This window comes from Bifidobacterium leontopitheci (assembly GCF_009193355.1).
In the GTDB taxonomy this organism is placed as follows: Bacteria; Actinomycetota; Actinomycetes; order Actinomycetales; family Bifidobacteriaceae; genus Bifidobacterium; species Bifidobacterium leontopitheci.
In genome coordinates, this window is record NZ_WBVT01000018.1 from 1 (window position 1) to 56,322 (window position 56,322).

A 56,322-nucleotide genomic window follows, 5' to 3' on the forward strand; every position below is an offset into this window, starting at 1 on the left:
ACATGGCTTGTGTCCTCGCTTCCAATCGCGGTTTTCTATGTTTGGCGACTGAAAATCGTACACAGGACACGGGCCATGTTCTCAACCCAAGCCAGAACCAAAGTGCGCAAAACTTCGGGCGTTATCTTTTCTCGGGTGCGTCACCGTGCAAGGGCAAGCAGAGTGACGGTCTTCTGACGGGAACCGAGCTGGCCGTCACCTTCGGGCTGTCCTGGACCTTGGCCCCCTCGGTGGAGGGGGCTGGCTGAGCGTAGCGAAGACTGGGGGAGCGCCACCCGCGCCCAGCACGTCGTCACCCGCGCCCAATCATCACTCATCCACGGCATCGGCGTTGCCGCCACTGCCGGAACCCTCACCCGAGCCGGAACCCGACCCGTCGCCGGAACCGGAACCCTCACCTGACGACCCGTTCCCGGAGCTGCCGTTGTCGCCGCTGCCGCTCGACGATCCGTTCCCGCTTGTCCCCTCGGAACCGGAGCCGGAGCCGTTACCCGACCCTGACCCATCGTTTGAGCCGCTGCCGGAACCCGACCCGTTGCCGTCGCCGCTGCCGGAACCGGACGAGTTGCCGCTTGTCTCGCCGTCCTTCGACTGCGACCCGTCGGTCTTCTGCGGCGTCTGCTGCGCCTGACCCTGCGACGTCCACGACGTCTTGCCCAGACCCCACGTGCCGTCCGGGCCGCCGACCGTGCCGCTGTCCGTCACGTCCGGGAACTTCTCGTCCGGCACATTCGCCAGAGCCGTCTGCATGTACCTCGTGAACAGCACCGCCGGATAGCCCATGCCCTTGTAGTAGCCGTTGATGGTCGGCACCTCAAGCGCCTCACCGTTCGGCCCCTGGTTCCACATGGCGAACATGGTGAGCGTCGACGGCGTGAAGCCGATGAAGCTCACCGCCTTGTTGTCGTTCGCCGTACCCGACTTGCCGGCCATGGTCTTGCCGATCACGTTCGCCGCCGAACCGGTACCGAACTGGATCGTGCCCTCCATCGCCTTGACCACGAGCCCCGTGTCGTTCGCGTCGAACACGCGCTCCGTGGCGGACGGCGTCTTGTACAGCTCCTGGCCGCTGCTGCTCTTCACGCTCGCCACGATGTGCAGCGTCGGCTTCTTGCCCTGGTTGGCGATCGTGGAGATGCCGCGCGCCATGTCCATCATGCTCAGACCGGAGTTGCCGAGCGTCACGTACGCGTCGTTCGCGATCTTGCCGGTCACGCCAGCGGTCTGTGCGGTCTTGATGATCGTCGGTCCGCCGAGATGCTGCTGCAGGTCCATGTACACGGTGTTCACCGAGTTGGCGGTCGCCTGATACAGGTTGATGTAGCCGTAGCTCGCGTTGCCGGAGTTCGACATCGGCGTGCTCAGGCCGGGGAAGTCACGCGGCGAATTGCCGTTGAACACGGTGTCGAGGCTCACTCCCGCCTGCACGGTGGTCAGCAGCGTGAACGGCTTCATGGTCGAGCCGACCTCGTACGTGGCGTCGGTCACATTGTTGAGCTGCTTGGTGAGGAAGTCCTCGCCCGCGTACAGCGAGATGATCGAGCCGTCCTTCACGTTGACCGACAGGCCGCCCGTCTGCACGCCGTCGGGGATGCCCGTGTTGCCTTTCGTGGGGCTGGCGGTCTGGTACATGAGGTCCTGCTTGGACTTGTCGATCGTGGTGATGATCGTGTAGCCGCCGGTATCGAGGTCGTCCTGCGTGAACGCCTTCGAATTGATGAGCTCGCGGCGCACCATCTGCAGCAGGTAGCCGTTCGGACCCTGATAGATGTTCTGCAGCTTGGTGGTGACGGTCTTCGGCATGGTGGCCTTGCTCGCCTGCGCGGCGGTGATGTAGCCGTCCTCCTTCATGATGTTGATGACGCGCTTGAACCGTGACGTCGCCTGCGTGGGGTTGATGGCAGGGTCCCAGTTGCTGGGGGAGGGGATGATGCCGGCGAGCATGGCCGCCTCGTCGACGCTCAGATCCTTCGCGTCCTTGCCGAAGTACGCCTGCGCGGCCGCCTGGATGCCGTACGCGCTGCGGCCAAGATAAATGGTGTTGAGATAGTTGCACAGGACGGAGTCCTTGCTCTGCGACTGCGCGATCTTGACGGCGAGGATGGCTTCCTTCAGCTTGCCCATGTACGTGGTGGTTTCGCCCAAGTAGTAGCGTTCGGCATACTGCTGGGTGATGGTCGAGCCGCCCTGGCGCGTGCCTTTCGTCACGTTGTTGACGAGCGCGCGGGCGATGCCTTTGAGGTCGATGCCGCGGTCCTGGTAGAACGTGCGGTTCTCGGAGGCGACGACCGCCTGGCCGACGTACTTGGGCAGTGTCGAGCAGTCGATGATCTCGCGGTTCTGCTCGGCGAACGTGCCGATCTTGGTTTTGCCGTCGGAGTAGTAGATGCTGGTCTTTTCGGCCAGTGCGATGGACTCCGGCTGGGGGATCTCGATGGTGATATAGAGGTATGCGAACGCGCCGATGCCGAGCGCGAGACCGAGGCCGATGATGCCGAGCATCCACTTGAGCAGCAGATGCTTCTTGCGGCCCTTCGCCTTGGGGCCCTTGGAGCCGGGAGCGCGGTGGCTGCCGCCGCCGCGGTGCGCGCCTTCGGGGGCGCGGGTGGAGCGCAGCGGTTGCGAGGCGGCGTACGAGGATGCTGATGTGCGGCGGCGGCTGGGTGCGGCGGTGTATGCGTCGGCCGTGCTGCTGCTTCGGCGGCGGCCGCTTGCGGCGCGACGCGGCGGCAGTGGGACGCTGCTTGCCGCCGCGCCTGTGCCGGTGCGGCCTGACGTCATGCTTCTGCCCGTGTGTGCGTTGCGCTTGTGTGAAACCATGCTTCTACCGTAGCCCCTGATGTGTTGATGTGACCGGTAACGGCGGGTGATATGCACCCATTTGCCCCGGTTTTTTACATTCCATGCCGCTTGCGGCGTCCCCCGACCCTATCAGAGGGTGTGTAAGTAGGGGGTGGGGTGGTTCCCGGCTCCGTCCCCGTTCACGATTTGCGCGGCCCTGCAAATCGTGAACGCCAAACCGCACATAATCTCACATAGGTGTGATGCGGAATGGCGGGATTCTGCGCTTCCCCATGTTCACTCGCACATCCGCACCGTTCGTGATTTGCGGAGGTTCGCAAATCATGAACGGTGAACGGCCGAACCGGGCCAGCTTTGCGCCGCCATCTAGCCCCGGATCGGTACACAACCGCATGTAACCGCTTGCAAGGGCTCATGTCCCAATCCGCCGTGGGACGCGACCCTAAAATCGCCCGATTTCCCCTCGCGTCCCATTCACCCCTGGGACGCGAGCCCCAAACCTCTCCATTTCACCCTCGCGTCCCACGAAATACGCCCTTTTCGCCGGTTTTCAGCCCATCCCGCACCCCGTCCCGTGGGACGCGGCGCAATAATCCCCCAAAATCGCCCCGCGTCCCACGCTCAATCGCGACAGCTGATCAGGCCGAATGCCCATTGCCGGCTTTCTGCAGTTTTTCCAGCGTATCCACTGTGCTCATTGCATAGTTCATATTGATGACCACTGCTGGTTTCCTGTTCCGGTTCTCTACCCACACGGCATGAGGATGAATTGTGCCGTGGGCTTCCCGTGAGTTGCTTATAGGCAATCCATCATTCTTCTGTAGCCGGGTTTCCCTCTCCCACATATGAAGCGCGGCGATCTTCTGAAAATCATCCAGCGTCCACTCTGATGGAATATCAGTGCTGGAAAGAGCGTGATTAAGGGGCTCTTCCAAATCAGTCGGCTTGATTTTTGAAGTGCACATACGGCCATCTGCTCTATTCTCTCCTGCCGTATGATTATATTCTTTTGCAAGTTCTGACGGCATTTGTGAAGCGGCAATAATAAGCTCATCATTTCTTGAGGATGGCAATACATAAGCCATAAACAGGGCGAGATGCTTCCATGGCTTGCTGCTGTTTGCCGCAACCTTTGATATGCGTCCATTCTGATTCCAATCATTCAGCATTATTCTGAGATCGTGACTGCTGAGCTCATGAAGGTCAAGACTCTTCTGAATACACTGGTCAATCATTGCAGGTATGGATGCGATGAGATCCCCTTGGAGGTCAAATGCGTCCAGAGTGTTGGCTGAATCATTGACTACCAAGCGTGGATTGTTTTTCAGCTCCGATTCGAGATGAAGAAGCTGTATGAGAGCAGGCCAAATTGTATCAATCGTTGCGGCATTTATGGAGTCTTTCAAATGTCTTGCATAGGTCAGCATGGTCTTGGCGTCAGCATGCTCTATCAATGCAGAGATAACCATGTCAATGTGCTTACGTATCACAAGCCCAGTGTCTTCATACGCATTTGCTGCGATATTTGGGTAATTGACGCGATAAGCGTCCAATAGTTTCTGAACGTATTCCTGATTGTAAATCGGGTTCTGTCGAATGTACCAGCGCAGACTGTCATGAGGCACCATGCGGAGGAACTCGTTCTTGTCGATATGAGATAAATCATGATCGGATGATTTTTGCTCCCATGTATCATATAGCCAGTGACGAATTTCGCTTCGTGTTGGAACATCTCCTAGGCTTGGCGCGAGAGTGAAATATGTGTCGAAGTGTTGCGGAAATCTGATGCGGCGGCTTTCTGGGTTTTCTGATTCTTCATTGGAGTCCGGGTCCGTTGTGCGCAGACCTTTGGGGAATAGCAGATGTATCAGTGAGGATTCAGCGCTAGTTCTGTAGTCGTTCGTAGACTCTCCGTACATGGCATAGTACTTTGCCAGTGTCTTGTCGATATTCGTGTAGCTGGTGGATCCGTCATCGCCCGTCAGCGTCAGTTTGTTCCTCTGGATCCACTGTGCTAATAGCGGGTGGAAGGTTTCAATAGCGGTGATGGCGAATAGATCAATGGAGTTGGTTTCGTCTCCCATTACGGCACTATATAATGCATACGCATTTTGTAGTCGGTTTGCGTCCCGTCTGTTGGTGATATATGTGCTCAATGTTTGCTCATGTAGCTCACATTCACTGATGCTTGGGAAACCATTGTGGTCGATATCATCCCAGTAAATGTCGTCTAGAGAACGAGTTGCAGCTTTCACTGGCACCGCCGGCATGGTGATGGGCATCTGGACGATTTTGTCGAGATAATCCGAGCCAGAGAATCGTGACGCCTGCGCCAACGCCTTGGTCACAATCCGACGGTCATAAATCGGGATATATACTGTGCGTGGCAAATCGCCTACGGCTTTGAGCGATTTGAAGATATTGATGATGCTCTGGTCATCCAGCCGATCGATTTCGTCGATGAACACGTACATGCGGAACTGGTTGCTCTCGAGCTTCAGTTGTTTCACTAGCTCGTCATGTGCTTGCGGTAATGCCAGCGGATGGTCTGGATCACTTTTCAGCAGTTTGCGTATCTTATTGAAGCCGTCAACGCTGGCTCCAATGGCAGCGGCAATGGCTTTGACCGCTGGATCCGGACTTACTGTTGCTGCTATGCGGCTGGCGGCAGATGTTATGTCGGCTATCTTGCCGGTAGTTTTCTCCGCGTTCTCGCGCTTGTTCTCTTGGGCATATTTCAATTCGGATTGCTTGCCCTTCATAGTCTCGGCGATAGTTGCGAATAGCATCTCCGTTACATTCTCAGTGCTCGAGAACATCCATGGGTTGAAATCCACGATTACCGGATACGGCATTCCGTGATTGCTGCTCCAGTCGTTGCCCAACTGCTCGATAACCATGTTTTTGAGCGAGGTTTTGCCGCAGCCCCAGGGGCCTTCCAAGCCGAAAACCATGCTGCTGAGTTCCGGGACGTTGTGCTCAAGCAGGTTCGCTACGCCTTTGACTAGCTTGTCGCGGCCGAAATGGTCGAGGTCGCTGAGTTTGTGCGTGCCGATTGGCGAACTTTGCTTGCTGATCGGCTGGTCATCTGCCAGCATAATCGGCTGCTCGGATGCTGTCTCATTGGCCATGGTTGCCCCCATTCTGCTTGGTTGCTAAGCATAGCGCAGTTTGGATGCCGTCGGTGGAAGGGAAACGGCTTGGTTTGCGCGGTATTCCGTATTCTTAGGTGGCCATCGAAGCTGGGTGGACAATTGCGCCGCTGAAAACGGCGGAATACCGGTGGCGATGGCGCTGGCATAGGGGGGTGTTGCGTGCTCGGCACCTTAAGAATACGGAATAGTGTTCGAGATTGGCGGAAGCGGGTGGCGCTCCCCCAGTCTTCGCTTCGCTCAGACAGCCCCCTCCACCGAGGGGGCCGAGGGCGGGACAGTCGGCTTCGCCGACAGCACCCTCCGCCGAGGGGGCGAGGGGCGAGACGCCTGCTCCATATCACGCCGCCGTCTGAGTCACCTTCCGCCGAGAGGGCCGAGGGGTGGGATGGTCGGTTTCGCTTAGCCGGCTTCCGCCGAGGGCGGGGTAGTTGGCTTTGGCGGCAGACACTCAGCCGAGAAGGAAGCGACGGCGGGATGTGGGGGTTGATTCCGTGGGATGCCGAATGCTGAAGCCTATTTTGTCAAGAATGTTTACCTAAATGCGGGGCAAACCCACGTCAACCTTGCGTAAAACCGCTGATTTCCGGCCAAGACACTAGGAAATACACGACTTGATTCTTTTAGTAAACAATGTATATATTAATAGGAACCGGCAGAGCTGCTGGCGGCTATAGGAGAAAAGATTCATATATGAAACAACGAAGCATCACTTCGCGTCTGATGCCATGGGTGGCATCGGCCGCGACGGCCGGCATGTTGCTGGTCGGACTGCCCGCTGCGGCCAATGCGGCCGACAGCGCAACGACGCCGACCCCGGGAACGTCGGCGTCGACCACGACTTCGGTCGCACCGTCCGCTGACACCACATTGCAGTCGTGGGGCAGCGAAAAAACCCAGTCCATGGCCGGGAAGCCGTATGTCGGCGCACTCCAGGCAGCCAACAAGGGCGTGTTCGGCGAGCAGTTTGAGTCCTCTGACACGGCTGACGGCACTGATGCCAAGACCGGCCTGCTGTCGTTCGACCTGAGCGACTACGACTCGGCTCCCGACTCGGCCACGTTTGAGATGACGTATCTCGGTTATCGTCCGAACACCACGTTTGGCGATGACGTCACCGACACCATCAAGGTGACGCCCGTCGACATCACGAACTGCACCGGCGACGCCTCCTCGTGCGCTCCGGCGACGGCCACGTGGGCGCAGAAGCCGAAGTTCTCCATCACCGATACCTCGTGGGTTGCCGAGTCCGCTCCGTTCAAGCTGAACACCGGCATTTACTACTCCGGCGATTCCATCACCGTCGATCCGAACAAGACCGCCAAGGTCACCGTCGACGTGACCGCCATGGTCCGCCAGCAGTTCGCGAACGGCAATAAGGTCATCACCCTTGCGGTCGGCGAGACGCAGCAGAAGGAAGTCCGCTTCGCCTCCACCGAGGGCGCCTCCTCGATGTCCGGCGCCACCGCCGACATGGCCCCGAAACTGACCATCACTACCAGCCCGAAGGACACCGTCAAGGCCTCCGCCGACACCACCCTCCAGGCGTGGATGAGCGAGAAGACGCAGAAGAACAACACCAAGCCGTATGTCGGCGCACTTCAGCCCAACGACGCCAGCTGTGGCGCCGACGGCTGCGGCGACTTCGGCGAGAAGTTCAAGTCCTCTGACACGAATAACACCACCGACGGCAAGATGGGCCTCATGACGTTCGACCTCTCCGAGTACACCAGCGCTCCGGAGCACTCGACCCTCGCCCTCACCTACCTCGGCTACGTGACCAAGGCGGCTGCTTCGACCAACGAGACCGTCAAGGTCACCGCCGTCGACGACACGCAGTGCACCGGCACCGAGGCCTGCGACACCGACAACGCCACGTGGGCCAACCGCCCGGACTTCACGGTCGGCGCCGACGCCAAGGTGGCGGCCTCCCACAAGTTCGACTACGGCACTACGACCTATTCGGATCAGATGACCGTCGACCCGGCGAAGACCCAGAAGGTCATCTTCGACGTGACTGACATCGTTAAGGAGCAGTTCGCGGCCGGCAAGAAGAAGATTACCTTCGCCCTCGGCGAGACCCAGAAGTCCGACGTGCGTTTCGCCAGCAAGGAAGGCGCGGCCGGCGGCGTCACCGGCGCCACCGCCGACATGGTCCCCACCCTGTCCGTCACCAAGAAGCCGAAGGCGTACACGCTCGCCATCACCAAGCTGCCCAAGGTCAAGTACGAGCTCAACGAGACGTACGACGGCACCGGCCTCGAGGTCTCCGCGACCAGCACCGCCGACGGCACCACCAAGGTGCTGGACGCCAGCGAGTACACGGTCGACTCCTCCGCGTTCGACGGCGGCAACATCGGCGCTTATCCTATTACCGTGACCTACAACAAGGATCCCGAGATCACCACCTCGTTCAACACGTACGTCATCGCCAAGGTCGAGGACGGCGGCGACGGCGACACCAGCAAGGACGACTGGCTGTGGTACGAGCAGCCGGCCTCCGGCACCGACGCCAGCATGTCGGCCGGCAGCTGGATGGGCGACGCCGACAACAACCGCTGGCAGCAGACCACGCTGCCGATCGGCAACGGCAAGCTCGGCGGCACCGTCTGGGGCGAGGTCGGCAAGGAGCGCGTCACCTTCAACGAGGAGACACTGCAGTCCGGCGGCCCCGGCTCCACGGCCACCTACAACGGCGGCAACGAGGAGTCCCGCGGCAAGAACGGCGAGACCCTGCGCACGCTCAACAAGCAGCTTGAGAACGGTGCCGAGACCGTCAACCCGGGCAACCTGACCGGCGGCCTCAACGACAACGAGAAGGGCTCCTACCTCAACTGGGGCAACCTCTACCTCGACTACGGCTTCGGTTCCAACGCGACCGTCACCGACTACAAGCGTGACCTGAACCTCAGCAAGGGCAAGGCCGACGTCACGTTCAAGAAGGACGGCGTCACCTACACCCGCGAGTTCTTCGCCTCCAACCCTGACAATGTCATGGTCGCCCGCCTCAAGGCGAGCGAGGCCGGCAAGCTGAACCTCAACGTCAGCCTGCCGTCCAACACCGGCTGGTCGAAGAACGGCGAGACCACGACCGTCAAGGGCGACACCCTGACCGTCAAGGGCGCGCTCGGCAGCAACGGCCTGCTGTACAACGCGAAGGTCAAGGCCGTCATCGACAACGGCGACGGCACCATCTCCACGGGCGCCGACGGCACTTCGCTGAAGATCTCGGACGCGCAGTACGTCACCCTGTACATCGCCGCCGCGACCGACTACAAGCAGGAGTACCCGAAGTACCGCACCGGCGAAACCGCCGCCCAGGTCGACACCCGCGTCGCCAAGGTCGTGCAGGACGCCGCCAACAAGGGCTACACCGAAGTCAAGAAGGCGCACCTCGCCGACCAGGCGAAGTACTACAACCGAGTCAAGCTCGACCTCGGCCAGACCACGCACAGCTCCGAGGGCGCCATCGCCACCGACAAGCTGCTCAAGGCGTACAAGAACGGCAAGGCCACCGACGCGCAGAAGCGCGAGCTGGAGACGCTCGTCTACAACTACGGACGCTACCTGACCATCGCCTCCTCGCGTGAGAACAGCCAGTTGCCCAGCAACCTGCAGGGCATCTGGTCCGTCACCGCGAGCGACAAGGGCCACGGCAGCACCCCGTGGGACGCCGACTTCCACATGAACGTCAACCTCCAGATGAACTACTGGCCCACCTACTCCTCGGATCTCGGGGAGCTGGCCGAGCCGCTCATCAAGTACGTGGAGGGCCTCGTCAAGCCCGGCCGCGTGACCGCCAAGGTCTACGCGGGCGCCGAGACGGCCGACGCGAACACGCCGATCGGCGAGGGTGAGGGCTTCATGGCCCACACCGAGAACACCGCCTACGGCTGGACCGCCCCCGGCTACACGTTCTCGTGGGGCTGGTCGCCGGCCGCCGTGCCGTGGATTCTGCAGAACGTGTACGAGGCGTACGAGTACTCGGGCGACGCGAAGCTGCTTGACCGCGTGTACGCGCTGCTCAAGGAGGAGTCGCACTTCTACGTCAACTACATGCTGCACAAGGCCGGTTCCAGCTCCGGCAACCGCCTGACCACCGGTGTGGCCTACTCCCCGGAGCACGGCCCGGTCGGCACCGACGGCAACACGTACGAGAACTCGCTCGTGTGGCAGATGCTCAACGACGCCATCGAGGCGGCCGAAGCCAAGGGCGACCCGGACAACCTGGTGGGCGACACCACCGACTGCTCCACCGACAACTGGGCCAAGGACGATTCCGGCGCGTTCACCAACGCGAACGCCAACCGTTCGTGGTCCTGCGCGAAGAGCCTGCTCAAGCCGATCGAGGTCGGCAAGTCCGGCCAGATCAAGGAATGGTACTTCGAGGGCGAGCTCGGCAAGAAGGCCGACGGCTCCGCCATTCCGAGCTATGATCTGCACCACCGCCACCTGTCCCACATGCTCGGCCTGTTCCCCGGCGACCTCATCACCGTGGACAACTCGCAGTACATGGACGCGGCGAAGTACTCCCTGACCCAGCGCGGCGACGACGCGACCGGTTGGGGCGTGGGCCAGCGCATCAACTCGTGGGCGCGCACCGGCGACGGCAACCACGCCTACAAGCTGATCGAGCTGCAGCTCAAGGGCGCGATGTACGCGAACCTGTTCGACGCGCATCCGCCATTCCAGATCGACGGCAACTTCGGCAACACCTCCGGTGTCAACGAGATGCTCGTCCAGTCCAACTCCACGTTCACCGCGACGGACGGCAAGACGTACGCGAACTACACGAACATCCTGCCCGCCCTGCCTGACGCCTGGTCCTCCGGCTCCATCAAGGGCCTGGTCGCTCGCGGCAACTTCGGCGTGGACGTGACGTGGGCGAACGGCGCGGCCACCGAGGTCAAGCTCACCTCCAACAACGGCAAGCAGGCGGCCGTGAAGATCACCGCCGGCGACGCCGCGAACTACGAGGTCAAGGACGCCGACGGCAACGCGGTCGCATCCAAGACCGTGAAGAACGAGGCCGGCGCCTCGCTGCTCGTGTTCGACACCGCCAAGGGCGCGACTTACACGATCACCAAGAAGACCGTCGTCAACGTGCCCGTCACCGGCGTGACCGTCACCGGCGCCGACACCGCGACCGCCGGCGACACCGTCACCCTGACCGCGACCGTCGCCCCGGACAACGCCACCGACAAGTCTGTCACGTGGAAGTCCTCCGACGAGTCCGTCGCGACTGTGGACGGCAACGGCGTCGTCACCACGAAGAAGGCCGGCACCGTGACCATCACGGCCACCTCCAACGCCGACGCGACCAAGTCCGGCTCGCACACGATCACCGTCACCGCGCGCACGGTCCCGGTCGAGTCCGTCACCGTCAAGGGTGACGCGGCGATGACCGTGGGCGGCGAGCAGACGCTGACGGCGACCGTCACGCCGGAGAACGCGACCGATAAGACGGTCACGTGGTCGACGTCCGACGCCGCCGTGGCGACCGTCGACGGCAGCGGTGTCGTGACCGCCGTCGCGCCCGGCACGGTGACCATCACCGCGACCGCCGGCGGCAAGTCCGGCTCGCTGACGATCACGGTTTCCGACAAGGCGCCGGAGACCGTTCCGGTCCAGTCCGTCACCGTGACCGGCGACAAGACGATGACCGTGGGCGGCGAGCAGACGCTCACCGCGACCGTCACGCCGGCCGACGCGACCGACAAGACCGTCACGTGGAAGTCCTCGGACGTCTCCGTGGCCACCGTGAACGCCGACGGCAAGGTCGTCGCCAACAAGGCCGGTACGGTGACCATCACCGCGACCGCCAACGACGGCTCCGGCAAGTCCGGCTCGATCGACATCACCGTGAACGACAAGGAGCAGCCCGAGCCCGAGCCGACGCCGGTCACCAAGGTCGTCGTCACCAGCGAGGGCGGCATCACCACCGTCACCGAGGGCAACGACCTGCAGTTGACCGCGACCGTCTCGCCGGCCGATGCGACCGACAAGACGGTCACGTGGAAGTCCTCGGACGAGTCCGTGGCCACGGTCGACGCCAACGGCAAGCTGACCGCCAAGAAGGCCGGTACGGTGACCATCACCGCGACCGCCAACGACGGTTCCGGCGTGTCCGGCTCGATCGTCATCACCGTCAAGGCCAAGGACAACGAGAAGCCGACGCCGAAGCCGAACTACAAGAACGGCGAGACGGATCTCTCCACGGTCGAGGCCGGCAAGGCCACGACCATCAGCGAACCGAAGGCCGTGGCCGGCTGGGCGACCCGCTCCATCCTCAAGCAGGGCAAGCTCGGCACGGTGACCATCGGCAAGGACGGCAAGCTCGTCTACACCGCCGGCGCCAAGACCGGCACCGACAGCTTCGTCGTGCGCTACACCATGGCCAACGGCGACATCCTCGACCTCACCTACCCGGTGAAGGTCGTTGAGGCCAAGGGCGGTCTGTCCAAGACCGGCGCCGCGGTCAGCGTCGCGATGGGCGCCGTCGTGCTGCTCGCCGCAGCTGGCGCGGGCGTCATGCTCATGCGCCGCCGCCGCGCCTGAGCGATGCGAACCGCCGTTCGGCCGGCCAGGTCGCTGACCTGCTGACCGAACGGACGTAGGCAACATGGGCAATGGGCCCCTTCCACATTGGAAGGGGCCCATTGCCGTTGTCGGGGGTCGTTATTGCCCGTCGTCATCGCTCGAGCGGGTGAATAGGCCTGATTTGAGGCCTATTCCGGAGTAGACGGGCATCACTGCTGGTATCAGCGGGTAAAACGACATGCTGACTGGCGGAATCAAGCCATTCTTATATACGGGTTTTCGTGGTATATCTGAGGCAATGCCCGCCTACTCCGGAATAGGCGCGTAGCAAAGCCGAATCGTGGTTCCGGAGCGTGCGCTGCCCGGCCCAGAGCCGTTCGCAAGCGGGTTCGTCCCGTCCCCGCCCCCGGTTGCACGCGCCACACAACCGCGCGATACTGGAACCATGAAGATTTCCGCAGATTTCACGGTGATGCCGGACGACTTCGCCAAAGCCGCCGCGCCCGCATACCGTACCGACGGCGTACCCGTCATCTCCTTCCCCTTCTACATCGACTCGGTGAACCCCGACGCGCACTACCTGCACTGGGCGTTCACCGATCCCGACTCGATTCCAGTGTGCGGGTTCGAATGGATCCACTGGACCGTCGCCAACCTGCCCATCGACGCGCTCATGTTCGACTTCAACGACGCGCATGCGCTCGCCATCCCGCCGGACTTCTCCCGGCAGATGCCCGCCATGATCCCCGAAGCCGTGCAGGGCCGCACGTCCGCCGCCAGCAAGCTGGTCAACAGCGGCAACCCGCAGGTCACCATGCGCTACAACGGCCCCCAGCCGCCCGACAAGGACCACGACTACGCGCTGCACGTGTGGGCCACCAAGGAGCCGCTGCCCGGCCTCAACCAGGGGTTCTGGCTCAACGAGCTGTTCCACGCGCTGCGCAACCTCGACGAAACCCCCGACCAAGGTGGTATGTTCATAACCGGAAAGGCGTGAGCGGCCGCTTTGACCGAATGCCCCGCAGTCGGTCATCCACCAACGGACCCAACAAACGCAACGGACACAAGCAGTACCCACACAGAACCACACAGAAAGGAACCACGCGAAACCATGGCATGCACCACCATTCTGGTCGGCAAGGACGCCAGCTACGACGGCTCGACCATCATCGCCCGTAACGAGGATTCGGCGAACGGCGAGTTCAACCCCAAGCGCTTCATCGTCGTCAAGCCTGAGGAGCAGCCGCGCGAATACAAGTCGGTCATCGCGCACCTGACCATCGACCTGCCGGACAACCCGCTGCAGTACACGGCCGTGCCGAACGCCGACCTCAAGGAAGGCATCTGGGGCGAGGCCGGCGTCAATGAGGCGAACGTGGCGATGAGCGCCACCGAGACGCTCACCACCAACGAGCGCGTGCTCGGCGCCGACCCGTTCGTCGAATACCGTCCGGCGGTCGGCAAGGAAGGCGAGGACGGCTACGCGCCGGCCGTGCCCGGCGGCATCGGCGAGGAGGACTTCCTCACCATCGTGCTGCCGTACATCACCACCGCGCGCGAGGGCGTGCAGCGTCTCGGCGATTTGCTCGAGGAATACGGCACGTACGAGATGAACGGCGTCGCGTTCTCCGACGCGAACGAGATCTGGTGGCTGGAGACCGTCGGCGGCCACCACTGGATCGCCAAGCGCGTGCCGGACGAGGCGTACGTGACCATGCCCAACCAGCTCGGCATCGACGAGTTCGACCTTGACGACGCGCTCGGCGACCAGGAGAACCACATGTGCTCCGAGGACCTCGCCGAGTTCATCGAGACCAACCATCTCGACCTCGCCGTCGAATCCACCACGCCGTTCAACCCGCGTGACGCCTTCGGCTCTCACTCCGATGCCGACCACGTGTACAACACGCCGCGCGCATGGGTCATGCAGCGTTTCCTCAACCCGTACGACGAGGTGTGGGACGGCCCGGACGCCGACCACCGTCCCGAGTCGAACGACATCCCGTGGGCCCGTCAGCCCGAGCGCAAGGTCACGATCGAGGACGTCAAGTACGTGCTCAGCTCGCACTTCCAGGGCACCCCGTACGACCCGTATGGCCACCTCGGCGACGAGCACACCCGCCACATGTACCGTCCGATCGGCATCAACCGCCAGAGCCAGCTGGCCGTCATGCAGATCCGTCCGTACCGCCCGCAGGCGAGCCGCGCGCTCCAGTGGATGGCGTACGGCTCCAACCCGTTCAACACGCTCGTGCCGTTCTACCCGAACGTCGACACCACGCCGAAGTACCTGGAGGACACGACCACGCGCGTGACCACCGAGAACTTCTACTGGGCGAACCGCGTGATCGCTGCGCTGTGCGACTCCGACTTCGCGGGCACGTCCAACGCGATCGAACGCTACCAGGAGAAGACCGGCGCGATGGGCCACCGCATGATCATCGCCGCTGACGAGCAGGTCGCACGTCTGGGCCTGACCGACGGCGAGGAGCAGGCCGAGGTGGCCGCCGAAGCCGAGTTCGAGGCGGACAACGCCGACGGCGACGTGCAGCCGATGGAGCCGGCTGAGATCATCGAGGCGACCCGCAACGCGGAGGTGCGCGGCATCCTCGCCGCCGCCAACCAGACCATGGCTGACCAGCTCAAGGCCGAGACCGACAAGCTGCTCGACACCGTGCTGTACACGGTCAGCATGAAGATGAAGAACGGGTTCAACCGTTCGGACAACTGATTCGGGCGGCCGGCGCGGTCGTATCTGCGGCCGGCCGTGACCACACAACGAAAGGATTTCGCTGTATATGACTTCCATTGAGGACTTCACCAGCCAGTACGGGCTGGTCAGGAAGATCGACGCCTTCGGCTACCTCGACTACCTGCGCGAGCATCCCGAAGCGCCCCGCAAGCACGGCAAGATCGTGCTCGTCACCGCCGACACGCCGCTCAAGGCGAGCCGCGGCGAAGGCAAGACCACGACGACCATCGCGCTCATCGACGCGCTGCGCGCCCGCGGCATCGACGCGACCGCCGTGCTGCGCCAGCCGAGCATGGGCATCACCGCGGCCGGCTCGAAGGGCGGCGCGTCCGGCGGCGGCAAGGCGTCGCTGACCCACCCCGAGCTCATCGACTGGGGCCTGTGCGGCGAGATGGCCGCCATCGCCGCCGCGCAGAACCTGCTCGTCTCGTTCGCCGAGAAGGCCGTGGACGAGGGTCGCCTCGACACGATTCTCGTGCCGCGCGTGAGCGAGGTCCCGTCGCGTTCGCTGCGTTCCATCACCGTGGACGCCGGCAAGAACAACGTGGCCGAGAAGGTCGTGCTCACGCCGACTTCCGAGCTCATGCAGATCGTGGTGCTCTCGCGCTCCATGGACGAGCTGGGCGAGCGCGTGGCCGCGATGATCGCCGGTACGAAGGATGGCCAGCCGGTCAAGTTCGGCGAGTTCATCGACCTGTGGCGCATCACCAACATGCTGGCGGACGCGGTCAAGCCGGCGCTCACCGAGACGGTGAACGGCTCGCCCGTGTACGTGCACGGCGGTCCGTTCGCCAACGTGTCCATCGGCATCCCGACGCTCGTGTCGGTCGAAATGGCGTGCGCGCTGCACGATGTGGTCGTCGTCGAAGCTGGTTATGGCACCGACGCGGGCGCGCAGAAGTGGCTGGACATCGCCTGCCGCGAGTACGGTGCGCAGTGGCCGAGCGCGGCCGTGGTCGTGACGCGCGCCTCCACGTGGCGCGACGACCCGGAGCTCGCCTGGCGCTACCCGTTCCACGTGGACCGTCTCGAGAAGCTCGACATCCCGGCGTTCCCGCTGATCAACCTGTGGGAGGGCGAGGACGACCAGATCACCGCGCTGCGCGACACCGCCGCGAAGCTGGAGTTCCGCGACCCGATCATCGGCAACCTGTACCGTGACGGCGGCGAAGGTTTCGGCGACCAGCTGGACGCGTTCGTCTCCGTGCTCGAGCGTGCGTCGATGCCGTCCGCGCGCGACAGCCACAAGGGCATGCCGCTCATCGAGAACGTGAAGTGGGTGGCCGAGAACGCCTACGGTGTGCCGGCCGACCGTGTGAAGTTCAAGGACGGCTTCCTTGACTCGCTTGCCGCGGCCACCGACCTGTGCAAGGAGGCGGGCATCTCGCTCGACGACCTCGCGCTGGTCGCCGTCAAGTCGCCGGCCACGATGACCGACAACGACCGCGCCCCCGAAGCCGAGCGCACCGTGACCCTGAAGAAGGTCGAAGTGCACGCCGGCGCCGGTCTGGTGCACGTCAACCTCACCACCTCGCTCACCACCCCCATGCCCAAGATCGTGTGATCGGGCGCTCGGGCTGAGCGATACGGTAAGCCCCGGGGCGGTTCTCCGCGAACCGCCCCGGGGCTTGTTTGTTGTGTTGTCGTTTTGTGTTGTTTGCCGTCGCTTCTGTCACAGCGCTGCTTCTGTCACAGCGGGTACCCACCCGCTGTGACAACACAGCTCACCCGGATGAACGACGCAAGCAGACAACACGTCACAGCGGGTACCCACCCGCTGTGACAGAAGGGGCTCAGAAGTTGCCGCCGTTCCAGCCCCAGTCGGTGGTGGCGGTGTAGCGGATGTAGGTGCGGTCTTTGGGGATGCCGAGCTCGCGGTCGAGTGCGGCCATGATCTGCTCGGTGAGCTTCTCCCAGGCGGAGCCGGGGACGGAGCGGCCGAACACGTTGACCTCCACGTAGGCGGCCGGCTGGTCGTTGGAGCCGGCGAAGTAGATCGGCATGTCATCCTCGAACGGGCACATGAGCCAGCCCTCGGACTTGCCGGGGACCGCGGTGATCGCCTTGCCGTAGGCGGTCTTGAGGGCCTCGCGCTGCTCGGGCGTGGTCTTGACGGAGACGTGGGTGTGAATGACGGGCATGGTTTCCTCCTTGTATAGGGTCTTGCTTCCATAGTAGCCGCGGGAGGTCGCGCCGGTCGACGGCCGTCATCGGCCGGTCGGCGGCCGCCGTCGGCGCGACACGCCCGGATTGGTTGCACGCTCGAACGATAGGTTTTGGCGAATCGGCCATATCGTGCGGTTTGCGAAAACCGTATCGTTCGAGCGTGCACGCGTCCTCGGCGTGTCGCGGTTGCCGGTGCCGCCCGGCCGCCCGTCAACGTCGCCGTGTTAAATATGCAACCGTGAGGAAACTTATCGAACAGCTTATGAAATTCGGCATCGTGGGCGTGATCGCGTTCATTATCGACTGGGGCATCCTGAACCTGTTGGTCGGCGTGTTTCACATGCACAACGTGCTCGCGGCGACGATCTCCTTCATCATCTCGCTGGTCTTCAACTATCTGGCGAGCATGAAGTTCGTGTTCAAACACCGCGACGACATGGCCCGTTGGATGGAGGTGCTCATCTTCGTGGGCGCGGCCGTGGTCGGTCTGTTCATGAACGACCTCATCATCTGGATCTCCACGTACGGCATGAACCGCGACGCCTACGTTTCGCAGCACGCCGCCTACCTGCTACGCACGAACATCGGCAAGCTGGTCGCCACGTTCGTGGTCATGGTATGGAACTTCGTCATCCGCAAGTGGCTGCTCGACGATACGCACACGAACGCGATGAACCGTCTGCGCTCGGCAGACAACCGCCTGACCGCCGAGCAGCTGGAAGCCAAGTGGGAGCGCAGCTTCTCGCACCGGCTCGGCGTCTGGTCGCTGGAGCACACGCCCAAAGGCTGGAAGAAGTAACGACCGACCGTACCCGGAGCGGGGTCTTCGGGTACGTTTCGTTGGGGAAAACACGACCGACCGTACCCCTGGATTGTCTACGAGTACGGTCGGTCGAGTTATATGTGACGAAACGTACTCTAACGGCGGCTACGGGTACGTTTGGTTGGAGAACAATGACGAAACGTACTCTAACGGGGGTGTTTGAGTACGGTCCGTCAAATAATATCGACGAAACGTACTCGAAAGGGTGCGTACGAGTACGGTCCGTCAAGAAAAAAAAGACCGACCGTACTCAAGCGGGTGTCTACGAGTACGTTCGGTTGGGACAATATGACGGAACGTACTCAAACAGGCACGTACGAGTACGTTCGGTCAGGAAATGATGACGAAACGTACTCTAACGGCGGCTGCGAGTACGTTCGGTTGGTGCAATATGACGGAACGTACCCGACCGGCCGCAGCCGTCCGCCCGGCTCACACGGTGACTTCGGTGAGGGTCGGCTGTTCGGTGGAGCCTTTGATCTGGCGGAAGCCGACGAGCGCGATGACGAGCGAGCCGACCGCCAGGACCGTGGCCATGAGGAAGCCGCCGTGCGACCCCATATGATCGATGAACACGCCGGCGATCGCCGAACCGGCTGAGGCTCCGATAGAGTTCATCGCACCCATCCACGAGACGCCTTCGGTGAAGCGCGTCGGCGGCACGAGATGCAGCATCAGCTGGTTGCCGTTGATCCACGTGGGCGCCTGGCACACGCCGATCAGCAGGTAGATGATCATGATGACCCACAGGTGGCGCGCGAACATGAACGTGCCCACGCCCAGGTTCACCACTGCCAGGCACACGTAGAACCGCTTCCACAGCGGAATCGTCCAGTTCTTCGCGCCGTAGACGATCGCGCCGCACAGCGAGCTGAACGAGAAGCATGCGAACACGAATCCGGTGTACTGCTTCATGCCGGTCTCCGTGGCGAACGCGATGATCGAGATGTTCGACGCCGACTGGAATGCGCCCAACGAGAACCAGGTCACGCACACGGCGAGCATGCCCGGCCCCCAGATCGACTCCTTCTTGCCGGCGCGCGCGTCGGCGACCGCCTTGTCGACCGCCGCCTGCACGTCCGCGGCCGACGCTCCCGCCGCCTCGGCCGCACGCCGCGCACGGTCGGCGGCGTCGCGTTCCATGAGCCGCTGCGCCTTCGCCGCCTCCCGCTCACGGTACTCGCGCCTGGTCAGCCCGGCCTCGCGCGCCAGCTGCGTCTGCGACTTCGGCTCGGTCGTCAGCTCGGTGAGGAACATGAGCGCGCCGACGACGACGCACACGCCGGTGAACGAGAACGCCAGCAGTCCCGAGATCACCGCCAGCGTGGAGGCGAGCGGATTGCCGATGATCCACATGCACTCGTCGAACACGCCGGACAGGCTCAGCGCGCGGTCGGTGCGTTCGCGGTCGCCCTTGAGTAGCGTGGTCCAGCGGGCGCGGCTCATCGCGCCCCACGGCGGGATCGCGGCGAGCAGCGGCGTCAGACAGTAGAGCACCCATTCGGGCGCGCGGTTCGTGATGCAGGTGACCAGCGCGATCGCGGCGACGATCCACACGATGATCGTCGGGATCGAGACCTGCCGTTGGCCGAACTTGTCGGTCAGCTTGCCGAGCAGCGGCGAGGCGACGGCCAGCGCGATCGCCTGGATGGCGGTGAGGATGCCTGCGAGCGTGTAGTTGCCGTAATAGTGCTGCACGGAGATGGTGATGGTCATGCCGACCATCGGGAACGGCATGCAGGCAATCACCGAGCCGATCGAGAACCGCGCGGTGTGCGGCATGCGCAGCAGTTCCGCGTAGCCGCCGAACACGCGGTGCCCGACTTGTTTGAATCCATCCACTACCGTGTGGGACTTGGCGTGGGGGTTGGCATTCGACATGACAGCATCAGCTCCTTTCCGCTCCCGATTGGATGTCCCCCGACGGCCAGGTCGTGCCGGCGGAGCCCTCATCGTATTGATGTGTCCTGTTGGTCGCGCAAAGGGTGCCGTGCCGCCGAAACGGGCCGGAACTTCGCGTTACGGAAAACTCTAATCGCATCCCCGGTACACGACACGCGGGGTGATGGCGGTTCCGTCCGCGCCGGTTTCAGTTCCGTCCGCACGCCGGGGCCACAGTTTCGTCCGTCTGCCGCGCCGCAGTTCCGCCCGTCGCCCGTCGCCCGCCGCACGTCGCCACGCGCCCGTCACAGCGTGCACCCACCCGCTGTGACGTCAGACGCGAGATTGCTAGAATATCAGCGGTATACCAACGATTTGACGGCGCCGCCACGCGTCCGTCACAGCGTGCACCTACCCGCTGTGACAGGGGAGCGGCGGCGACGGAAGGAAGACAGACGACGATGACGACCACCACGACCACCACCATCCACTTCGTCCGCCACGGCAAGGTCGAAAACCCCGGACACCTGCTGTACGAACGTCTGCCGGGCTTCCACCTGTCCGAGCGCGGCCGCCGCATGGCCGAGGCGACGGCCCGGTACATCGCCGCCGACCCACAGCTCAGCCGCGTCGCCGCCGTCTATTCGTCGCCGCTGGAACGCACGCGCGAAACCGCCGGCGCCATCCTCGACGCGCTCAACAAGACCCGCGCCGACCGCGGCGAGCGTCCGCTGGAACTCATCACCGACCCGCGCGTCATCGAGGCGGGCAACGAGTTCCGCGGCCTGCGCATCGGCCACGGCGAGGGCGCGCTGTGGCGCAACGGCAACTGGCGGCTCGTGGCGAACCTGTGGAAGCCGAGCTGGGGCGAGTCGTACCGGCACATCGCGCAGCGCGTCGGCGAGTTCGCGGACGAGAAGGTGCGCGAGTATGCGGGCCGCCAGATCATCGTCGTCAGCCACGAGTCACCGATCTGGAGCTACCGGCACCTGCTGGAAACCGGCCATCCCGAGCACTGGATGTTCCTGCGGCGCACGGCGCTCGCGTCCGTCACGTCGATCACGTACGACAGCGACACCGGCAAGGTGATGCGCATCACATATGCCGATCCGGCGGCCAAAGTCGAGTGAGTGCGGCCCCGCGCGGCCGTACAATACAGTGAGATGAACGTTCGGATATCGGCGAAGGAGCGATATGGGATTTCAGTTGGATGCGACGGACGTCGCGCATGTCTCGATGGATGCGGCGGTGCGGGAGGCGGCCGGCGTGGGCGCGCGGCTCATCGCATTGTGGCCGCTGACCGACGCGCAGCAGATGGACAACGATACGAAATACGCCGAGAACCTGCAGGTGCGGCTCACGCGCATGGCCGCGCGGATGCTGACCGGCGAGGATGTGACCGTGCCCGACGCGGAGTTCGTGTACGAGGGCGCGGACGAGATCCCCGGCCGACCGCAGTCGATCGTGGACGCGCTGCTGACCGCCAACGACGCGTACGACGAGATGTCCGGCTATGCGGACGACGGCGACACGAAGCACATCATGGCCGGCGCGGGGATGCTCGGCGTGGACTGGGACGAGTCGACCGTGCACGCGGTCGCCGAAGCGTTGGAAGTGGTCGAGACGGTCGTGCGAGGGGGAGCGGCGGACGACGTCGACGGTGACGCTGCCGGTGATGGCGCGGCGAGCGGCGATGGCGGCGATGGAGATGTCGCGGCGGCTGCGGCGGCTGCGGCGGACGCGCCGGTCGCCGGGGCGACGGCGGCGGCCGACGTGGAGAGCGTCGCCCAGCGGCTGGCGACCGTCATCGTCACGGTCGACTGCCTGTTGCGGCTGATCGACCTGCGCAAGCCGTTCCGCGCGGTGCCGGTGATCCTGTATGCGAACGAACTGTGCGAGCGGCTGGCGATTCCGCGGCTGTGCTTCGAGCAGCCGGAACTTGCGCAGCTGCTCACCGCGCGGTCGGTCGTCGTAGACGAGGGCGCGGAGACGGCCGCCACCGTGGAGGCGTTCGCGGCCGGCGCGGCCAAGGAGTGGCAGCGGCATCACGACGATGTGCTGTGGGATCCGGACGAGGCGAAGCGTCTCGCCAAAGAGGAGGACGAGCGGCGCAACAAGGAGGCGCTCGCCGCCAAGTTCGCCCACATCAAGGACGACCCGTCCAAGGAGACCGTGGAACTGTAACACTCGCCGCAGCCGCGCCGGTACGTTTTGTCGAACAAACAACAACGGACCGTACTCGTAGAGGGGCTACGAGTACGGTCCGTCGTGTGGATAGGCCGGTGCTGTGGTTGTGCACAGGGTTGTGCGAGAGACGCGAGCCGACAGTGACCCGTCCGCTTCCTCCGGTCTCTCGGTGGAGGGTACTGCCCGGCTCGCTTGAACGTCAGCCCGGCCCCTCGGCCCCCTCGGTGGAGGGGGCTGTCGCGGACGAAGGCCGTGACTGGGGGAGCGTCACCACGCCGGCCCGCTCACTGCGCCTATCGTCGCCGCGGACTCAGCGTCCGGCGGCGCTCACTGCTGCGGATGGTAGCTGCCGAGCACGGTGGCGTCCATGTCGTCATCGGAGGCTGCTGCAGTCTGACCGGCCGTAGCCTGACCGGCCGCCGGAGCCGCCGGAACGCCGCCGTTCGGGAACGTGGGCGCGGCTGCCGGCTGCGTACCGGCCGGTGCTACAGGGACCGTACCGGGTGCCGGCACGCCTGCGGCCGGCGCGACCGGAATGTTCTGCCCGTATGCGGGAGCCGGTGCGGGCGCGGTCGGCTGCCAAGCGGATGGTGCAGCCGGGGCAGTAGCCGACGCGTTCGAATGATAGCTGCCGAGCACGGTCGCGCCGTCCTCGTCATTCTCGTCGGACGCTGCGGGCGCGGCCGGGAACTGAGCTGCCGGCGTCGGAACCGGCTGCTGGGCTGGCGCTGCGGGCGTGGCGGAGAACGTCGACGAACCGAACTGCGCGGCACTGGCAGTCGGGTTGGCTCCGGCGCCGAACGCCGGCAGATGATCGTACTGCTCGCCGGCCGGATTGGTGCCCAGCAGCATGAACACAAGGTTCGCGATGCCGCCGCCGACGATCATCAGCTCGCCGATGACGGCCATGGCCTTATAGCTGTCCATGTTCAGCAGCAGGGACGCGGCGTCCGTGTAGGATCCTGACGACATCTTGGACACCATGAGGAAGAGCAGGATGTAGTAGATGAGGTTGCCGAGCACCAGGATGCCGTACGGAATCGAAGCCACGATCGTCGACTTGTTGGAGTCGTGGCCGCGGCGCACGGTGATGCCGTAGTTCAGCACCAGCGTGGCGATTCCCCAGACCAGCAACAGAAGGGCGAAGACCGGCGCGATGTTCGCCAGCACCACAAGCACGACGCTGACGAGGGCCATGAACAGCCACCACCACCAGTATTCGCTGCGGGAGGCGCGGCCTGTGAACACGAACAGCTTCTTGAACCCGCGCTGGATGGCGCCGACGAACGTCGCGCCGTACCACGGCTGGTCGAGCGGCGGCTCGGGGGAACCTGCGGCCGAAGGCGTGTTGCCGAACGGGGTCTGCGCGTACTGCGGCGCGGGTGCCGGCTGCTGCTGGTACTGGCCGTACGCGGGGGCGCTGTACTGCGGCTGCGACGGCTGGCCATAGGCTGGCTGCGCGTACTGCGGCTGCGGCGTCTCATAGGCCGACTGGCCGTAGGACTGCTGTGCCGGCTCGGGAGTGGCGGGCGACGGTGCTGTTGGCGACGGTGCTGTGGGCACGCCGGAATCCTGTCCTGGATTCGTCGGGAACGGGTTGGAATCTGTCATTGGTAATCCCCTTGACTCATCAGGTTGCCCCGGCGGGAGTGCCGTCGGGACGTATGCCGTTCTCATTGTTCCACACTTGATGGCAACGCACATGACATGTCCACATATGTCGTGCCGCGCGCCGCCTGTGCGTCGTGCGGCGTGCCGTGCGTTGCTCGCCTCTCATGGATTCAGTCGCGTCACTCTGCTCGCCCTTGCACAGTGACGTACCGACGGAAACCCTTATGTTGCAAGGCCTTGCCAGAACGCGTCACTGTGCAAGGGTGAGCAGAGTGACGGGGTGCCGCTTGCGATGGGCGTGCGGTGAGGGGTGCCGCGCGACATGCGCCTTGACTTCAGTTGCTGCCGGCGGTGTCGTCGTCGGTGTCGTCGCCGATCAGCCAGCGTTCCGCAAGGCTGATGACCGTCAGCAGCAGCGCCGTGCACGCGACGACCATGATCGTCGCCGAGAAGATCAGCGGCGTGCGAAACGAGTTGAACGCGGCCTGCAGCCAGATGCCCAGGCCGTTCATCGCACCCAGATACTCGGCCGTCACCGCGGTGCCGAACACGTACGCCGCCGAGATTCGCAGGCCGCCGAACACCTGACGCGCCGCCACGCGCAGCTTGACATGCCACAGCGTCCACGCACGGGTCGCCCCGCAGGTGAGCGCCACGTCCTCGTAGAACCGCGGCACCGCAAGCAGACCGCGGCAGGTCTGCACGGCCACCGGGAACACACCGAACACGGCGACGATCACGATCTTGCCGGTCGTTTCGAAACCGAACCAGATCATGAACAGCGGCGCGATCGTGATCAGCGGAATGGTCTGCGCGGCCGCCAGCAGCGGATAGATGCCGCGGTACAGCGTCTTCGAGACGTACAGGCCGATGCCGATGAGCACGCCGGCCACCGCGGCGATCAGGAATCCGGTGACCGCCTCGTACGCGGTGATGGTCGTGGCCGCCCACAGGTCGGGCCACGTCTTGACCATCGAGACGACGATCTGGCTGGGCGAGGCGAGCACCCGCTGGGAGATGTGTCCGGCGTCGACCGTCGCCTCCCATATCGCAAGCAGGCCACCGACCGTGACCAGCGGCGGCAGCACGCGGGCGAGCCAGCCGTCGCCGCGTTGCCCGTTGCGTCGGTCGTCGGTGGCCGGCACTCTGCCGCGTGCATCCCCGTCGCGCGCGACCCCGCCGCCGGAACGTGTGAACAAACCCATGAGCCTTCCCCCTATCGAACTGTCTCAACTGCCAGTCGACCATGCCCGTGCCGGAAGCGCACGACGGCAGGCCGCGCGGCCCGCACCTCACCCGACATCACGCCGGATCGGACAGGTAGCGCGCGTTCGCACGCCACGCGGGACACCGGTCCGGCAACCGTGACGTGTGCGGCGGCGACGCGTGCACGCGCACTCGCCGCACACGCCGCACGCGAAACGGCCGGACCGCGGAGCGCCGGCCGCCGCGCCGCGCCGACGTTCCCGCCGACGCGGCTACCGCCGCCGGACTCCGCCGCCCGGCCGCATCCTGCCAGGTCAGCAGGCCGCAATCAGCCCACGTACTCGTTCGTCGCGAGGTCCTTGGCCTGCGGGGCCTCGGCCGGGTCGTTGCCGTCCGCGTCCTTGTAGGTGCCGGCCTTGTACTGGAAGTCGAGGTACGGCTGCGCGTCGTCGAAGTTCACGGTGCCGGGCAGCGTCTTCGGGTCGTCGGTGGTCCAGTAATCGTTCTTGGCGATCTCCTCCATCGAGGTGCGGGTCAGCTTGGAGTCCAGCTGCGCCTCCTTCGCCTGCTCGACGAGCAGGTCGGCGGCCTTGTCCGGGTTGGCGAGCGCGTAGTCGTAGCCCTTCTTGGTGGCGGCGAGGAACTTCTTGAGCGCGGCCGCGTTCTTGGAGTCCTTCAGCCAGGAGGCCTTCACGGCGAAGCCGAGCTGGTCGGGGTTGCCGGGCACGCCCCAGTCGGAGGCGACGAAGCAGTTGAGCTTCGGTCCGTTCAGCTCGCTTTCCACGCCCTCCCAGGTCACGTAGAAGCCGCCGAAGTCGCCCTTGCCGCTGGTGAGCGTCTCGAACGTGTTCGTGCCGGCGGTGGCGGTCTTGATCTCGCCGGTGCCGCCCGCGTACTTGATCATCTGGCGCACGACGGCGGTCTGCTCGGCCGAGCCGAAGCTGACGAACGTCTTGCCGGACAGGTCCTTCGGCGTCTTGATGTCGGTGCGGGAGGCGAGCGCGCACCAGCGGGCCACCGGCTTCTGCGTCAGGTCGAACACGAACTTGAGGTCGGAGCCCTGCGAGTTGAACGCGGCCACGTTGCTCAGCGTGGTGAAGCCGACGTTCGCGACGCCGTTCTCCACGCTGGTCTCGGCGCCGGCCTGCGCGGTCGGCAGGATCTTCACGTCCACGCCGGAGTCTTTGTAGTAGCCGAGCTTCTGGGCCACGTACAGGCCGATGTGGTTCGTGTTCGGCGTCCAGTCGAGCATGAACTTGATGGTGGGCGCCGCGCCGTCGCCCGAGCCGGTGTTGCTCGAGGCGCCGCACGCGCTCATCGCCAGCGCGAGGGCAGCGGCTCCCAGCGCCGCTGCGATCTTCTTGATTCCGTTCTTCATCTCTTCACCTTGCCTTCTGTGAAAGACGGCCCGGCGGCGCGTCGGCGGGAAGGTGAGGAGCCCGCGCGCGACACAGGGCCGCGGCGTGCGTCCGGTGGGCGTGCGCGTGTGCGCATGCGTCTGCCGGAGTCGCCGTTGCCATGGGTTGTGTTGATTGATCTTGTCGATCATGCTGACGCGGCTGCTGCCACCAACCGCGCGGTCACCATCATTATAGAAGGGCGGCTGGGCATGGGGTTGGGTTGGCTGGGTTGGGTGGATAGGGCGGCTGAGCATGGCCGGAGGGTCTGGCTGCCTCTTGCCGCCGCCCGACCGTTCACGATTTGCGCGGCTCTGCAAATCGTGAACGGAGGCGATGTGCACATGAACATGCGATTGCGCATGATATGGCCGATTGCCGGCGGCGGTGATGTGCGGTTCTGTGCGTTTGGCGTTCACGATTTGCAGGACGACGCAAATCGTGAACGGTTGGCACCGGCCGAGCGCGACCGCCGTCAGACTCTCCCCGCCCTTTATGTAACCGGTGACACGCCGAGGCTGCCGTGCGCGCTCACAAGACTTGTGTTCCGCGTTTGGTTACGATAACATATATCGATATAAGCAACGGCTGCGGTGACGGAGCCGCAGAAAACAACGCAGTGTCTAAGCAACGCAGCGCCAGACACCCAAAGGAGCCCATCATGAACAACGACCAGAGCAAGAACAGCGATCCGCAGACCCGTGAGGACGATTCGCAGGATTGGAGCCTGCTGTTCTCCGGCCTCGCCGCCTGACCGGAACAGGCTCTCCCCGGCCGCGCTTCACGTCCCGTTGGCGCGGCACAATAGGGGACTATGACCGAAGCTGAAAAGAAAGACACCAAACCCGAACTGCCTAAGGACGTGCGCGTGCGGTTCTGCCCGTCCCCGACCGGCACCCCGCATGTCGGCATGGTCCGCACCGCCCTGTTCAACTGGGCCGAGGCGCGCGCCACCGGCGGCAAGCTGATCTTCCGCATCGAAGACACCGACGCGGCCCGTGATTCCGAGGAGAGCTACAACCAGATCCTCGAGGCCCTGCGCTGGCTCGGCATCGACTGGGACGAGGGCATCGACGTCGGCGGCCCGCACGGCCCGTACCGTCAGTCCGAGCGCACCGCCATCTACAAGGACGTCGCCGCCAAGCTGCTCGAAGCCGGCTACGCCTACGAGTCCTACTCCACGCCCGAAGAGATCGAGGCGCGCAACATCGCGGCCGGCCGCCCGAAGGAGTTCGGCTACGACGGCTACGACCGCAACCTCACCGAAGAGCAGAAGGCCGCCTTCCGCGCCGAGGGCCGCAAGCCGGCGCTGCGCATCCGCATGCCCGACGAGGACATCGCCTTCGACGACCTCATCCGCGGCACCATCGAGTTCAAGGCCGGCTCCGTGCCGGACTACGTGATCGTCCGCCCGAACGGCGACCCGCTGTACACGCTCACCAACCCCGTCGACGACGCCATGATGGACATCAACGTCGTGCTGCGCGGCGAGGACCTGCTGAGCTCCACCCCGCGCCAGATCGTCCTCTACCGTTACCTCGAGGAGCTGGGCATCGCCAAGCAGACCCCGCTGTTCGGCCACATGCCGTACGTGATGGGCCAGGGCAACAAGAAGCTCTCCAAGCGCGACCCCGAGTCCAACCTGTTCAACCACCGCGACGCCGGCTTCATCCGCGAGGGCCTGCTCAACTACCTCGCGCTGCTCGGCTGGTCCATCGCCCCCGACCGCGACGTGTTCTCCATGGACGAGATGATCGCCAAGTTCGACGTGCGCGACGTCAAGGCCAACCCGGCCCGCTTCGACCTCGACAAGGCCATCTCCATCAACGCCGAGCACGTGCGCATGCTCGAGCCGCAGGACTTCCTCAACCGTTCCGTGCCGTACCTGCACCGCGACGGCGTGGTCTCCGCCGACAACTGGGACGCGCTCACCGACCGCGAGAAGACGATCCTGACCGCGGCCGCCCCGCTCGTCCAGACGCGCGTGCGCCTGCTCGGCGAGGTCGCCGGCATGGTCGGCTCCCTGCTGTCGACCGACGAGTACATCGAGCCTGACGATGGCGCGAAGAAGCAGCTCAAGGATTCCGCCGCCGCCGTGCTCGACCTGGCGATCGCCGCGCTCGAAGGCGTCTCCGAGGCCGACTGGAAGACCGACACCCTGCATGAGACGCTCAACAAGGCGCTCGTGGAGGATGGCGGCTACAAGCCGCGTCTGGCGTTCGGCCCGGTGCGTGTGGCCATGTCCGGCCGCCGCGTCTCGCCGCCGCTGTTCGAGTCCATGGAGATCGTCGGCAAGCCGCTCACCCTGGCCCGTCTCAAGGGGCTGCGCGAGCATCTGTGAGGCGGCGTTGCCGTCTGGCTTGGCCGGTTTGGCTGACTTGACTGACTGATGAGGGGGGCGTTCCGCCGTTGTATGGCGGGCGTCCCCTTTGCATTGCCGTGGGATGTCGCAGGGGGCTTCGATATGTGCGTTGTTGAATCGTTTTTTTGGACTTGTCAAGCGATGGGTCACTATGTGACACGCCGTAGTTGACGTGAGGGTGCATTTCCCGTATATTCTGTATCTGTTGCGCGGTTCGCCGGGCAGCCAGTGAAAACTGAAGAACGCCCCCATCGTCTAGCGGTCTAGGACTACGCCCTCTCACGGCGCCAACACCGGTTCAAATCCGGTTGGGGGTACAAACAACACGAGGCCTCGGCATGATTGCCGGGGCCTCGTTGCGTTGTACCGCCCGCGGCTTGTTCATCGCGGACGTCACGTCGCCTCGGCCCCTTGGCGGAGGTGACTGGCAACAGCCTGCGCGGCAGCAGAGCTCCCGCCACCCTTGGCCCCCTCGGTGGAGGGGGCTGGCTCGGCGAATGCCGAGACTGGGGGAGCGTCACCCCTGGCAGAACGCTTCCTCGCAGCATGCTGCACGCCCTGCAGAATGTCGCAAACCGTTGGAAATCCTTGCGACACGCCGTAAGTTGCATATGGGACGCCATGCGCGTATATTAATCACCTGTTGCGCGGTTCGCCGCGCGGCCAGTGAAAACTGAAGAACGCCCCCATCGTCTAGCGGTCTAGGACTACGCCCTCTCACGGCGCCAACACCGGTTCAAATCCGGTTGGGGGTACGAAGGTGTTATAATCGGCAACGGTTACAGCATCTAGCCAATTGGGATGTGGTGTAATTGGCAACACAGCTGATTCTGGTTCAGCCATTCTTGGTTCGAGTCCAGGCATCCCAGCGAATGAAGCTCTCGTGGAAACACGAGAGCTTTTTTGTTTTCCGCTTCGTGTCACTGCTTCGTGGCATGATCCCGCCGACACGCCGCCTACGTCCTGTCCCAAACAACCGACCGTACTCGGAATGGACACTACGAGTACGTTCCGTCAATTATTTCCAACGAACCGTACTCGTGGAGCCGCTACGGGTACGTTTCGTCGTGAAAATCCAACGGAACGTACTCGTGAAGGGTGGTTCGGGTACGGTCGGTTGGGGAAATTTGACGGAACGTACTCGGGGAGCTGCTATGGGTACGGTCGGTCAATTATTTTCAACGAAACGTACTTGGGGGAGGTGCTACGAGTACGGTTGGTTGGGGGAATATGACGGACCGTACTTGAAGGGATTGTACGAGTACGGTTCGTTGGGAAAATATGACGAAACGTACTCGAAAGAGCTGTACGAGTACGTTCTGTCGAGAAAAAACAACGGAACGTACTCGGGATGGGTGCTATGAGTACGGTCCGTTGATTATTGCTGACGGACCGTACTCGGGAAGGGTGTTACGAGTACGGTCGGTTGGATAATCTTGACGGAACGTACTCGGAGGAGGTGCTACGGGTACGTTCGGTTGTGGGTGGGGTGCTGTGGCCTGTGCGGTTCGTGCGAACGGCCGCTGTCCGTTGCGGTTTTTAGGCTGGAAGCATGGATATGAATACGATTATCGGCATTGTGGCCGTTGTGGTCATCGCCGTTCTGCTGGTGCTGTGGGGCATCTGGTCCGATCGCTCCCGCAAGCGCGCGCTGGAACGCGCCGAGCAGGAGGCCAAGCGCCGCGCCGACGAGAAGATCGCCGCGAAACGCAAGGCCGAAGCCGCGAAGTCCGCCTCCGGCAGCACGACGGCCGAAACAGCGGCCACGAGCGAGCGGCCGAAGGACGAGACAGGCGAGACCAAGCAGGCGAGTGCCGTGGCTGACGACAAGTCGGCTGACCGGACCCAGCCGAAGGCAGCCACTGAAACCGGCACCGCTGTCGAGACTGCCGCCGAACCCGAGACCGCACCGGCTGCGCCTGCAGCTGAGACTGAGCCGGTCGCTGAAACCGAATCAGCCGCTCTCGCCCCGGCCGCCCCGCAGTACGACGTCCCCGAAAAGCCGCTGTCGCGCATCCAGCGGCTCAAGGCGAAGCTCTCCAAGTCGTCGAACCCGTTCGGCAAGGCGCTGTTCGCCATCCTCACGCGCGACAACCTCACCGAAGCCGACTGGGAGGACGTCGAGGATACGCTGCTGCTCGCCGACGTCGGAGCCGAGGCGAGCGAACAGCTCGTCGACGACCTGCGCAAGGACGCCCGCATCACCGGCAAGGCCGATCCGGCCGAAGTGCGCGCGAGCCTCAAGGAGAAGCTGCTCGACCTGGTCGGCCGCGACACGGACCGTCGTCTCAACGTCGACAAGCCGGGCGCGAACAAGCCGTCCGTCATCATCATGGTCGGCGTGAACGGCACCGGCAAGACCACCACGGCCGGCAAGCTCGCCCGCCTGTTCGTCGCCGACGGCAAGAAGGTCGTCATGGGGGCGGCCGACACGTTCCGCGCCGCCGCCGCCGACCAGCTCGAAACGTGGGGCGCGCGCGTCAACGTGCCCGTCGTGCGCAGCGACAAGGACGGCGCCGACCCGGCGTCCGTCGCGTTCGAGGCGAGCAAGACCGCCAAGGAGGCCGACGCGGACGTGCTCATCATCGACACCGCGGGCCGCCTGCAGAACAAGGCGAACCTGATGGACGAGCTCGGCAAGATCCGCCGCGTCACCGAAAAGAACCTGCCGGTGGACGAGGTGCTGCTCGTGCTCGACGCGACCACCGGCCAGAACGGCATGACCCAGGCGAAGGTGTTCGCCGAGGCGATCGGCATCACCGGCGTCGTGCTGAGCAAGCTCGACGGTTCCGCGAAGGGCGGCATCGTGATCTCCGTGCAGAAGGAGCTCGGCGTGCCCGTCAAGCTCGTGGGCCTGGGCGAAGGCCCCGACGACCTCGCTCCGTTCGACCCGGAAGGCTTCGTCGACGGCATCCTCGCCTGACGCACGTCGCCTACCTGACGTGCGTCGCCTACCGGACGTGCGTCAGGCGGCCTGACGCGACGCGGACGTTACCGCACGTTACCGCACGTGCGTCGCCTGCCGCACCCCCGCCAACCTCATCCCAGCCGGCTGTTCACAACGTGGACGGCCGGCTTTCTCATGCCGCCGGCCGCTCATCCCCGCCGCACAGGCCCGTCACCCGCGCACTGCCGCCGAAAACCCGCATCCGGCTGCAGTCCGCATGTTCCAGCCGTTACACGGGCGTAACCTGACGTAACTTGTTGAAAACCCGTCCGGCGTTGCATATCGTTGTGTTGATTCCCGTCCGGCACGTCCGCGAAACCGGTCCGGCAGTCCGCCGCCGCAACCGCGAACGTGGACGGGAACGTGAGATGACATGAGAACAATGAGAGAGGGAGGAACACGATGAATTCCGGCAATACCGCATGGATGCTCACATCCGCCGCGTTGGTTTTCCTCATGACGCCCGGCGTGGCGTTCTTCTACGGCGGCATGGTGCGCGCGAAGGCCGTGCTGAACATGCTGATGCTGTCCGCCGCCGCACTGGCGGTCACCGCGGTCGTGTGGACGCTGTGGGGCTGGTCGATCGCCTACGCCGGCAAGAGCGTCGGCGGCATCTTCGGCGACCCGGTCACCGGCTTCCTGCTGCGTGACACGATGGTCTTCGACGACCAGACCGGCCACTACACGGCCGCAGGACTCGCCGCGAACGGCAGCAAGTACCCGAACAGCGTGGACGTGGCGTTCCAGGCCACGTTCGCGATGATCACCGTCGCGCTCATCTGCGGCGCCATCGCCGAACGCGTCAAGTACAGCACGTGGATGATCTTCGTGGCCCTGTGGATCACGTTCGTCTACGCGCCGATGGCCCACATGGTGTGGAACAACGGCCTGCTCAGCGGCAAGGGCGCGATCTCCGCGGCCCTCGGCGCCCCCGTGCACGACTTCGCGGGCGGCACGGTCGTCCATATCAACGCGGCCATGGCCGCGCTCGTCATCGTGCTCATCATCGGCAAGCGCAAGGGCTTCGGCACGCAGCCGATCCGCCCGCACAACGTGCCGTTCGTCATGCTGGGCGCGTTCCTCCTGTGGTTCGGCTGGTTCGGCTTCAACTCCGGCTCCGCGTTCGCCGCGGACGGCACCGCCGGCTACGCGTGGGTGAGCACCACCGCCTCCGCCGCGGCCGCCATGCTCGCCTGGGGGTTCACCGAGAAGGTGCGCACCGGCCACTACACGGCCATCGGCGCGGCGTCGGGCATCGTCGCCGGCCTGGTCGCCATCACGCCGGCAGCCGACGTGGTCTCGCCCCTGTGGGCCATGGTGATCGGCGCGATCGCCGGCATCGTGTGCTGCCTCGCCTGCGGACTCAAGTTCCGTCTCGGCTACGACGATTCGCTTGACGTGGTCGGCGTGCACGGCGTCGGCGGCCTGATCGGCACCGTGCTCATCGGCTTCTTCGCGCAGGGCACCGGTCTGCTGGCCGGCGGCGACTGGCGTCAGCTGGCCGTGCAGGTGGTCGTGGCCCTGTGCGCGATCCTGTATTCCGGCGTGGTCACCGCCATCATCGCGTTCGCGCTCGAGAAGACCGTCGGCTGGCGCGTCACCGAAGCGCAGGAGGTCGGCGGCATCGACCTCGCCGACCAGGGCGAACGCGCCTACGATTTCGCTGGCACTGCCAGCTCTGTTCTGAAGGAGTTGAGGTAGAGATGAAGCTCATCACCGCCATCATTCAGCCGCACAAGCTCGATGACGTCAAGGAGGCGCTCGCCGCCGCCGGCGTGCACGGTCTGACCGTATCCGAGGCGAACGGCCACGGCCGTCAGCGCGGCCACACCGAGGTGTACCGCGGCGCCGAGTACACGGTCGACCTGATCCCGAAGATCCGCGTCGAGGTGCTGTCGGACGACGCCGACGCCGAGACGCTGGTCAACGTGATCGTCAAGTCGGCCGGCTCCGGCACCATCGGCGACGGCAAGGTCTGGGTCGCGCCGCTCGACTCCGTGACCCGCGTGCGTACCGGCGAGACCGGTTCCGCCGCGATCTGACAGGACTCCTGCGGGGCGCGTGGCCGGTTCCGGCCGCGCCCGCGCCTGCCGCAGGTCACCGATAAGACAGTCCCCGCACGTCGCCGTTTCGCCGGCGTGCGGGGATTTTTCATACGTTTGGGGGATATCCATGACTTCGGCGGTCGACCATCTCAAACAGCGGTTCATGGCGATGAGCCAGCCCGACGATGACGGCGTGTACCGTGACGGCCCAGCCAAACGCAAGGCGCGCACCGAACTGGCGATGGACTGTCTGCGACAACTGTGGACGGACGCCTGCGCGGCCGTGTCGTTCGACGTGCCGGCGACGGGCATCGGCTTCGGCGCGGTCGGCTCGCTCGCCCGCGGCCAGGTCGGTCCCAGCTCGGACCTCGACCTGGTGGTCATCTACGAGCCGCACACCGTCAACGACAGGCAGCTCAACGAGCTGGCGAACAAACTATGGTATCCGCTGTGGGATTCCGGACTCGACCTCGACCAGTCGGTGCGCACGCGGGCCCAGTGCGAGGCCGTGACCGACGCCGACCTGCCGGCCGCGATGGGCTGGCTCGACGTGAAGCCGATCGCCGGCGACACCAAGCTGATCGCCGCCACCGCAACGTCGATTCTGGAACGTTGGCGCAAGGCCGCACGCAAACGGCTGCCGGAGCTGCTCGAGTCGGCCACCAAACGGCTCAACGAGTTCGGCCGGCTCGCGTACCTCAACCAGCCGGACATCAAGGAGGCGCGCGGCGGACTGCGCGACGCGGTGCTCGTCTCGGCGCTCGCCGCCTCATGGCTGGCCGACCGTCCGCACGGGCGGTACGACGACGCGCTCGAGGCGCTGCTCGACGTGCGCGACTGCATTCATCTGGCCGCCGGCAAGGACACGAACCGGCTGCTCGCGCCGTATCAGGCGAAGGTCGCGGCGATGCAGGGTCTGGTCGACCCGACGCTGCCGGACGGGAGCGGCGCGGGTGGTGACGGTTCGGCTGACGGTGGTTCGGCTGACGGTGCTGCGGCGGTGGCCGGCGGCGAGCGTGCGGCGCGGTCCATCGAGGACCTGCAGACCAGGCTCGCGCGCATCGGCCGGCAGATCGCGTTCGCGCTCGACTCCACCGCCTCACGCGCCGAGCATTCGCTCACGCACGAGCATCCGCGGTTCTCGTTCTTCCAGATGCTTTCGCCGCGCGGCGGCGGCCGTCGTGAGGCGCCGAAGTTCGACGTCATCGCGCCCGGCGTCGCCAAACACGAGCAGGAGATCGTGCTCGCGCCGGGCGTCGAGCCGTCCGGCGACGCGACGCTGCCGTTGCGCGTGGCCGTCGCCGCCGCCGAGTATGAACTGCCGATCAGTCCGATCACGTTGCAGAACCTGCGCCGCTGCCCGGTCCGCGACAACGTGTGGACCGCCGCGTCGCGCGAACTGTTCGTACGATTGCTGGCGTCCGGCCCTGCGCTGATGACCGTGTGGGAGGAACTGGATTTCGTCGACATCCCCGGCCGGTGGATGCCTGAATGGCTGGGCATCCGCAACCGGCCGAGCGCGTCGGCCGCGCACCGGTACACCATCGACCGGCACAGCGTCGAGGTCGTATCCCGGCTCGCGCACGTATCGGCGGCGAGCGGCGAACGGTACGATGACCGGCACTACACGGCGCTGCTGCTGGCAGGACTGCTGCACGACATCGGCAAACGGCCGTTCGTGACCGACCATGCGGCCGAAGGCGCGCGGCATGCCGTCGCCATGCTGCGGCGCATGGGCTTCGACGACGAGACCGTGCGCTGGGTGCGGCTGCTGGTACGGGAGCATCTGACCATGTCCGAATTCGCGACGGGACGCAACCCCAACGACCCCGCCACCGGCGACGAGCTGGCGCGGCGCTTGGGCCGCGACCCGCTGCTGCTCGACATGCTGTTCGACCTGACGCGCGCCGACGGTTCCTCGCTCGGCGCCACCGCCAACGAGGAGATCACCAAACGCTACGGCTGGAGCCACTGGCGCGAAAGTCTCGTCCGCGCGGTCTACAACGCCGCCCGCTACCACATGTGAGAGGTGCGGCGTCGATGCGGTTCGCTCCCGCTTCCCATATCGCTCCCGCTGGCGGGAGCTGTCTCGCGCAGCGAGACTGAGGGTGGTCCCGTGTGGTGTTCGGCCAGGTCACGCTCCCGCTGGCGGGAGTCGGCGATGGTCTGCCGTCTCGGGGCCGTGCAACCGCTTCCCATATCGCTCCCGCTGGCGGGAGCTGTCTCGCGCAGCGAGACTGAGGGTGGTCCCGGTGACGCGAAAGCCGTCCATCCATCTTTCGTCGTCCCCCTCCCGTTGGCGACGCACCTCAACCAAGCCGTGACGGAGCGTCATCACTGCTCTGACAGCTCTTCAGCGCAAGGATTTACGGAAAACGGTGGCGTCGTCCGTAAATCCTTGCGCTACGGAATTGTCAGCGCAAGAAATTACGGATGCCAGCCGTGACGTGGCGCGGAATCAGGGTCCTGACCATGACGCACGGCCGGTTTTCGGCCGAAAACTGGTACTATATATATCCATTGTTTTGCCGCACAGGGATGTGCCCTCCATCGGGACGGTTGATGCCGCCGATGACCATGCCGGCCGCCGCGCCGGTGCTGAAACCCACATATCGATTCCAAGGAGCTGATACCGATGAAACGGTCAATGCTCATTTCCGGCGCGCTCGCCGTTGCGCTGGTCGCGGCGCTCGGCGTAGGTGCAGCTCTGACTATCTCCAACGACAAGGGGAACGCTGGCGGGAACGCGGCGCCCCATGCCGCAACCGGCGCCGCGAGCAAGACTGCCGGCACCGCAGCCGAAAACACCGCAACCACTACCGGGCAGACGGTCGAGATGACCGCCGACTACCCCGGTTACGGTTCGCCCGCGAAGGCCGTCGCCGCCGCGGATTTGGTCGTGACCGGCGTGCCGTTGGGCTCGCGTGAGACGATTCTGTACCCCGAGATCGATTTCACGTCCGGCACTCCCGAGACCAACCCGCAGTACGGGCTGACATGGGATGACATCGACATGGATGCCATGGGCGTGCCGATCACCGTCACGCGCGTGAGGGTGACCCGCGTCATCAAAGGCGCGGTGAAGGTCGGCGACGTGATTGAGGTCGCGCAGGTGGGAGGCACCGATGTCGACGGCACCGTCGTGCGCGAGCGGAACACGGTGCTGCTGTCCGAAGCGACGGCGGCCGCCTCTGCGGCCGGCAGGTCCGCGCCGAGCGGGTTCCTGCTGCTGCTCTCGGACAGCGGCAACGGCACGTACGACGCGATCAACCCTGAAGAAGGGGTGCTCGCCGTCGATTCCGCCGGTGCCGTGAGCATGTTGTCCGAGTCGACTAGGAAGAGCCCGGTCGGCGCCACCCTCGCCGAATACGAGGCCGCCGCACGCTGACGGCGGCCTCGGCTCGGTCCATATCTCAATCGAATGGCCTATCCGCACTGATTATGCGGATAGGCCTTCGTATATTCGCGCGCGGATTGATGGCCGTCATCCCCGTCTGGTTCGGTCTGGTTCGGTTGCGGCGTTGCCCGAAGATACACATTGTGCAGCTTCGGGCAACACGGGCATGGATTGTGCACCGTAAGGTACACAATCCAGCAGCTATGTTCACAGTTGCTTCACAATTGTGCCGCAAGATGCACAATGTGTATCTTGCGAGAGGGGAGGGCCGGGACGGAAGGGCCCCGGTTTTCGGCGGTAGGCTGTCGACCGCTTGCGGAAAGGCCCTGCGCACAGCGTCCGCGATATAGTCGACCGCCGTCGCCGTGTATCCCCTATTCCTGAATCCGCAGATGCCGTTACTGTCTCCTCGTCCGGGCTCGCCTATTGTGTTGAGACCTTCGGCTTACAGGCAATGGGCCATATAGAGCGGCACGCGTATGCGTTCGCCGTCGGCTTCCAATTGACGTGGGTGGATCACGTATTCTTTGCCGAGCCGTTTGCCGCCGTACAGGGCGCGGAACTTGTCAAGGGAGGACGTTCCGTATCGTTTGGTTGATTTGACTTCGATGGGGCTGATGCGCGGTTTCATGGCGGCGTTGTCGTAGTCGCGCACGATGAGGAAGTCGATCTTCATCGTCCTGGCTGCATCCTCGCGGTTGTTGCGCGAGAAGAAATAGAGCGCGCGACCGTTCGCGCGGAACTGCTGGGCGACGGCGTTCTCTGAGAACATGCCTTCGTTGATGGCGAGTTTGTCGAACAGGATGTCGCGGTAGACGTCGTCCGGCGTGGTCTCGCGGTCGGCGAACGTCTGCGATACCAGCAGGCCGGTGTCGGCCATGTAGCATTTGAACGATGCGTTGTCCGCGTACAGGCCGAGCCCGACCGTCGGATCGGTGGAGTTGCGGCAGATGTTCACCAGCCGCGCGTCCTCGAGCCAGAAGAACGCGGAATCATACTCGCGCATGCGCGCGTCTGTGCTGACGGACGCGAGCGTGAAGCGTTTCTCATGCTTGGATAATTGCCCGGGGATCTGCGCGAAGATGCCGCGTACTCGTCCTGCGTCGCCGCCGGCGAACTTGCCGATGTCGTCGCTGTACAGGCGCAGGATGCCGCGTTTGATGTCGTCGGCCTCCCCGAAGTCGCGGTGATTGACATACGCGGCGACGGCCTGCGGCATGCCGCCGACCAACATGTATTCGCGCCACAGGCGCATCGCGCGTTTGTGCAGTACGTCCGGCAGGGGGATGAACGTGTCGAACGCGCCGCGGATGGCGTCGGCGAGGAGTTCCTCGCCCATCGCCCAGCAGAACTCTTCGAAGTCGAGCGGTTCCATGCTGAGCCTACGTTCTTCGGAGGGGATGACGATGTTGGTCACGTTCCGCTTGATTGAGATCAGCGATCCGGTTTCCACGTAGTCGTACCTGCCGTCGGCCACGAGGTATTTGATGAGTTCGCGCGCCGGCGGATACTGCTGCACCTCGTCGAAGATGATGAGCGACTCCCGGCGGACCAGCCTGGTGCGGTAATAGGTGGACAGCATGAGGAAGAACGTGTCGAGATCGTCGCGCTGGTTCTCGAACAGCTCGCGCACGTCGCGTGGCAGGCGTGCGAAATCGATGAGGATATACGACCGGTACTGCGTGCGTCCGAACTCCTCGACGATGGTGCTCTTGCCTACGCGCCGCGCGCCTTCGACCAGCAGTGCCTCGCGGCCGTTCGCCTTGCGCTTCCAAGTGATGAGTTTGTCGAGCATCTTGCGTCTGAGCATGGCAGGCATCATCCTTTACACGAAATCAACGGTATGCATACTGGTGAATATACACGATATCAACGGTGTGCGGATTTGGGGTTACCGTCACCCGTCTGGTTCGGTCTGGTTTGGTCTGGTTTGGTCTGGTTTGGTCTGGTTCGGTTGCGGCGTCGCCCGAAGATACACATTGTGCAGTTTCGGGCAACACGGGCATGGATTGTGCACCGTAAGGTACACAATCCGGCAGGTATGCTCACAGTTGCTTCACAATTGCGCTGCAAGATGCACATTGTGTATCTTGCGGGAAGGGCGGGGCGGAGCGGAGGGGCTGCAGGGAGGGTGGAACGAGGCCTGCGGGGATAGGCGAGAGAAGGAAGGAGGGAGAGAAGGAGAGCGACCGAAACGCCGGAACGGAAGGCCCCTACCTGCGCATCCAGACGTCGCTGCGGGCGCGCAGGCCGTTGGCGAGGCCGCGTCCGCCCATCAGCAGCACGTTGAACGCCGCCCACAACAATATGGTGCGCAGCACGTCGTCGCCGGCGCTCGCGGCCAGCGGCGCCACCGCGAGCAGCATCACCGCGATATAGCCGACCGCCGTCGCCGTGCAGGTAAACGCAAGATACGTAAAGTCGCGGGCGCCGATGAGCACGCCGTCCAACGCCATCATCCAGCCCTGCAGCGGCAGGAAGACGCCCATCGTCCCCATGCCGATTGCCACGAGCAGCCGCACATGCGGATTCGGCGAGAACGCGGCCCCGGCGATCAATCCGACCGCGACGAAGCCGACGCCGACCGCAACGCCGGCCGCAAGCCCCGCTCGTCCGGACGCACGCGTCAGCCGTCGCGCACGAACCGGATCGCCGGCTCCCAGCGCGGCCCCGACCAGCGTCTGCCCGGCGATGCCCACCGAGTCAAGCACGTTCATCGCGAAGTTCCACGACGAATTCACCGCCTGAAACCCCGCCAGTACAAGCGTCCCCGACCGGGCGGCCACGCCGACCGTCACCACCATCGCCGCGCGGATCGCCAGCGTACGTACGAACAGCGGCAGCCCGTCGCCTCCGGCCGCCGCGATGCCCGCCGCGCGAGGCCGCAGCGACGCTCCGTCCGCGCGTGCCCACAGCACGGCCGGCACCACCAGGAACACGCCCATGAACCATTGCGCGAGCATCGTCGCCACGCCCGAACCGGCGATCCCCCAGCCGAGCCCGAACACAAACAGCACGTCCAGCACCGTGTTGAGCACGGCTCCGCCCACGGCCGCGACCAGCGTGATCCGCACCTTCTGCAGGCCGCGGAACACGCCGTTCGCCGCGTACACGAGCAGCATGCCGGGAGCTCCCAGCACCACCGCGCGCGTGTAGGCCGTGGCCTGCGTGAGCACGTCACCGGTGCCGCCGAGCGCCCGGCACAGCGGCTCGGCGGCGGCGAACAGCACGGCGGCCAGCGCTACGCCGATGCCGAGCGCGAGCCACAGACCGTCGATGCCGGCCTGCAATCCCTCGCGGCGTCGGCCGGCGCCGAGCAGGTGCGCGACCTGCGCGGTGGTCGAGTAGGCGAGGAAGATGCACAGGCCGACGGCGGTGAGGATGATGGTCGAGCCGATGGACAGGCCGGCCAGCGCCGCGTCGCCGATGTGGCCGACGATGGCGGTGTCGATGAGGATGAACGCCGGCTCGGCGATGAGCTGGCCGAACGTGGGTGCGGCGAGCGCGAGGATGCGGCGGCGGTCGGCGCGGGCGGTGTCGGCTTGGGTGGCGCGGGCGGCGTCAGCTGGGGCGGTGACGGTTTGGGATGCGGGAGCGGAATCGTGCACACGGCAACTCTAGCGTATGGCGGTGCGCGGGCAGGGGAGGCGTGCGGGAGTGACGGGCGACAGCCGACGCACGCGAGCGTGGCGTGCGGCGGGTGGCTGCCGGACGTGGCTTGCGGCGTTCGCGACGCGGAGTGTACGCGGCGTGAGCGTGGCCAACGATGTGCGGCGCCGCTTATACAGGATGCGGCGACGTTTGGCAAATCGACGTTGTCGCCTGCGGACGGTGGCGATGGAGTTATCCCCAAGTTATGCACAGATTTATCCCCATGATGTGGATAAGTCGGTGGGTTATCCACGGAGTTATCCCCGAAATGTGGATAACCCGATTTTGTTATCCACATTTGGGTGTGTATGTGTGTCGCGAAGGTAAACGGAACCTGAATGCGGGCGAGGTGGATGTGGATAAGTCGGCGGTGCGCCCGCGTTGTTGCGGCCGGTTGTGGATGGCCTGTGTGGAAAACGGTGGCGGAAAAGTACGTTGTCGGGTGCCGTGGCGATGCCGGAGGGGCATCGTGATGGCAGACGGCAGTAGGCGTGTCGCGCAGACCTGCGAAAAAGCGGTAGATATGTTCCCCTTTTTCGGGCCCGATATATACTCAGGGTTATGGCAGAGGAAACGACTTGGGGATCGCCGCGTCCGCGCGACGTCGGCGCCGGATCAGCATACGTGCAGGGCGACGCGGGGACGCCCGTGCGCGACGCCGTCTTCGACCGCGTCCCGCCGCATGACGACGAGGCGGAGATGGCCGTGCTCGGCGGCATGCTGCTGAGCAAGGACGCCATCGGCGAGGTCAGCCAGATGATCGACGTGACCGACTTCTACCAGCCGAAGCACCAGACCATCTACGACGCGATCATCGACCTGTTCTCCAACTCGCAGAACGTGGACGTGGTGATCGTCGCCAACGAGCTGATGAAGAACGGAGACCTCGACAAGGTGGGCGGCGCGGACTATCTGCACACGCTCGTCGCCTTCGTGCCCACCGCCGCGAACGCCACGTACTACGCGGAGATCGTGCACCAGCGCGCGATCCTGCGCAACGTGATCGCCGCCGGCACCAAGATCGCTCAGCTCGGCTATTCGGCGGAAGGCTCGCAGGCCGAGGATGTGGTCAACCTCGCGCAGGCCGAGGTGTACGAGATGAGCACCGGACGCGTCAAGCAGGACTACGAGGCGATCGGCCCGGTCGTGCACGACACGCTCGACCAGCTCGACAAGCTGCAGACCGGCGCGGTGGAGCGCGGCGTGCCGACCGGCTTCCGCGACATCGACGACGTGACCCAGGGCCTCCAGCCCGGACAGATGGTGGTCGTGGCGGGCCGTCCGGCCATGGGCAAGTCCACGCTGGGCATCGACTTCGCGCGCGCGGCGGCCCTGCACCACGGCATGACGTCGGTCGTGTTCAGCCTTGAGATGAGCAAGATCGAGCTTGCGCAGCGCATCATCTCGGCCGAGACGAACATTCCGCTCGCCGCCATGCGCCGCGCCGACGACATCACGCCGGACCGTTGGAACACGCTCAACGATTTCTACGGCAAGCTCAACGACGCACCGCTGTTCATCGACGATTCGCCGAACATGAGCCTTATGGAGATCCGCGCGAAATGCCGCCGGCTCAAACAGACCAACGACCTCAAGCTCGTGGTCATCGACTACCTGCAGCTCATGAGCTCCGGCAAGCAGGTGGAGAGCCGCCAGCAGGAGGTCTCCGAGTTCTCGCGCGCGCTCAAACTGCTCGCCAAGGAGCTCGAGGTGCCGGTCGTCGCGCTCTCGCAGCTCAACCGAGGCCCCGAGATGCGCAACGACAAGAAGCCGCAGCTGTCGGACCTTCGTGAATCCGGCTCGATCGAGCAGGACGCCGACGTGGTGTTCCTGGTCCACCGGCCTGACTTCTACGACAAGGAGGACCGTCCGGGCGAGGCCGATATCATCATGGCGAAGCACCGTAACGGTCCGACCGAGACGTTCCATCTGGCGTTCCTCGGCGCGTACTCGAAGTTCAAGGACATGCCGCAGGACTACAACGGCAATCAGGGGGTGTGATGATGGTCGAGAAGACGACGGAAAACAAGGATGCCGTCAGTGGTGGCGGTACCGCCGGCAATGGAGGCAACGGCGACGCCGGCAGGACGGTCGGCGCGCGCAGACCATGGAACGCGGGGCTCACCCCGGCCATCGGCAAGACCGTGCGCTGGGCGTCCCGGCTGCTGCACCACGGCGGTTCGGCGTTCCCCGGCCGCGTGGTCGAACAGATCGACCCCGGGTTCCTCGCACGCACGCTCGGACGGCTGCCGCTCGGCGTGGTGCTCGTCTCCGGCACGAACGGCAAGACGACCACCACCCGCATGGTCGCCTCGATGCTCGCCGACCTGGGACTGAAGGTGTTCACCAACCCGACCGGCTCGAACTTCACGCGCGGCGTGGTCTCCGCGCTACTGGAACAGGTGACGCTCGGCGGCGGGCTCGACGCCGACATCGCCGTCCTCGAGCTTGACGAGGCGTACGCCGTGCATTTCGTACGGCAGGTGCGCCCCCGGTACGCGCTGCTGCTCAACGTGATGCGCGACCAGCTCGACCGGTTCGGCGAGATCGACAACACCGCCCGACTGCTCGGCCACGTGGCCGAAGCCACGACCGGCACCGTCGTGCTCAACCGCGAGGACCCGCGTATCGCACGACTGGCAGGACTTTCGCCGGACGGCACGGACGTGCGGTATTTCGGGCTTTCCGCCGACCTGCGGCGGTTCTTCCCCTCGGACGACGACATGGCGACCACCGTCGCCGAAGAGGCGGCCAGCGTGGCGAAAGGCGCCGCGCAGTCGCTGGGCATCGTGGAGGATGACGGGCAGATGGGCGTCGGTCAGTCGGGCGGCGCTGCGCCGGCGCAGTCCGCGAGCGCAAGACACGCCTCCGGGAGCGCGTTGGGCGACGATTTGTTGGACGACGATCTGCCGGACGACGATCTGCCGGCCGACGTGACGTTGATCGGCGTCGGCGATCATCATGCCTCGTTCGCCATCGACGGACGGACCGCGGACACCGCGGTCAAGCTGGAAGGCGTGTACAACCTGTACAACGCAGCGGCCGCGCTCGCCGTCGTCCGCGCGGTGCAGCTCGATGCGCGGCATTGGGCGGTCCCCATGGTCTGTGGTGGCGATGGTTCGATTTTTGAAGGACGTAACGCGCAGTTCCGCGAGCTGGCGGTCAAGGTGCAGTATGATTCAGCACTCAGTGATCGCCTGCGCCATTTTGGATATGCTGGTTCCGATGCGTTGTTCACCGCCGTCTCCCACGTCACCCCGGCGTTCGGCCGCGGCGAAACCATCACGGTGAACGGCGCCGACGTGCAGCTGCTGCTCGTCAAGAACCCCATGGGATTCCGCCTGTCGCTCGGCTCATTCCCGCCCGACGGCCACGACACGATGATCGTCATCAACGACGAATACGCGGACGGCCGCGACATGAGCTGGCTGTGGGACGTCGACTTCACCAGCCTGCGCCCCACCGGCGTCGCCATGGTCTCCGGCACCCGCGCGTGGGACATGGCGTTGCGCCTCGAATACGACCAGGTGAAGGTCGACCAGACCGGCACCGACCTGGAATCCGCGGTCGCCCGGTTCGTCAAGGAGCACCCCGGACGGCCGAAGCACATCTACTGCACGTATACGGCGATGCTGCGCGTGCGCGCCGAGCTCGCGAAACTCACCGACGTCGCCGACGCCGGCGTCGGCAGGTAGGCAGATCGGTCGCGAACGCGGAATGCGGAACGTGAACGTGGAACGTAAGGAACGGAGACTGTAATGGGCAAGGTCATTGACGTGATGTCCCTGTACCCGAAGGACATGAACATCTACGGGGATTCCGGCAACGTGCTGGTCGTGCTGCGCAGGCTCGCCCTCTACGGGTTCGAGCCGCGGCTGCACGCCTACAACCAGGGCGACGACTGGCCGGAGCAGGTCGATCTGATCCTCGGCGGCGGCGGCCAGGACACCGGTCAGGCGAAGATCACCGACGACCTGTTCCGCCGCGCCGACCGGTTGCGCGACCTCGCCGCGGGCGGCACGCCCATGCTGATGATCTGCGGCATGTTCCAGCTGTTCGGCGAGTATTTCGAGACCGTCGGCGGCGAACGGCTCGACGGCATCGGCGTGCTCGGCGCGTATACGGTCGGCCAGGAGCATCGCATGATCGGCAACCTCGTCGAACACAGCGACGACTTCGGCGACATCATCGGCTACGAGAACCATTCCGGGCAGACGTTCCTGCGCGAGGGGACGCTGCCGCTGGGTCGCGTCGACCATGACGGCACCGGCAACAACGGCGAGGACCATACCGAAGGCGCGCGCGTCGGCAACGTGATCGGCACCTACATGCACGGGTCGCTGCTGCCGAAGAACCCGAAGATCGCCGACCACCTGATCCGCACGGCCGTCATCAACCGGTACGGCGAATTCGAGCCGGACCAGACCAGTGAGCAGATGTTCGAGCTCGCCCGGCTGGACGCGCTCGCCGAGGAGGCGCGCAAGGTCGCCGCGACGCGGCCACGGTAGATTCGACAGGCTTGACTGGTTCGGTAGGTTAGGTCGCCGGGCTGATTGTGCGGCAGGGTGGCTGCCGCGGGTGCATGTCGCGCATAAGCTGGCATGGCGGGCGTGATCGGGCCGGATATGCGGTATCCGGCCCGGCGATGCATGTTGTTCGTTTTACCGTGATGAGGGTAGTCTGGTAGTACATCCAACCAAAGGAGGCATCATGGCTGATTTCGATTTTGGCGAGGGCCTGCGCAAGGTCTTCCTCGCGGGCATCGGCGCTCTGGCGACCGGTGTCGAGAAGGGACAGGAAGGTCTGGAGAAGGGACAGCAGATCATCGACGATCTGGTCAAGAAGGGCGAGCTGACCGTCGAGCAGGGCAAGGCGCTCAACACCGAGCTCAAGCATAAGGTGCAGGAGGCCAAGACCGCCGAAGAGGCGAAGCCGGCCGAAGCGGCCGACGGCGACGCGGCGTCCGACACCACCGAGGAACATGCCTGAGTCGTTCCCCTCGAATGCATCCGGCCGCGCGGGCGGCGAATCGTCCCAGCGGCCGGGTACGGCGAAGCCGTCGAAGACCATGCCGGCTGCCGCTTCGGCGTCGAACGGCAACGTCGCGAACGCGGCGGATACCGCCGCCCGAAGGAACGGAGTCGCGCCGGATGCCAACGACGAACTGTCCGTGCGCAAGCGCCGGTCGCGCAACCATCACAGCAGCTGGGACGGCTCGCCGACGATCGGCCTGTTCAACAATCACAAGGACATCTTCTCCAGCCGATACCATCTCACCCGTCGCGGCAAGGCGAAACGGTTGGCGCAGATCATGCGCATCGCCAACCAGTTCGACGTGGTGCATGGGCTGACGCCGGTCAAAATGCGTCTCATGCTGGAGGCGCTGGGCCCGACCTTCGTCAAGGTCGGCCAGATCCTGTCGATGCGCTCCGAGATTCTGCCGCAGTCGTTTTGCGACGAGCTGGCGAAGCTGCGCGCCGACGCCGACCCGATGCCTTACCAGACCGTCGTCGATACGCTGACCGCCGAATACGGGCGTCCGATTGACGAAATCTTCGCCAATGTCAACCCGACGCCGTTGGGTTCGGCGTCGCTCGCGCAGGTGCATCGCGCCACGCTCACCACCGGCGAGGACGTGGCGGTGAAGGTGCAGCGGCCCGGCGTGCGCGAGACCATGGCGTTGGACGTGTCCATCATGCGTTCGATCGCGCGGGCCGCCACGAAGATGCTGCCCAGCGCGCAGGTCGTGGACCTTGGCGGCGTGGTCGAGGAGCTGTGGGATACGTTCGAGTCCGAGACCGACTTTCTGGTGGAGGCGCGCAACCTCAGCGAATTCAAGCGGTTCTGCGAGCCGTACCGGTATATGGATTGTCCGAAGCCGTACATGGACCTGTGCACCGAGCATGTGGTCGTCATGGACTACATCGAAGGCATATCGCTGTCGCATCCCGGGCGTCTGATCGATGCGGGATACGATCTGAAGGAGATCGGCACCAAGCTGGTCGACAATTATGCGACGCAGGTGCTGGACGTCGGCTTCTTCCATGCGGACCCCCACCCGGGCAACATCATCATCTCGGGTGGGCATATCGTCCTCATCGATCTTGGCATGACCGGACGCCTGAACGGTCAGACGCGCAGCGTACTCAAGGAGATGATCTTCGCCGTTGCCAAGCAGGATTCGTCCGCGCTGGCGGACGGCCTGCTCCGGTTTGCGGGGACCGAAGCCAATCCCGAGGACTATCCGGCGCTGTTGGCCGATCTGGATATGGTCGTCAAGGAGTTCGGCACCGTCGACCTGGCCGACCTGGACATCGCCGCGTTCCTGACGTCGCTCACCCAGCTGGCGCAGCGGCATGGCATCGAGGTGCCTGGCACCGTCACGACGGTCGGCCGTGCGCTCGTCACCCTGGAAGGGCTGCTTGACGAGTTCATCCCCGATGTGAACATGATCCAGATCATCTCCGACCATATCGCCGGCAGCAAGACGCCGAAGCAGATGGTCAAGGACGAGATCGAGTCGTTGGGCATCGAAGGCCATCAGGCGTTGCATGGGCTGCTTGCCGCCGCGGGGGAGTCCAAGGTGGCGATGCGGATGCTGACCCGCGGCCAGCTGCGCATGAACGTCGAGGTCGTCGGCTCCGCGGAGCCGATGCGGCTGCTGTCCGACATGGTGAACAGGCTGACCATGGCGCTGATCGTCGTGGGCCTGTTCGTCGGCTCGTCGATCGTCTACTTCGCCGGCATGAAACCGATCATCTTCGGCATTCCGGTGGTCGGCTTCATGGGATACGTGGTCGCGTTCATCCTGTCGGCCTGGATTGTGTTCGACATCTACTTCAAGGGCCGCAAGTCAAAGCGCCGCTGACATGCCGGCGCGGTGATGCCGTGCCCGCATGTCAGCGGCGCTTGGGTGCGTTTGGCGCTTGGGTGCGCGTTGAGCCGCCACGATCTTTCGGAATCGCCCACCTCGGGAGAAGCCTCCTTGGTGGTCTCCTTCCGGGAAGTTCCTGCCCGGAAGGTTCTTGCCTACCGGGCTCTTGTCCCTCGGGAATTTCCCTGTTTCGGGGCTTCTACTTCTCGAGGAAGATCTGCGGCGCCTTCATGAAGTTGTTGGCGCAGTGCTCGCCGCAGAAGTAGTAGGCCTTGCCCTCATAGTCGCGCGTGATGGCGTCCGGGCTGACCGTCACGGTCATGCCGCAGACCGGATCGGTCGCGGTCTGCGCGCCTTCGGGTGCCTCGTGCATGTGCATATCCATGTGATTCTCCTTCTTGTGATTGATGGTAGGAGCGCCGTGGCCGGCATCGCCCGGCGTCGCGGCAGGTCGGGTGTCGATGATGACCTCGACGTGATGTTCGCCCGCCGGAGCGGGCGTCGCCTCGTGCGACGAATCGCGTCCGGCGACTCGTGACGGCAGCGAATCCGCCGTAAGACGGACCCGGTGAAGCCGGTTCGCGTTCAATACGAGGCAGACCGAGCTGAGAGCCATGGCGAGTCCTGCGATCATGGGGCTCAGCAGCCACCCGGTGAACGGGTAGAGCACGCCGGCGGCTATCGGGATGCCGATGACGTTGTATCCGAACGCCCAAGCCAGGTTCTCGCGGATGTTGCGCATGGCGGCGTGGGAGAGGTTCATGGTCTTCACCACGCCCCGCAGGTCGCCGCTCATCAGCGTCACGTCCGCGGCCTGCATGGCCACGTCGGTGCCGGTTCCCATGGCGATGCCGATATCGGCCTGCGCGAGTGCGGGCGCATCGTTGATGCCGTCTCCCACCATGGCGACGAGTCCCTGCGGCACATTGGCGATGACAGGCGATGCGCCGTCCTGTGCCGTGGCGGCCGCATGATTCGCTGCATCCCCGGTCGCGCAACCGGAGTCGTCATGGACGCCGGCTGCGTCGGATATGACAGCCATGCCGGTTGTACCGGTCGTGCCGCTGGCCATGCCGTCCGCTTCTGCCCCCGCCTTCTGGCGCTGTGCGTCGGAGGATTGCGCGACCTCCTGCTGTATGTGGTCGCGCGCCAGCTGCAGTTGCCGAATCCAGTAGGCCTTGCCATCCGGGCGGACTTGCGCGATCACCGTGTCGATGCCGACTTCGCGGGCCACCCGTTCGGCCACTTCGGCCTCGTCTCCGGACAGCATCACCGTGCGCACTCCGGCGGCGCGTAGCGTTCTGATCGCTTCTGCGGAGCCGTCCTTCACCGTGTCCGAAACGTAGCTCGGGTTGCGGTAATCGGCATGCTCGTCGACGATGCCCTTGGTGATGGTGCCGGTCTTGTCGAACACGACGGTGCCGATGTCGCGTGCCCGTTCCAAGGTCTTCGCCGAGGTCACCAGCACGCCGTTCGTCGCGCCGAGCCCGGTGGCGACAGTGACCGACAGCGGCGTGGCCAAGCCCAATGCGCAGGGGCACGCGATGATGAGCACGCTGACCGCCGCCACCAACGCGTGCGCAGCCTTGGGCTGCGGTCCGAACGCGACCCATATCGCGCAGGTCCAGACGGCGATGAGAATCACCGCAGGCACGAAGATGCGGGAGATACGGTCGGCGAGACGTTGCACGGGGGCCTTGGTCGCCTGCGCCCGGGAGACCAAGGCGATGATCTGCGAGAGCAATGTGTCGTCACCGGTCCGGGTGACCCGCATCACCGCGTTGCCATGGCGGATGATGGTGGCGCCGGTCAGGGTCTCTCCGGGCGTATGCCGCACCATGGCCGACTCGCCGGTGATCATGGACTCATCGACGCTCACCTCGCCGGCGACCATGACGCCGTCGGTCGGCACACGCTCCCCGGTCCGCACCACCAGGATGTCGTCGGTGCGCGCCTTGTCCACATCGATGTCGTGACTTGCCGCGGGATCGAGCCAGTCGGTGCTGTTGCTGCGCTCGTTGTTGGTGTGCTCGGCACCGTTATGCTCGGCGCCTGACAGCGTGAGCGCGATGCGGTCGTCAAGCTTATGCGCGGTGCGGGGCCGCAGTCCGATGAGCGCGCGGACGGCTTGGCCGGTGCCTTCGCGCGCCTTGGTCTCCAGAAGACGGCCTACGAGGACCAGCGTGATGACCACGCCGACCGATTCGAAATACGGGTCGCGTGAACCGGCGGGCATGAGGTCCGGGGCCACGCACAGCAGCAGGCTGTACAGGTATGCGGCGGTCGTTCCCAGGCAGACCAGCGAGTTCATGTCGGGGGAGCGATGCGCCAACGCGGACCAGCCGACCCTATGGATCGGCGCGCCGCAATAGAACATGACAGGCGTGATGAGGATCGCCTGCAGCCACGAGCTGGTCAGCCATGCCGGCATCATCACATGGCCGACCATCATCAGCATCATCGGCACGAACACCGGCAGGGTGAGCACGGTGCCGATGGCCACCAGCTTGGTCAGATGCCGGATCTCGTCGCGGCGCTCCTGCACCTGACGCTGTTCGGAGTCAAGCGCCTCGCGCATGCCGGTGGTGCCCGTCGGCGGTATGCGTCCCGCCGCAACGTCTCCCTCATGCTCGGCGCGACCGCCATCGTCGCGATGGCCGTCGCCTTCGACGCGAAGCAGGCCATGGACCATGTTCATGCCGCAGGCGAAGGGGTATTCGCCGGCGGGGAGCGCAGGAAGTCGCAGCTCGGTGGTGGCGTTGCCCGGCAGCGGCTGGTCGACTCCCAGGTCCGGGAACACCACGTGCGATGTGCATTCGCCGGTCTCCTTGCGGTCGAACGTCAACGTGATGGGGATGCCCTCCTGCATGACGATGGTGTCGGGCGAATACCCGCCTTTGACCACGATGGCGGCATGCTGCTCCCCGTCTTCAACGGTTCCGGCGGTGCCACGCCGGGGCGCGAAGAAGAACTTCACGGTCAGCCATGTCAGCGTCGCGGCTATCACCAAAGCGCCGACGCCAAGGAAGATATTGAATTCCATGGTCTGCTCCTTTACGTCTTCCAGCCATCTTAGTCCCGATGTCGTAAGTATACCCTATACCCCTACCGGGTATATACTGGTGTTGCGTGCATGGCATTCGCTCTGGGCGGAAAGGAGCTTCGATGCAGGGATACACGGATGATAAGGCGAAGATTCTCGCACGGCTGCGCCGTATAGAAGGACAGGTGCGGGCGGTCGCGCAGATGGTGGAGGACGACCGGTACTGCATTGACGTGCTGACCCAGATCGCCGCGGCGACGTCCGCGTTGAAGTCGGTGTCGGTGATGCTGGTGGACGACCATCTTGACCATTGCGTGCGTCAGGCGGTCGCCGAAGGCGGCGTCGTCGCCGACGAGAAGCTGTCCGAAGTCGAACGTGTGTTGTCCCGTCTGGTGCGCTGACTGCGGTCGGCGGTGTCCTGACGCGAAGCTGGCGTCGGCGACACGCCGACGTCCTTGCCTTGGCTTCTAATGGAACACATGTTCGATAATAATGTGATTGGTTTGATGCTGGTGGCGCTTGCGGCGGCACTGGGGCTTCTCGCCGGATTCCTGCTGGGCCGGTCGAAGGGGTCCGAGGCCGGCCGCAACGCGAAATCGGCCATGGTGGAGCAGCTGCAGGCCTCCGTCGAGTCCGCGCGCGCCGACAACATGCAGTTGACGGCCCAGGTGGCGGAAGGCAAGGCCCGGGCCGAGGGGCTGGCCCAGCAGCTGTCGTTCGTGCAGTCCCAGCTGGCCCAGTCCCAGCAGGCGGAGCAGGTGCGGCTCAAACGGGAGCGCGAGCGCGCGCAGGAGGAGGCCGAACGGCGTCAGGCCGATCAGGCGCAGGCGCTCGGCGAGCAGAGCAAGGTGCTGTCGGCGCTGGCCCCGGTGCAGAAGAACCTTGACGAATTGCAGCGCAAGGTCGCCTCGATCGAGGAGGGTCGTAAGCGCGAGATGGGCGCGCTTGGCGAGCAGCTGAAGGGCCTGGGTGAGCAGCAGGCGCGTCTTGACCGCGAGACGAGCTCCCTGTCCGCGGCGTTGCGCAACAACAAGGTGCGCGGCGCATGGGGCGAGGCGCAGCTGCGCAACATCGTCGAATCCGCCGGGCTGCTGGAGCACGTGGACTTCGACACCCAGGTCGTGGTCAACGGCGCCGAAGGGCAGACGCAGCGTCCCGATATGATCGTGCATCTTCCCGGCGGCAAGACGATCCCGATTGACGCCAAGGTACCCTACGCTGACTACCAGCGGGCCTGCGCCATACCGGACACCGCTTCGGCGGACGAGCTGTCTCATCGTCAGGAGCTGTTGAAGGCGCATGCGCACGCGCTGCGTGAGCACGTCCGGGCGCTTGGAGATAAGGCGTACTGGAACGCGTTCGAGACCGCGCCGGATTTCGTCATCGCGTTCATCCCCAACGAGGCGCTGCTGCAGGCCGCGATGGAGGCCGACCCGACATTGCTTGACGACGCCTTCGCCCGCAAGGTGGCGTTGACGTCGCCGGTCACGCTGTGGGCGGTGCTCAAATCGGTGGCATATGCGTGGCAGCAGCAGAGCCTCACCGACGACGCGAAGACCTTGTTCGACCTCTCCCGCGAGCTGTACGCGCGCTTTGCGGTGCTGGGGGACCGGGCCAACAAGCTCGGGGCCAGCCTGACGCGCACGGTCGGTGCATACAACCAGTTCGCATCGTCGTTGGAGTCGAGGGTTCTGGTGACCGCACGCAAACTGCAGAAGCTCGATCAGGCGACGGTCATCGCTCCGGTGGGCGTCATCGACCCCGACAAGTCCGACGTCCGCGAGCTCACCGCCCCCGAGGTGCTTGCCGCGGAGACGAAGGCCGATGACGGCGGCTCCCGCAGCGCCGCCGACTGAGATAATGACGGCATGGAACGATAGGCTTGGCATCATGGCAGATGAGCATGGATTCAGAAAGACCGGAACCCCCGCACAGGCGGACGGCTCCCGTGACGCAGCCGGCAACGGTACCGACGCATCGGAGCAGGCGCGCAGCTTCGCGATGATGGAGCCGCGCGATCAGCTGCGCAGCCTCATCGTGCAGGAGATGGACGGCAAGCCGTTCTGCGAGCTGGCGGGTGTCACGTTCGACCATCGAGGCGCCTCCATCGTGGGGCACATCCTGCTGGACACGCTGGAGGAGCGGGGGTACTCCGTCGACGACTTCGACGCGGTCGGCGCGTTGACGGCGGCCGCCGTGCCGCTGGTCGGCGCGATGATTCAGGCTGCGGCATCCCGTGGCGAGGATCTGAACGGGTTCGTCATGGACTTCGTCTATCCCTCCATCAAGGGGCCGTCCATCGCCGGCAAGCGGGTGATTCTGCTGGATTCCTGGCTGTCGGAGAAATCCTACGTCCAGACGTCCTCGCTGGTCACGCTGCGCAACGGCAACGAGCTGAGCCTCGACTTCAGCGTCGTGGAGCACGAGGGCGCGCAGGTGCTCGCCATTGCATCCCTCATCGGCGGCGTGGACATGACCGAGCCGACCATCAAGGTCATCAACCCCGTCAACGGCGAGGAGCATGACCTGCCGTTCGTCGAAGTCTTCCACGAGTCGGATCTGCGCTAGAACAGGCTGCGCTGGAGACCGGAGCCGCGATAGGCGGTGAAGCTCCGATAGGCGACACTGACGATAGAGGCTGGCCAGCGGCTGATCTGCGGCTGACCGATGATTGCCTAGCGGCTGGTCGTCGTGGCGCACGAGCGACACATCGGGCCGAGCCGATTGAAGCGTTCTCGGCGGACTGGCCGGCGGGACGCTTGTATGCCTCGCCAATACGGAGGAGAAATCATATGCATACGCCGAATCCGGTGTCGTTGGCCGCGAAACTGTCCGGCGAACCGGAATTCCGGGAAGTGGGCGTCGGACCGTGGTCCGAGACCCACCCGGGCGAGCCCCGCCCCGACAATCCGTCCGCGCCGAATTATGACCAGCGGTTCGATTCCACGCTGCTTGACGAAGGCGACCGCCGCAACGTGCTGGACCGATACCGTTACTGGACGGTCGAAGCCATCAAGGCCGACTTGGACGTCAAAGGCCGCCATGACTTCGAAGTCGCCGTGGAGAACTGGACGCACGACTTCAACATCGGATCCATGGTGCGTACGGCCAACGCCTTCACCGCGCGCCGCGTGCACATCGTCGGCCCCCACAAGTGGAACCGCAAAGGCGCGCTGATGACCGAGCTTTACCAGCACGTCGAGCATCACCCCAGCATTGAGGAACTGGTGGAATGCTGGCGATACCGCATCGCCGGCGAAATCGCGGCAGAGCAGGCGTGTACCACCGCCGACGGGCGGCGGCTGAGCGAACTCAGGCAGGCTCGCATCATCGCGCTGGACATCATCCCCGGAGCCGTGCCCATCGAGACCTACCGGTTCCCGAAACGCTGCCTGCTGCTGTTCGGCGCCGAAGGGCCGGGGCTGTCGCAAAAAGCCCTGGACCTCGCCGACGATGTGGTCTACATCTCGCAGTTCGGCTCGGTCCGATCCATCAACGCCGGAGCGGCAGCCGCCGTCGCCATGCACAGCTGGATCGCCCAGCACGCCGCCCCAGCCGGCCGATGAAGGCATCCTCCGCCTTCCAACGAAAGGCAACGCGCGCGTAAGGGAGCCGGCGGTACGGCGTGAACTCCGCCACCACAATCGTGAACGAACAACGCGCGCGTAGAGGGATTCGGAGCAGGCCGGCTGTCCCTGTCCTCCGGCAAAGGAACACGGCAAGAGACGGCGGAAGCGGAGAACAGTGCCGCGGCCATCCCACTGGCCGGCACGGGGGTTGTTGGTCAAACGGCAAGGGACGGCGGAAGCGAGGGCAGCGGCACTGCTCATATCTCGGCACTGCTCATATCTCGGCACGTTGCACGATTCGCCCGACACCCGTCAGTTCCTATATACAGCCGCGTTCAGGTCGCGTATGCTTGAGCCATGATAGAAATCAGGGGGCTCAGCAAACGATTCGGAGCCAAAACCGTCCTCGACAACGTCTCCTTCACCGCCCAAGACGGCCGCGTGACAGGATTCCTCGGGCCGAACGGCGCCGGAAAATCCACCACCATGCGGGCCGCGCTCGGCCTGATCCGTCCGGACTCCGGCGAAGCGCTCATCGACGGGCTTCCCTTCGCTAAAACACCGGCGCCCATGGCATCGGTCGGAGCCGTGCTCGACGCGAAATCCGCGCACAAAGGACGCTCCGCCTACGCACACCTCAAAGCGCTCGCCGCCACCAACGCCATTCCGCGTTCCCGCGTCGACGAGGTGATGGACATCACCGGCCTCTCCTCCGTGAAAACCCGCAAAGCCGGCAAGTTCTCACTCGGCATGAGCCAGCGGCTCTCCATCGCCGCCGCCCTGCTCGGCGACCCGCACAACCTCGTGCTGGACGAGCCGATCAACGGCCTCGACCCCGAAGGCGTCAAATGGGTGCGCGACCTGTGCCGGCAAAGCGCCGCGCAAGGACGGGCCGTGCTGCTCAGCTCCCATCTCATGAGCGAAGTGGCCATCACCGCCGATGACCTCGTCATCATCGGCCGCGGCCGCATCCTCGAAACCACGTCGATCGACCGGTTCGTCGCCGAACACTCCGGACACGCGCTGCGCGTCGTCACCCCGCAGCCGGACAAGCTCCGCGCGATCTTCGCCGACGCCCCCGGCGTCACGCTCACGCCCGTGCCGCACGCGGCCGGCACTCCGCAGGACGGGCAGACGTTCCGCATCGCCGGCGCCGATTTGGAACGCACCGCCGACGTGTTCGCCCGCGCCCAACTGGTCGTCTACCAGTTCATCGAGGAACAGGCGTCGCTCGAGGACGCCTACATGGCGCTCACCCACGCCAGCGCGGAGTACGTATCGAAGGGAGCCATCCGATGAACGATCTCAATCCGGACAACAACGGCCTCACCCCCATGCCCGAACACCAGACGGCACGACATGCGGCACGGCCGGCGGAACCGTCGATCACACAGTCTGACGTGCAACATGCGGCGTCTTCCGCCATGCAGCCCACCTCGCCTTCCGTCGTGACGGACGCAGCGCAGGCGGTCCCGTCCGTCGGCGATGTCCCGATGCCGGATGTGCCCCAGCCGCGGCTTCACCAGCCGCAGGCGCCGACACCGGTAGCGTCGCAAACCGCGGTGTCGTCATCGGCAACGTCACCGCAATCAGCGGCACCGCAAACCGGACAGCCGTATGTCCAATCGCCGCAGGATCCGGCGTTCCGCAACCAACCCGCGCAGCCGTTCCAGTGGCCTCAGCCCCGACCGTCGGAGGAGCCGTCTCAGCCGGCCTACCTGCAGTCGCAGCAGCCGTTCCAGTCGAAGCCGCCATTCGCCGAGCAGCCGGGTACGCAGCCGAATCCCAGCCTCCGCCCCCAGCAGCCGCAGTCTCAGCAATTCCAGTCGCAGCAGCCGCAATCCCGCTCGACCCAGCAGTCGACACCACAACCGCAGCAGCCGGCCCCGCAGCAGCACCCCCAACCCATACACATAT

General features: G+C 64.8%; 35 protein-coding genes, 3 tRNA genes and 1 pseudogene. 29 read left to right on the plus strand and 10 right to left on the minus strand.

Going from position 1 to position 56,322, the window contains the following annotated elements; all coding sequences use genetic code 11:
* The coding region (locus F7D09_RS11425) for a hypothetical protein (protein ID WP_226836034.1) at positions 1 to 248 on the plus strand (248 nt) is incomplete at its 5' end.
* Between the two features lie 61 nt (positions 249 to 309).
* Here the strand turns inward: F7D09_RS11425 and F7D09_RS06545 are convergent.
* Both F7D09_RS06545 and F7D09_RS06550 read right to left on the minus strand, forming a co-directional pair.
* Positions 310 to 2,820: a transglycosylase domain-containing protein gene (locus F7D09_RS06545; RefSeq protein WP_152234608.1), complete on the minus strand. Its 2,511-nt coding sequence runs from the start codon at positions 2,818 to 2,820 to the stop codon at positions 310 to 312.
* 620 nt (positions 2,821 to 3,440) lie between these two features.
* Positions 3,441 to 5,933, minus strand: a complete 2,493-nt coding sequence (locus F7D09_RS06550; protein ID WP_193312367.1) for a KAP family P-loop NTPase fold protein — start codon at positions 5,931 to 5,933, stop codon at positions 3,441 to 3,443.
* A 714-nt stretch (positions 5,934 to 6,647) separates the two neighbouring features.
* On the opposite strand from F7D09_RS06550, the gene F7D09_RS06555 reads away from it, so the two are divergent.
* The 4 genes from F7D09_RS06555 (at position 6,648) to F7D09_RS06570 (ending at position 16,810) form a co-directional block, all read left to right on the plus strand.
* Positions 6,648 to 12,512, plus strand: a complete 5,865-nt coding sequence (locus tag F7D09_RS06555; RefSeq protein ID WP_152234610.1) for a glycosyl hydrolase family 95 catalytic domain-containing protein — start codon at positions 6,648 to 6,650, stop codon at positions 12,510 to 12,512.
* A 427-nt stretch (positions 12,513 to 12,939) separates the two neighbouring features.
* Positions 12,940 to 13,491, plus strand: a complete 552-nt coding sequence (locus F7D09_RS06560; RefSeq protein WP_152234611.1) for a YbhB/YbcL family Raf kinase inhibitor-like protein — start codon at positions 12,940 to 12,942, stop codon at positions 13,489 to 13,491.
* Between the two features lie 114 nt (positions 13,492 to 13,605).
* On the plus strand, positions 13,606 to 15,225 hold the full coding sequence (locus F7D09_RS06565; RefSeq protein WP_152234612.1) for a C69 family dipeptidase: 1,620 nt from the start codon (positions 13,606 to 13,608) through the stop codon (positions 15,223 to 15,225).
* Between the two features lie 67 nt (positions 15,226 to 15,292).
* Positions 15,293 to 16,810 (plus strand): formate--tetrahydrofolate ligase, encoded by a 1,518-nt coding sequence (locus F7D09_RS06570; protein WP_152234613.1) that lies wholly within the window; start codon positions 15,293 to 15,295, stop codon positions 16,808 to 16,810.
* A 229-nt stretch (positions 16,811 to 17,039) separates the two neighbouring features.
* Here the strand turns inward: F7D09_RS06570 and F7D09_RS06575 are convergent, their stop codons facing one another.
* Entirely contained in the window at positions 17,040 to 17,387 is a 348-nt protein-coding gene (locus F7D09_RS06575) for a phenylpyruvate tautomerase MIF-related protein (RefSeq protein WP_152234614.1), read from the minus strand.
* A gap of 287 nt (positions 17,388 to 17,674) precedes the next feature.
* Between F7D09_RS06575 and F7D09_RS06580 the strand changes: the two genes are divergently transcribed.
* Positions 17,675 to 18,211, plus strand: a complete 537-nt coding sequence (locus F7D09_RS06580; RefSeq protein ID WP_152234615.1) for a GtrA family protein — start codon at positions 17,675 to 17,677, stop codon at positions 18,209 to 18,211.
* Between the two features lie 456 nt (positions 18,212 to 18,667).
* Here F7D09_RS06580 and F7D09_RS06585 read toward each other — a convergent pair whose 3' ends face one another.
* Complete coding sequence (locus F7D09_RS06585) at positions 18,668 to 20,116, minus strand: MFS transporter (protein ID WP_152234616.1); 1,449 nt, start codon at positions 20,114 to 20,116, stop codon at positions 18,668 to 18,670.
* A 461-nt stretch (positions 20,117 to 20,577) separates the two neighbouring features.
* Between F7D09_RS06585 and F7D09_RS06590 the strand changes: the two genes are divergently transcribed.
* Positions 20,578 to 21,246, plus strand: a complete 669-nt coding sequence (locus tag F7D09_RS06590) for a histidine phosphatase family protein (protein ID WP_152234617.1) — start codon at positions 20,578 to 20,580, stop codon at positions 21,244 to 21,246.
* Between the two features lie 64 nt (positions 21,247 to 21,310).
* The gene (locus F7D09_RS06595) at positions 21,311 to 22,300 is read left to right on the plus strand and encodes a hypothetical protein (RefSeq protein WP_152234618.1); all 990 of its coding nucleotides are present in this window, start codon (positions 21,311 to 21,313) and stop codon (positions 22,298 to 22,300) included.
* A gap of 330 nt (positions 22,301 to 22,630) precedes the next feature.
* On the opposite strand, the gene F7D09_RS06600 is transcribed toward F7D09_RS06595, so the two are convergent.
* From F7D09_RS06600 to F7D09_RS06610, 3 genes are all read right to left on the minus strand, one after another.
* A complete protein-coding gene (locus F7D09_RS06600; RefSeq protein ID WP_193312368.1) occupies positions 22,631 to 23,914 on the minus strand; it encodes a DUF805 domain-containing protein in 1,284 nt (427 codons plus the stop codon).
* A gap of 335 nt (positions 23,915 to 24,249) precedes the next feature.
* Positions 24,250 to 25,119, minus strand: coding sequence for an ABC transporter permease (locus F7D09_RS06605; protein WP_226836036.1), 870 nt, complete (start codon positions 25,117 to 25,119; stop codon positions 24,250 to 24,252).
* A gap of 329 nt (positions 25,120 to 25,448) precedes the next feature.
* Complete coding sequence (locus tag F7D09_RS06610) at positions 25,449 to 26,498, minus strand: ABC transporter substrate-binding protein (RefSeq protein ID WP_152234620.1); 1,050 nt, start codon at positions 26,496 to 26,498, stop codon at positions 25,449 to 25,451.
* A gap of 150 nt (positions 26,499 to 26,648) precedes the next feature.
* Here F7D09_RS06610 and F7D09_RS06615 point away from each other — a divergent pair, with 150 nt between their 5' ends.
* The 10 genes from F7D09_RS06615 (at position 26,649) to F7D09_RS06660 (ending at position 37,259) form a co-directional block, all read left to right on the plus strand.
* Positions 26,649 to 27,083: a hypothetical protein gene (locus F7D09_RS06615; protein ID WP_152234621.1), complete on the plus strand. Its 435-nt coding sequence runs from the start codon at positions 26,649 to 26,651 to the stop codon at positions 27,081 to 27,083.
* Positions 27,084 to 27,331: 248 nt separating this feature from the next.
* Complete coding sequence (gene gltX, locus F7D09_RS06620) at positions 27,332 to 28,858, plus strand: glutamate--tRNA ligase (RefSeq protein WP_152234622.1); 1,527 nt, start codon at positions 27,332 to 27,334, stop codon at positions 28,856 to 28,858.
* 265 nt (positions 28,859 to 29,123) lie between these two features.
* Positions 29,124 to 29,196 (plus strand) — tRNA-Glu (locus F7D09_RS06625).
* Between the two features lie 365 nt (positions 29,197 to 29,561).
* Positions 29,562 to 29,634 (plus strand) — tRNA-Glu (locus F7D09_RS06630).
* 42 nt (positions 29,635 to 29,676) lie between these two features.
* A tRNA-Gln gene (locus F7D09_RS06635) sits at positions 29,677 to 29,748 on the plus strand.
* Between the two features lie 683 nt (positions 29,749 to 30,431).
* Positions 30,432 to 31,802 (plus strand): signal recognition particle-docking protein FtsY, encoded by a 1,371-nt coding sequence (gene ftsY / locus F7D09_RS06640; RefSeq protein WP_152234623.1) that lies wholly within the window; start codon positions 30,432 to 30,434, stop codon positions 31,800 to 31,802.
* Between the two features lie 426 nt (positions 31,803 to 32,228).
* Complete coding sequence (locus tag F7D09_RS06645; protein ID WP_152234624.1) at positions 32,229 to 33,527, plus strand: ammonium transporter; 1,299 nt, start codon at positions 32,229 to 32,231, stop codon at positions 33,525 to 33,527.
* Between the two features lie 2 nt (positions 33,528 to 33,529).
* Positions 33,530 to 33,868 (plus strand): P-II family nitrogen regulator, encoded by a 339-nt coding sequence (locus F7D09_RS06650; protein ID WP_152234625.1) that lies wholly within the window; start codon positions 33,530 to 33,532, stop codon positions 33,866 to 33,868.
* 130 nt (positions 33,869 to 33,998) lie between these two features.
* Complete coding sequence (locus F7D09_RS06655; RefSeq protein WP_152234626.1) at positions 33,999 to 35,897, plus strand: [protein-PII] uridylyltransferase family protein; 1,899 nt, start codon at positions 33,999 to 34,001, stop codon at positions 35,895 to 35,897.
* Positions 35,898 to 36,506: 609 nt separating this feature from the next.
* Positions 36,507 to 37,259: a hypothetical protein gene (locus F7D09_RS06660; protein WP_152234627.1), complete on the plus strand. Its 753-nt coding sequence runs from the start codon at positions 36,507 to 36,509 to the stop codon at positions 37,257 to 37,259.
* A 454-nt stretch (positions 37,260 to 37,713) separates the two neighbouring features.
* Here the strand turns inward: F7D09_RS06660 and F7D09_RS06665 are convergent, their stop codons facing one another.
* Complete coding sequence (locus tag F7D09_RS06665; RefSeq protein ID WP_152234628.1) at positions 37,714 to 39,078, minus strand: ATP-binding protein; 1,365 nt, start codon at positions 39,076 to 39,078, stop codon at positions 37,714 to 37,716.
* A gap of 403 nt (positions 39,079 to 39,481) precedes the next feature.
* Entirely contained in the window at positions 39,482 to 40,876 is a 1,395-nt protein-coding gene (locus F7D09_RS06675) for an MATE family efflux transporter (RefSeq protein WP_152234630.1), read from the minus strand.
* Positions 40,877 to 41,480: 604 nt separating this feature from the next.
* Between F7D09_RS06675 and dnaB the strand changes: the two genes are divergently transcribed.
* The 5 genes from dnaB to F7D09_RS06700 all read left to right on the plus strand — a co-directional run bounded on the left by dnaB (position 41,481) and on the right by F7D09_RS06700 (position 47,787).
* Entirely contained in the window at positions 41,481 to 42,920 is a 1,440-nt protein-coding gene (dnaB, locus tag F7D09_RS06680) for a replicative DNA helicase (protein WP_226836038.1), read from the plus strand.
* The gene (locus tag F7D09_RS06685) at positions 42,920 to 44,614 is read left to right on the plus strand and encodes a Mur ligase family protein (RefSeq protein ID WP_226836040.1); all 1,695 of its coding nucleotides are present in this window, start codon (positions 42,920 to 42,922) and stop codon (positions 44,612 to 44,614) included. Before dnaB ends, F7D09_RS06685 begins: the two co-directional genes overlap by 1 nt.
* Positions 44,615 to 44,677: 63 nt before the next feature.
* On the plus strand, positions 44,678 to 45,427 hold the full coding sequence (locus F7D09_RS06690) for a type 1 glutamine amidotransferase (protein ID WP_152234631.1): 750 nt from the start codon (positions 44,678 to 44,680) through the stop codon (positions 45,425 to 45,427).
* Positions 45,428 to 45,629: 202 nt separating this feature from the next.
* Positions 45,630 to 45,908, plus strand: coding sequence for a hypothetical protein (locus tag F7D09_RS06695; protein WP_152234632.1), 279 nt, complete (start codon positions 45,630 to 45,632; stop codon positions 45,906 to 45,908).
* Entirely contained in the window at positions 45,901 to 47,787 is a 1,887-nt protein-coding gene (locus F7D09_RS06700) for an ABC1 kinase family protein (RefSeq protein ID WP_193312369.1), read from the plus strand. Before F7D09_RS06695 ends, F7D09_RS06700 begins: the two co-directional genes overlap by 8 nt.
* A 205-nt stretch (positions 47,788 to 47,992) precedes the next feature.
* On the opposite strand, the gene F7D09_RS06705 is transcribed toward F7D09_RS06700, so the two are convergent.
* A complete protein-coding gene (locus F7D09_RS06705; RefSeq protein ID WP_152234633.1) occupies positions 47,993 to 50,836 on the minus strand; it encodes an HAD-IC family P-type ATPase in 2,844 nt (947 codons plus the stop codon).
* Between the two features lie 122 nt (positions 50,837 to 50,958).
* Between F7D09_RS06705 and F7D09_RS06710 the strand changes: the two genes are divergently transcribed.
* The 6 genes and pseudogenes from F7D09_RS06710 to F7D09_RS06735 form a co-directional block, all read left to right on the plus strand.
* Positions 50,959 to 51,237 (plus strand): metal-sensitive transcriptional regulator, encoded by a 279-nt coding sequence (locus tag F7D09_RS06710; protein WP_152234634.1) that lies wholly within the window; start codon positions 50,959 to 50,961, stop codon positions 51,235 to 51,237.
* 78 nt (positions 51,238 to 51,315) lie between these two features.
* A complete protein-coding gene (locus F7D09_RS06715; protein ID WP_152234635.1) occupies positions 51,316 to 52,692 on the plus strand; it encodes a DNA recombination protein RmuC in 1,377 nt (458 codons plus the stop codon).
* A 34-nt stretch (positions 52,693 to 52,726) separates the two neighbouring features.
* Positions 52,727 to 53,404 (plus strand): type I phosphoribosyltransferase, encoded by a 678-nt coding sequence (locus F7D09_RS06720; protein ID WP_152234636.1) that lies wholly within the window; start codon positions 52,727 to 52,729, stop codon positions 53,402 to 53,404.
* A gap of 224 nt (positions 53,405 to 53,628) precedes the next feature.
* Complete coding sequence (locus F7D09_RS06725) at positions 53,629 to 54,402, plus strand: TrmH family RNA methyltransferase (RefSeq protein WP_152234637.1); 774 nt, start codon at positions 53,629 to 53,631, stop codon at positions 54,400 to 54,402.
* Between the two features lie 360 nt (positions 54,403 to 54,762).
* Positions 54,763 to 55,704 (plus strand): ATP-binding cassette domain-containing protein, encoded by a 942-nt coding sequence (locus tag F7D09_RS06730; protein ID WP_152234638.1) that lies wholly within the window; start codon positions 54,763 to 54,765, stop codon positions 55,702 to 55,704.
* Positions 55,701 to 56,322, plus strand: a pseudogene (locus F7D09_RS06735) (hypothetical protein); the annotation flags it as partial. The gene F7D09_RS06730 and the pseudogene F7D09_RS06735, both read left to right, overlap by 4 nt.

Excerpts from the sequence above, each read along its gene's own strand:
- F7D09_RS06720 (WP_152234636.1), top strand. The coding sequence starts at position 52,727 with ATGGCAGATGAGCATGGATTCAGAAAGACCGGAACCCCCGCACAGGCG.
- dnaB (WP_226836038.1), top strand. The coding sequence starts at position 41,481 with ATGGCAGAGGAAACGACTTGGGGATCGCCGCGTCCGCGCGACGTCGGC.
- F7D09_RS06565 (WP_152234612.1), top strand. The coding sequence starts at position 13,606 with ATGGCATGCACCACCATTCTGGTCGGCAAGGACGCCAGCTACGACGGC.
- F7D09_RS06730 (WP_152234638.1), top strand. The coding sequence starts at position 54,763 with ATGATAGAAATCAGGGGGCTCAGCAAACGATTCGGAGCCAAAACCGTC.
- F7D09_RS06545 (WP_152234608.1), bottom strand. The coding sequence starts at position 2,820 with ATGGTTTCACACAAGCGCAACGCACACACGGGCAGAAGCATGACGTCA.
- F7D09_RS06605 (WP_226836036.1), bottom strand. The coding sequence starts at position 25,119 with ATGGGTTTGTTCACACGTTCCGGCGGCGGGGTCGCGCGCGACGGGGAT.
- F7D09_RS06560 (WP_152234611.1), top strand. The coding sequence starts at position 12,940 with ATGAAGATTTCCGCAGATTTCACGGTGATGCCGGACGACTTCGCCAAA.
- F7D09_RS06590 (WP_152234617.1), top strand. The coding sequence starts at position 20,578 with ATGACGACCACCACGACCACCACCATCCACTTCGTCCGCCACGGCAAG.
- F7D09_RS06715 (WP_152234635.1), top strand. The coding sequence starts at position 51,316 with ATGTTCGATAATAATGTGATTGGTTTGATGCTGGTGGCGCTTGCGGCG.
- F7D09_RS06705 (WP_152234633.1), bottom strand. The coding sequence starts at position 50,836 with ATGGAATTCAATATCTTCCTTGGCGTCGGCGCTTTGGTGATAGCCGCG.
- ftsY (WP_152234623.1), top strand. The coding sequence starts at position 30,432 with ATGGATATGAATACGATTATCGGCATTGTGGCCGTTGTGGTCATCGCC.
- F7D09_RS06575 (WP_152234614.1), bottom strand. The coding sequence starts at position 17,387 with ATGCCCGTCATTCACACCCACGTCTCCGTCAAGACCACGCCCGAGCAG.
- F7D09_RS06695 (WP_152234632.1), top strand. The coding sequence starts at position 45,630 with ATGGCTGATTTCGATTTTGGCGAGGGCCTGCGCAAGGTCTTCCTCGCG.
- F7D09_RS06710 (WP_152234634.1), top strand. The coding sequence starts at position 50,959 with ATGCAGGGATACACGGATGATAAGGCGAAGATTCTCGCACGGCTGCGC.
- F7D09_RS06685 (WP_226836040.1), top strand. The coding sequence starts at position 42,920 with ATGATGGTCGAGAAGACGACGGAAAACAAGGATGCCGTCAGTGGTGGC.
- F7D09_RS06690 (WP_152234631.1), top strand. The coding sequence starts at position 44,678 with ATGGGCAAGGTCATTGACGTGATGTCCCTGTACCCGAAGGACATGAAC.
- F7D09_RS06610 (WP_152234620.1), bottom strand. The coding sequence starts at position 26,498 with ATGAAGAACGGAATCAAGAAGATCGCAGCGGCGCTGGGAGCCGCTGCC.
- F7D09_RS06570 (WP_152234613.1), top strand. The coding sequence starts at position 15,293 with ATGACTTCCATTGAGGACTTCACCAGCCAGTACGGGCTGGTCAGGAAG.
- F7D09_RS06660 (WP_152234627.1), top strand. The coding sequence starts at position 36,507 with ATGAAACGGTCAATGCTCATTTCCGGCGCGCTCGCCGTTGCGCTGGTC.
- F7D09_RS06645 (WP_152234624.1), top strand. The coding sequence starts at position 32,229 with ATGAATTCCGGCAATACCGCATGGATGCTCACATCCGCCGCGTTGGTT.
- F7D09_RS06700 (WP_193312369.1), top strand. The coding sequence starts at position 45,901 with ATGCCTGAGTCGTTCCCCTCGAATGCATCCGGCCGCGCGGGCGGCGAA.
- F7D09_RS06665 (WP_152234628.1), bottom strand. The coding sequence starts at position 39,078 with ATGCTCAGACGCAAGATGCTCGACAAACTCATCACTTGGAAGCGCAAG.
- F7D09_RS06550 (WP_193312367.1), bottom strand. The coding sequence starts at position 5,933 with ATGGCCAATGAGACAGCATCCGAGCAGCCGATTATGCTGGCAGATGAC.
- F7D09_RS06555 (WP_152234610.1), top strand. The coding sequence starts at position 6,648 with ATGAAACAACGAAGCATCACTTCGCGTCTGATGCCATGGGTGGCATCG.
- F7D09_RS06600 (WP_193312368.1), bottom strand. The coding sequence starts at position 23,914 with ATGACAGATTCCAACCCGTTCCCGACGAATCCAGGACAGGATTCCGGC.
- F7D09_RS06655 (WP_152234626.1), top strand. The coding sequence starts at position 33,999 with ATGACTTCGGCGGTCGACCATCTCAAACAGCGGTTCATGGCGATGAGC.
- gltX (WP_152234622.1), top strand. The coding sequence starts at position 27,332 with ATGACCGAAGCTGAAAAGAAAGACACCAAACCCGAACTGCCTAAGGAC.
- F7D09_RS06580 (WP_152234615.1), top strand. The coding sequence starts at position 17,675 with ATGAAATTCGGCATCGTGGGCGTGATCGCGTTCATTATCGACTGGGGC.
- F7D09_RS06725 (WP_152234637.1), top strand. The coding sequence starts at position 53,629 with ATGCATACGCCGAATCCGGTGTCGTTGGCCGCGAAACTGTCCGGCGAA.
- F7D09_RS06650 (WP_152234625.1), top strand. The coding sequence starts at position 33,530 with ATGAAGCTCATCACCGCCATCATTCAGCCGCACAAGCTCGATGACGTC.
- F7D09_RS06595 (WP_152234618.1), top strand. The coding sequence starts at position 21,311 with ATGGGATTTCAGTTGGATGCGACGGACGTCGCGCATGTCTCGATGGAT.
- F7D09_RS06585 (WP_152234616.1), bottom strand. The coding sequence starts at position 20,116 with ATGTCGAATGCCAACCCCCACGCCAAGTCCCACACGGTAGTGGATGGA.